Below are 56,066 nucleotides of genomic sequence, written 5' to 3'. Positions count from 1 at the left end.
TTCGACGGAAACGGAAACTACACCTTCGGCCTCACGGAGCAGGTAATGTTCCATGAGATCGATCCAGACAAGATCGACCGCACACGCGGTATGGACATCACCGTCGTCACGACGGCGAAGAACGACGAAGATGGGCGCGCTCTCCTGGGCAAGCTCGGCTTCCCGTTCCAGGCCGGTCTCCAGCAGAACTAGTCTGAACACCCGAGGGTCACGGCGTATGCCGTGACCCCATCGGGCTGTTGCAACCGCAATGGCCCGTCCACCACAGGTCGCGGGGCCGTGTACGGCCCCGCGAAACCAGGCGAAAGGCACTCATCATGACGATGACAGATCCCGTCGCAGATATGCTGACGCGACTGCGCAACGCGAACTCGGCGCACCACGACTCCGTGTCGATGCCGAGCTCGAAGCTCAAGTCCCACATTGCCGACATCCTCAAGCGCGAGGGCTACATCACCGACTGGACAGTCGAAGATGCACGAGTGGGCCAGACCCTCACTCTCTCGCTGAAGTTCGGTCCGAACCGCGAGAGGTCGATCGTCGGCATCAAGCGCGTCTCCAAGCCAGGTCTCCGCGTGTACGCGCGCTCGACCGAGCTGCCAAGCGTCCTCGGCGGCCTCGGCATTGCCATCCTGTCCACCTCCTCCGGTCTCCTCACGGACCGTCAGGCCGAGCAGAAGGGCGTAGGCGGAGAAGTCCTCGCCTACGTGTGGTAATCCGTCATGTCACGAATTGGTCGTCTCCCGATCAGCGTCCCAGCAGGCGTTGACATCAAGATCGACGCGCAGAACGTCACCGTCAAGGGACCGAAGGGCGAGCTCGCGCTCGTCGTCGCGAACCCCATCGAGGTCAAGCTCGAAGACGGTCAGCTTCTCGTCACGCGTCCGAACGACGAGCGTGAGTCGCGTGCACTGCACGGCCTGACCCGCACGCTCATCAACAACAACATCATCGGCGTCACCGAGGGCTACACGAAGAAGCTCGAGGTCGTTGGAACCGGTTACCGCATCGTTTCCAAGGGCACGGGCGTCGAGTTCGCACTCGGCTACTCGCACCCGATCAACGTCGAGCCCCCCCAGGGCATCACGTTCCAGGTCGAGGGCAACAACAAGCTCACGGTCGTCGGAATCGACAAGCAGGCTGTCGGCGAGGTCGCAGCGAACATCCGCAAGCTCCGCCTCCCCGAGCCCTACAAGGGCAAGGGCGTGCGTTACGAGGGCGAGCAGATCCGCCGCAAGGCCGGAAAGTCAGGTAAGTAACCATGGGACTCGGAACTCGAGGAAAGAGCAAGCAGGCAGCGACCCGTCGCCGCCACGTCCGCCTTCGCAAGAAGGTCTCCGGCGACGCACAGCGTCCCCGTCTCGTCGTCACGCGCTCGGCGCGTCACGTCTTCGTCCAGGTTGTCGACGACACCAAGGGCATCACGCTGGCTTCAGCATCCACCATGGAAGCCGAGCTGCGTGAGTTCGACGGTGACAAGTCGGCCAAGGCGAAGCGGGTCGGCGAGCTCGTCGGCGCACGCGCCAAGGACGCCGGCATCGAAAGCGTGGTCTTCGACCGCGGCGGCAACAAGTACGCCGGTCGCGTCGCGGCCATCGCTGATGGAGCACGAGAGGCAGGGCTGAACCTGTGACCGAGAAAATCGACACCAACACGCCCGACAACATGACCGACACGCCCGTTGAGACGGCCGCGTCGAGTGAGTCGGCACAGCGCGACGGAGGTCGCGACAACAACCGCCGCGGTGGTCGTGGCGAGCGTGGCCAGGGCGGCCGCGACCGCAACTCGCGCGATGACAAGAACCAGTTCCTGGAGCGCGTCGTCACCATCAACCGCGTCTCCAAGGTCGTCAAGGGCGGTCGTCGCTTCGCGTTCACCGCGCTGGTCGTCGTCGGCGACGGCAACGGACTCGTGGGCGTCGGCTACGGCAAGGCCCGTGAGGTCCCGCTGGCCATCGCCAAGGGCGTCGAAGAGGCGAAGAAGAACTTCTTCCGCGTTCCTCGCGTCCTGAAGACGATCCCGCACCCCGTGCAGGGCGAGGCAGCAGCAGGCGTCGTCCTGCTCCGTCCCGCCGCTGCAGGTACCGGTGTTATCGCCGGTGGCCCCGTCCGCGCCGTGCTTGAGTGCGCGGGCATCCACGACGTCCTGTCGAAGTCGCTTGGTTCGTCGAACACGATCAACATCGTGCACGCAACCGTCGCGGCGCTGAAGCAGCTCGAGGAGCCGCGCGCAGTCGCAGCTCGTCGTGGCCTGCCCGTCGACCAGGTCGTTCCGCAGCGCATTCTGCGTGCCGAGGCCAACGCGGCCAAGGCCGCAGCCGAAGCACAGAAGGTCGGTGCCTGATGGCCAAGAGTCTCAAGGTGACCCAGATCAAGTCCAAGATCAGCGAGAAGCAGAACCAGCGCGACACACTGCGCTCGCTCGGCCTCAAGCGCATTGGCCACACCGTCGTCAAGCCGGACAACTCGGTGAACCGCGGCTACGTCAAGACAGTCGCTCACCTGGTTTCAGTTGAGGAGATCTCCGAATGACCAAGAACGAGAACGAGAAGGATGTGACCTCCGAGCCTCAGCTCAAGGTCCACCACCTCCGCCCCGCTCCCGGTGCCAAGAAGTCCAAGACGCGCGTTGGTCGCGGTGAGGGCTCCAAGGGCAAGACCGCCGGTCGCGGCACCAAGGGCTCGAAGGCGCGCACGACAGTGCGTATCGGCTTCGAGGGTGGCCAGATGCCGCTGCACATGCGTACGCCGAAGCTGCGCGGGTTCAAGAACCCGTTCCGCGTCGAGTACCAGGTCGTCAACCTCTCCAAGCTGGCCGAGCTCTTCCCCGAGGGCGGCGATGTCACCATCGCGAACCTCGTGGCAAAGGGTGCGGTTCGCAAGAACGAGCCCGTCAAGGTGCTCGGCAATGGTGAGATTGCGGTTAAGCTGAACGTCGCGGTCGACAAGGTCTCCAGCTCAGCAGAGCAGAAGATCGTTGCCGCCGGCGGTTCCGTCAAGTAGCAACTCCAAGCGGGGGTCGGCGGTTGCCGACCCCCGTTTGTCTCTTTCACGAGAAATGAAAGCAGGAACGTAGTGTTCAGTGCCGTCGCACGAGTGTTCAAGACACCGGATCTTCGTCGCAAGATCCTCTTCACGCTCGCTATGGTCGCCATCTACCGGATCGGCACCACGGTTCCTGGCCCATTTGTGAACTACGTCAACGTGCAGCAGTGTCTCGACACTGGAACGCAGATGGCCGGTCTCTACGACATGGTCAACCTGTTCTCCGGTGGCGCGCTGCTGCAGTTGTCGATCTTCGCGCTGGGCATCATGCCGTACATCACGGCCTCGATCATCACGCAGCTGCTGCGTGTGGTCATCCCGCACTTCGAGGCGCTCCACAAGGAGGGTCAGGCGGGTCAGTCGAAGCTCACGCAGTACACGCGCTACCTGACCATCGCCCTCGCGATCCTCCAGGCGACGACACTCGTGACGGTGGCGAAGTCGGGAACGCTCTTCGGCACGGGCAACCCTGCCTGCGAGAACGTCCTCGACATGCTCAACGAGTCCGCCGCGACCCCGGAGAACGCCGTCATCAACATGGTGCGCGTCGTGCTCATGGTCGCAGCCATGACAGCTGGCACCGCGGTCATCATGTGGATGGCCGAGCTCATCACCGAGCGCGGCGTCGGCAACGGCATGTCGCTCCTGATCTTCACGTCGATCGCAGCCTCGTTCCCGTCCGCCTTCGGCGCCATCGCCGCCGGTACCGGTGGAATGACCACGCTCGTCATCGTCATCGCGATCGGGCTGCTCATCATGATGGCCGTCGTCTTCGTCGAGCAGTCGCAGCGTCGCATCCCCGTCCAGTACGCGAAGCGCATGGTCGGACGCCGCACGTATGGCGGCAACAGCACGTACATCCCGATCAAGGTGAACCAGGCAGGCGTTATCCCTGTCATCTTCGCCTCGTCGCTGCTGTACCTTCCCGCGCTCGTCGCCCAGTTCAACCAGCCTGCCGCGGGGGAGACCCCGCCAGAGTGGGTCACCTGGGTCATGAACAACTTCACGACGGGCGACCACCCGCTCTACATGGCGGTCTACTTCCTCCTCATCATCGGCTTCACGTACTTCTACGTCGCGATCGCCTTCAACCCTGAGGAGGTTGCCGAGAACATGCGAAAGCACGGTGGCTTCGTTCCCGGCATCCGTGCCGGACGCCCCACCGCCGAGTACCTGAACTTCGTGCTCACGCGAATCACCTTCCCCGGTTCGCTCTACCTCGGCGTGCTCGCGCTCATCCCGCTCATCGCGCTGTCCACGGTCAATGCAAATGCCAACTTCCCGTTCGGCGGCGCATCGATCCTCATCGTCGTGGGCGTCGGACTCGAGACGGTGAAGCAGATCGACGCTCAACTCCAACAACGCAACTACGAGGGGCTTCTCCGATGACACATCACGACCAGACCTTCCGCCTGCTCATCGTTGGTCCCCCCGGGGCCGGCAAGGGAACGCAGGCCGTCGGCATCGCCGAGGCCTTCGGTATCCCAGCCATCTCGACCGGTGACATCTTCCGTGCCAACATCAAGAACGGCACGAACCTCGGCATCCAGGTCCGCGAGATCATCGAGAGCGGCAACCTGGTTCCCGATTCGCTGACGAACGAGCTCGTCCGCGACCGCCTCACGGAGGCCGACGCCGCTGGCGGCTTCCTGCTCGACGGCTACCCGCGCACACTCGAGCAGGTCGCGTTCCTCACGCAGCTCCTCGCTGACCAGGGCACGGCGATCGATGCCGTCATCGAGCTCAAGGTCGAGATCGACAGCGTCGTGGAGCGCCTCCGCCGCCGCGCGCTCGAGCAGGGCCGCGCCGACGACACGGAAGAGGCCATCAGGCACCGTCAGAACGTGTACCTGCAGGAGACCGCGCCGCTTCTCGAGACGTACTCCGCTCGCGGATCGCTCGTGAGCGTCAACGGCTTCGGCACCGTCGAGGAAGTCCGGAACCGCATCTTCGCTGCTCTCGAGCAGCGGGGCCTGCGTCATCCACTGCACCGCCTGAGCGGCAAATAGGACTCACCCGGCAAGACAAGCAAGGACCCGAGCGGATTTCTCCCGCTCGGGTCCGCTTGCGTTTGCCGGAATGCACGCCGCGGAGACACCGCAGGGCCGTTCGCACCTGGTTCTGTGCTGTCTTCGTCGGCTAGCGTTGCCCTGTCGGCGCCTCCAGCTCGGAGAGCCGGAGAACCCTGTTGAGGCAGTCGTCCAGGAACGGAGACACAGATGTCCTCACTCTCAGCTGAGCCCCATGACCTCATCGACTTCGACGTGCTCTTGAGCAAGGAGGAGCTGGCGCTGCGCAGCCGCGTCCGACTCCTCGTCGACGAGCACGTCAGGCCGCACATCGCGTCCTGGTACGAGGACGCCGTCTTCCCGATCGACCTCGTGCCGATGCTCGCGAGCGAGGGGCTGCTTGGCATGCACTTGAGCGGCTACGGGTGCGCTGGTCGCAGCGCCGTCGAGTACGGCATCGCCGCGGCGGAGCTCGAGGCGGGAGACTCCGGTATTCGTACCTTCGTCTCCGTGCAGGGCTCTCTGGCCATGAGCGCCATCTGGAAGCACGGCAGCGAGGAGCAGAAGGTCGAGTGGCTGCCGCGCATGGCGGCTGGCGAGGTCATCGGCTGCTTCGGGCTGACCGAGCCCGCTGCCGGATCCGATCCGGGGACGATGGGCACCTTCGCGCGTCGAGATGGCTCGGACTGGGTGCTCAGCGGCGCCAAACGCTGGATCGGCCTGGCGTCCCTCGCCCACATCGCGATCATCTGGGCGCAGACGGACGATGGCATCAGGGGGTTCATCGTGCCGACGGCTTCCGCCGGCTTCTCGGCGACCCCCATCGGCCCGAAGCTCTCGATGCGCGCGTCCGTCCAATGCGACGTCGTCCTCGACGAGGTCCGGGTCCCCGCCGCTGCGATGCTGCCCGGTGCCCGCGGGCTGCGTGGGCCGTTCGAGTGCCTCAATGAGGCCCGCTACGGTATCGCCTGGGGGGTCATGGGCGCTGCCAGGGACAGCTTCGAGGACGCGCTCGCGTACGCGGGAGAGCGGCAGCCGTTCAACCGTCCGCTGGCAGGCTTCCAGCTCACGCAGCAGAAACTCGTGGACATGGCCCTCGAGATCAACAAGGGCTTCCTGCTCGCCCTCCAGCTCGGGCGGCTGAAGGACGCGGGCCGCATCCAGCCGCACCATATCTCCGCTGGCAAGCTCAACAACACCCGCGAGGCGATCGCGATCGCTCGCGAGGCGAGGACGATCCTCGGCGGCAACGGCATCACCCTCGACCACTCGCCGCTCCGCCACGCCAACAACCTGGAGTCGGTCCGCACCTACGAGGGGACCGACGAGATCCACACGCTGGTGCTTGGCAGCAAGCTCACCGGCATTCCGGCGTTCCGGTAGGGGCACCGGTGCTCTCGGATCGCGAACGCGACGGCGTGCTGAGCGGCGTGCGGGTCGCGGATTTCTCCCGCGTGCTCGCCGGACCGTACGCGACGATGATGCTCGCCGACTTCGGCGCCGACGTCATCAAGGTGGAACCCCCGGGCGGTGACGACACGAGAGCGTGGACTCCACCGGTGGATGCGCGCGGTCAGTCGACGTACTTCTCCGGCGTGAATCGCGGCAAGCGATCTCTGGTGCTCGACCTCACCCGCGACGAGGACGCTGCGGCCGCGCGCCGACTCGCGCGGGAGGCGGACATCGTCGTCGAGAACTTCCGGCCGGGGGTCATGGCGCGCTTCGGGCTCGACTTCGACTCGGTGCGGGCCGAGAACCCGTCGGCGATCTTCTGCTCCATCACCGGTTTCGGCGGAGGCGGGGGAGCGGCGCTGCCAGGTTACGACCTCCTCGTGCAGGCCGTCGGTGGACTCATGAGCATCACGGGCCCGGTGGATGGTGAGCCGAGCAAGGTCGGCGTCGCGCTCGTCGACGTGCTGACTGGGCTGAACGCGGTCACGGGCATTCTGCTCGCCCTGCGCGAGCGCGAGCGGTCTGGGACGGGTCAGCGCGTGGAGGTGGACCTGATGACGAGCCTGCTGTCGGCGCTCGCCAATCAGGCATCGAGCACGCTGGCGACGGGCCGGGCTCCCGCACGGCTCGGCAACGCGCATCCGAGCATCGCCCCGTACGAGCTGTTCGACGCGAGCGACCGTCCGCTCGTGATCGCCGTCGGCAACGATCGGCAGTTCGCAGCACTTGTCGGGGTCCTCGGCGCTCCTGGCCTCGCTGGAGACCCGCGCTTCAGCACCAACCAGCTCCGCGTGCACAACCGCGAGGCCCTCCGTGCGCTCATTGCGGCGAGGCTGGGGGAGCGCGCGGCCAGCGAATGGGTCGAGCTCCTGACGAGTGCACGCGTGCCGGCCGGCCTCGTGAACGACGTCGCCGAGGCGTTTGCGTTCGCAGAGGGCCTTGGCCTTGAGCCTGTCGTGGAACTGGGAGCAGGAGCTGGGGAATCGGTGCGGTTGACGGCCAACCCCATTCACTTGTCGCGGACGCCGGCGGTGTACGGACAGCAGGCACCAGATCTTGGCTCCGCGGGCACGTCCGTCGACTGGCGATAGCTTCCCGGTTACGCAACCGTGACCCTCGCAGATCCGCTGTTGCAGAAGCGTTGTCGCTGGTTGGGGGTCCGCATCCCGGTGTCGGGCTAGCGTCACAGGACCGCACATCATCGAGTGCGGGACGAACACGGAGGCCCTATGAGACCATCGACCGTCGAGCACAGTGTGCGGGCGAGCACGCCACCCGTAGACGTGCCGGGGACCACACCACGTCCCGCCTGGTGGCTCAAGTTTCTCGCCAACGCGACATTCGTCGCCGCCCTTCTCGTCGGCATCACACCGTGGCATGCGTTTGCACTCGTGCCGTGGGAGCCAGGGCCTTCCCTGCCCGAGCCAGGAGCGTTCATGGACCGGTACGTCCGTCCCGGATTGCTCCTGGCGCTGTGGCCGGCCGGAGTTGTCGTGGCGGCGGTGTGCATGGTGGTGGCGCTGCGTCGCACACGGTCCGTGTCGCTGGCGATGGTGAGTGTGGCCGCGGTGATCGCCGCCACCCATCTCGGCTTCACGTTGCTCTGGACGCTTGAGGCGGGGCGCACGATCGTTGCTCAGGTGGAGGTGCAGACGGAGGCCCCTCAGGCAGAACCCTCCGCACCTCCAGCTCAGACCTACTGGCCAGGTGAGGAGCCGTTGGATGAGCCCGGCGCCGTGACCTCGCTGTCTGCCGACCAGCTGCGGGCCGGCGTCCTCGACCTGCGTGACGCGACCGTGGCGACCATGGAGAGTCCCGTCCCCAACCTCATGGTCGGGCCCCTGGATGCCGAACCGGTCGAGATCGCCTGCGTGCCGGGCGGAGAGACGGGCGACTACCCGGACGAGACAACGTCGCGTGGAGTCGCGTACGAGGTGCAGTTGAGTGTGAGCGGCCCCGACACCGTCACGGACGAGCAGAACATCATCGAGCTCTGGAAGGCGCGGGGACTGACATACGACCGGGCCATGGGCACGAACTACGCGGGCGGCTCTACCGCACAGGCGATCGACCAGGTCAGGATGCGGGGCGACGCCCAAGGCTGGCTCAACATCACCGTCACCAGCCACTGCTCGCCAAGCGACTGAGGGGCAACGATGAATCCGAAACTCGACGATCGTACGGATGCACGCAGTCGGCATTCCTCCGGGGACGTGCAGATTGCGAAGACCGTCATCGTGCTCGCGCTGTTGACGCTCTGCATTCCGCTGTTCGCCGCCATCTGGCTCGTGCTCCTCTCACCGGGGGCCATGCCGCAGCCGCTCGGTGTCGCGCGGTTGCCATCGTGGGTCGGTTGGTTCCCCGTTCCCGAACCGCAGTCCTTCCTCACGATGCTCGGTGCGCTCGGCGTTCTCGTTGCCGCCGCTGCCGTCCCTGCTGTGCTGTCGAGCCTCGCGAAGCATCTTGCCGTCAAGCTGCGGAGCCAGGATGCGCAGCTCCTGTCCGGCACGCTGGTCACCGCACGCGCGGTTGCGCGCGTCTCTGCCATGGCGACGCTGCTCGTCGCGTGCCTGTTCATCACGGCCTCTGCTGCGGCCCTTCTCGGACCTCGAATGTCGGCGCTCGGGACGACCTGGCCGTCCGGAGCCGACGAGGAGTATGCGGGCAGCGCCGACGAGGATGGCGGTGACGGGGCATTGATCGCGGACACGGCGGAGGATGACGGGGCCTACGCGCTGACGCGGGTGACGCCGGAGCAACGGCAGGGAGTTCTCGCGCTCGCGGAAAGCACCATGGCGTTGATCCCGACGGCCGAGTACGTGCGGGACTCCGCGGGTACCGAGCCGCTGCTCGTCACGGCGACCACTTGCGGTGCTGGTGATGAAGCGGGCGTCGCCGTCAACGTGACCTCGTACTTCCAGACCGATGGGACTGCCTTCGATGGTGAGGCGGTTCGCGCGTTGTGGGCTGAGCATCCGCTGGTCGTGCGGGGCACGATGAGCGAGATCATCGGGGAGTCCGAGTCCGCCTCGAACGTGCGCTTCGCGATTCTCTCCTACGACACCGATGGGGTCTACGTACTCAGCCTCTCGGGAGCCTGTCGCGCCCTCGAGTGAGTGCCCTCGGCGGCGAGAAGGAGCCGGGCGCGTAGACTCTCCTGATGCGCAAGAGCATCTACAAGACACCCGCCGAGCTCGCGGCGATGGTGCCAGCCGGCCGGATCACGGCCCTCGCCCTCGATGCCGTCGCCGAGGCGATCCGTCCGGGGGTGACGACGCTGGAGCTCGACGGCATCGCCGAGCGCGTCGTCCGCGAGAGGGGCGCAGTGCCGAACTTCGCGTTGGTTCCGGGATACCGACACACGATCTGCGCCTCCGTCGACGACGCGGTTGTCCACGGTATCCCGGACGACAAGCCGCTCACGGCGGGCCAGCTCGTCTCCATCGACGCCGGGGCCATGTTCGAGGGCTGGAACGGCGACTCGGCCCGAACGTTCGTCGTCCCCGGCGAAGCAGAGGACACGAACGCGGTGGCTGACGGGTCGCGTCTCAGCGAGGCCTGCGAGCGCTCGCTCTGGGCGGGCATCGCGAAGCTGGCGACCGCTCGGCACCTCGCCGAGGTCGGAGCTGCCGTCGAGGAGTCCATCGAACAGTCCGGTGACTACGGCATCCTCGAGGACTTCGCGGGGCACGGCATCGGCCGCAGCATGCACGAGGAACCGACCGTGCACAACATCCGCGTCTTCGGGCGCGGGCCGGTGGTCAAGCCTGGCCTGGCCATCTGCATCGAGCCCATGATCACGCTCGGGGGCCCTGACGTCGTCATCGATGACGACGACTGGACCGTTCGCTCAGCGGACGGCTCGCTCGGGGCCCATTGGGAGCACACGATCCTGGTGCACGCCGACGGCATCTGGGTCTCCACCGCCCATGACGGGGGAGCGGCGGGTCTCGAGCCGTTCGGAGTCGTCCCCACCCTGCCGGCCGGCGCGGGAGCCTGACCTCCATCGGCGGTGCGGCCCCGCACTTGCACTCCACGGGGAGACGGCCTAGAGTTGACGCTTGGTGTCTTTTGCGTTGCGTTCCCGCGCGCGTAGGCACCGTCCATCCGCACGACCAGCGTGCATTCAATAGCAAACGACAGTGAGGCTATGGCCAAGAAAGACGGCGTCATCGAGATCGAGGGTTCGGTTGTCGAGGCATTGCCAAACGCAATGTTCCGCGTAGAACTCTCGAACGGACACAAGGTTCTTGCTCACATCTCGGGCAAGATGCGTCAGCACTACATCCGCATCCTTCCCGAGGACCGCGTGATCGTGGAGTTGAGCCCGTACGACTTGACCCGCGGCCGCATCGTCTACCGCTACAAGTAGGCACGCTGTAAGGAACGGCTGGGCAGACGTCTGCCCAGCACGAGGCCAGCGATCACAGAAGGAACTTCAATGAAGGTCAACCCCAGCGTCAAGAAGATCTGCGACAAGTGCAAGGTTATCCGCCGCCACGGTCGCGTCATGGTCATCTGCGAGAACCCGCGCCACAAGCAGCGCCAGGGCTAATCGCTCGGGACTCACCTCGCCGGCCGGTTCAGGCGCGCGAGACGTCCCATGGGTGCACACGCGCCCGACGTCACAACTGAATACGAAACAGCACCAGTAAGAACCGCCGGGCTCAGCCCAGGCGGGGACACCTTCGGACCGAGGCCGGGGCCCATCCGGTGCATCACACCTCAACCCACAGGAGAAATCCCATGGCACGTCTCGCAGGCGTCGATCTCCCACGCGAAAAGCGCGTTGAGATCGCACTCACCTACATCTACGGCGTCGGCCGCACGAGCGCCCTCAAGGCACTCGAGGACACCGGCATCGACGGCAACATCCGCGTCAAGAACCTCGACGACGAGCAGCTGGTTCAGCTCCGCGACTACATCGAAGGCAACTTCAAGGTAGAAGGTGACCTCCGCCGTGAGGTCGCAGCTGACATCCGCCGCAAGGTCGAGATCGGCAGCTACGAGGGTCTCCGCCACCGCCGCGGCCTTCCCGTGCGCGGTCAGCGCACGAAGACGAACGCTCGTACCCGCAAGGGCCCGAAGCGCACGGTCGCCGGCAAGAAGAAGGCACGCTAGTCGCCGCCGCGACAGCGCCCGCAGATTTCGTAGGAGAGAAAAATGGCTACCCCAAAGAGCGCCGCTCGTAAGCCGCGCAAGAAGGACAAGAAGAACGTCGCAGTGGGCCAGGCTCACATCAAGTCGACCTTCAACAACACGATCGTGTCGATCACCGACCCGTCCGGCGCTGTCATCAGCTGGGCTTCCTCCGGTGGAGTCGGCTTCAAGGGCTCGCGCAAGTCGACGCCCTTCGCCGCGCAGCTCGCAGCCGAGGCTGCAGCTCGCCAGGCGCAGGAGCACGGCATGAAGAAGGTCGACGTCTTCGTCAAGGGACCGGGCTCCGGTCGCGAGACCGCGATCCGCTCGCTTCAGGCCGCAGGCCTCGAGGTCGGCTCGATCAACGACGTCACCCCTCAGGCACACAACGGCTGCCGCCCTCCGAAGCGTCGCCGCGTCTAGCCTCCCGTCCGCCGCGAGGCTCTCCCGCGAGGGAGGGCCTCGTGGCGGATGTTCGGCGTCCCCGCTCGAACTCCACACCCGGTCGACGACGTGCGTCGGCTGAATCGCCAAGTGTCATATAGCGGACACTTTGCCGAAAGGAACCCATAGTGCTTATCGCACAGCGTCCAACGCTCACCGAGGAAAGCCTCTCCGAGAACCGCTCGAAGTTCACGATCGGACCACTCGAGCCCGGCTTCGGCTACACCCTCGGCAACTCACTGCGTCGCACCCTGCTGTCCTCCATCCCCGGAGCAGCAGTCACGAGCATCCGTCTCGACGGTGTCCTCCACAAGTTCACCACCATCCCTGGTGTGAAGGAAGACGTCACCGAGATCATCCTCAACATCAAGCAGCTGGTCGTCTCCAGCGAGCACGATGAGCCGATCACGGCCTACCTCCGCAAGACCGGAGCGGGCGAAGTGACGGCGGCTGACATCTCAGCACCTGCCGGTGTCGAGGTGCACAACCCGGAGCTCGTCATCGCGACGCTCAACGACGACGCCAAGTTCGAGCTCGAGCTGACGATCGAGCGCGGCCGCGGCTACGTCTCGGCGACCCAGAACCGCAACGAGTTCTCCGAGGCCGGTCAGGTACCGATCGACTCGATCTACTCGCCGGTCCTCAAGGTCACCTACCGCGTCGACGCGACCCGTGCCGGTGAGCGCACCGACTTCGACAACCTCGTCGTCGACGTGGAGACGAAGCCGGCCATCTCGCCGCGCGACGCGATCGCATCTGCCGGTCGCACGCTCGTCGAGCTCTTCAGCCTCGCTCGCGAGCTGAACGAGCAGGCAGAGGGCATCGAGATCGGCCCAGCGCCGGTCGACGCCGTCCTCACCAACGAGCTCTCGATGCCGATCGAAGATCTCGACCTCTCCGTGCGCTCGTACAACTGCCTCAAGCGCGAGGGCATCAACACGGTTTCCGAGCTCGTCGCTCTCAGCGAGACGCAGCTCATGAACATCCGCAACTTCGGTCAGAAGTCGGTCGACGAGGTGCGCGACAAGCTCACCGAGCTCGGCCTCTCGCTCAAGGACTCGGTTCCCGGGTTCGAGGGTGCTCACTTCTACGGTGCCGGCGACGACACCGGCGAGTACGTCTAAACAGACCTGCCCGCCAGACCGACTTCACACGAAAGAGAATGACGAATGCCTAAGCCCAACAAGGGTCCTCGCCTCGGAGGCGGCCCCGCACACGAGCGCCTCATGCTCGCTACGCTCGCGGCGCAGCTGTACACGCACAAGCGCATCCAGACGACCGAGACGAAGGCCAAGCGCCTCCGTCCGCTCGCTGAGCGCCTGATCACCTTCGCGAAGCGCGGAGACATCCACGCTCGCCGTCGCGTGCTGCAGATTGTCACCGACAAGACCGTCGTGCACGAGCTCTTCACGGAGATCGCGCCGCAGATGGAAGGTCGCGAAGGCGGGTACACCCGCATCATCAAGACCGGCTACCGCAAGGGCGACAACGCCCCCATGGCAGTCATCGAGCTCGTCCTCGAGCCCGTCACGCCGAAGGCCTCCGCAGTGAAGACGGCTCCGGCCGCCGCACCTGCCGAGCCTGAGGCCGACGAGCCCGCGACCGACGAGGTCGACGCAGCCGCAGGCGACACGGAGGCTTCCGAGCCCACGGCCGACGGCGGAACGCAGCCTTCCGAGGCTGCAGACGCCGCTGAGTCGGACGCTGACGCGAAGGCCGACGACGCTAAGTAGTCGAAGCTGATCGTCGAGGCCCCCGAGCAATCATCGCGATTGCTCGGGGGCTTCGTCGTGTCGTCGATAAACCGGTTCGGTTGAGGGAGGATGGGCGCATGGGGCACGGACGAGGAAGCACACGGTTCCGTCTGGACATCGCCTACGACGGGTCCGCGTTCAGCGGGTGGGCGGCGCAGCCGGAACTGCGAACGGTGCAGGGCGCCCTCGAGGACGCCATCAGGCTCGTCGCACGAGAGCTTCCCGATGGTCCGCTGCTCACGGTCGCGGGCCGAACCGACGCCGGAGTCCACGCGACGGCGCAGGTCGCGCACCTCGACCTCGACGCCCTCGGGGTCGAGAACGTCCGACGTCGGTCCAGCGACGAGGTGTCCGACATCCTGCTCCGTCGGGTGAACGGGGTCCTCGGTCGAGACAGCGACGTCGTCCTCGCGGCGGTGGCGCCTGCGCCGGAGGGGTTCGACGCTCGGTTCTCGGCGATCTCCCGGAGCTACGAGTTCCGCATCGCAGATCGCCGAACGCCTCCGAACCCCATCGAGCGGCACCGCACGGCCGTCGTCCCGCGAGAGCTCGACGCGGGCCTCATGCAGGTGGCCGCAGACAAGCTCATCGGCCTCCACGACTTCGCCGGCTTCTGCCGACCGCGCCCGAACTCCACGACGATCCGGACCCTGCAGCGCTTCGACTGGGTCCGCGACGAGCAGGGCGTCGTCGTCGCGAAGCTCGAAGCGGATGCCTTCTGCCACTCCATGGTCAGGTCCCTCGTCGGCATGTGCGCTGAGGTCGGTGCCGGGCGCATCCGGCTCTCGGACGTGCCTTCGCTGCTCCAGGCGACGGAGCGAAGCAGCGCCTTCCCCGTCCTGGCGGCGAAGGGGCTCACGCTCACGGGAGTGGGCTACCCGGCGGACGCTCATCTCCGTGAACGCCAGGCCGTGACGCGGGCGCAGCGGCCCGCCCTCCGTCTGGTGGAGCCACTCACCTCGCCTGCGGGCATCGCTGACCGATCTACATCTCTCGACTGATTCCCAGGAATCCTGGGAGGGTCCAGACTGGGGTCATGGTCGACCTCATCAGCTACGCGGCGCTGGCCCTGCCTGTCGCCGTCTTCGCCGTGCTGAGCGTGGTCGGCAGGCTGTGGCCCCGGGCCATCGTGCCTGCGGCTTGGTCGGCTCTCGGGGTTGCAGTCCTCGTTCTGGCGTACGCGCTGCTCAGCATCCTGATGCCGGCACTGGACCCGACCGACCCCGACGTCTTCCTCGGCTCCTTCTTCTTCTCCGCGTCGCTCATCGCTGGGGGAGTTGGGACAATGCTCATGGTCGGCGTCTTCGGCGCGGCCGCCCGGTTCAGGACGATTCGAGCCCGACGCCTCGCCGCTCCGTCGGTTTGAGATTGCGCCCAGGCGACCACTGACGTAAGCTACTCAAGTTGTCTGCACTCCGGTGTCGGCTTCGAAGTTGAGCCCTCGACGGTGACGTTCGTGGTGAGGCCTCCCCGGGAGAACCCTTCCCGGAGGCTCAACCGCAACCATCACGACCGAGTGGGATTCACGACCTCCTCATTTCGACGAAAGGTGCACATCCATGCGCACGTACACACCAAAGGGCGGTGACATCACCCATGACTGGGTGGTCATCGACGCGACTGATGTCGTTCTCGGCCGGCTCGCAACCCACGCGGCAGCTCTGCTCCGCGGCAAGCACAAGGCAACCTACGCTCAGCACGTTGACATGGGCGACTTCGTCGTCGTCATCAACGCAGAGAAGGTCGCGCTGACGGGCTCCAAGCTCCAGAAGAAGCTCGCCTACCGCCACTCGGGCTACCCGGGTGGACTGACGGCGACCTCCTACACGGAGATGCTCGAGAAGCACCCGACGCGCGCCGTCGAGAAGGCGATCCGCGGCATGCTCCCCAAGAACACGCTCGGACGCAACCAGCTCAAGAAGCTCAAGGTCTACGCAGGTGCAGAGCACCCGCACGCAGCCCAGCAGCCGAAGCCGTACGTCTTCGACCAGGTTGCCCAGTAGCGGCCCGAGCTAGGAAAGAGAACACAGTGGCAACCATCGCAGAGTCCATCGAGCAGCCGCAGAGCTACTCGACCGAAACCCCCGAGGCAGAGGCGGCCGTCCAGGCTCCTCGTCCGGCGCTCACCGTTCCCGGTGCAGCCGTCGGCCGTCGCAAGCAGGCAATCGCCCGCGTGCGCCTCATCCCGGGAACCGGCACCATCACGGTCAACGACCGTGACATCGCCGACTACTTCCCGAACAAGCTGCACCAGCAGCTGATCAACGACCCGTTCACGATCCTGAGCCTGGGTGGCGCATACGACGTCATCGCACGCATCTCGGGTGGCGGACCTTCCGGTCAGGCCGGCGCGCTCCGCCTCGGCATCGCACGCGCTCTCAACGAGATCGACCGCGAGAACAACCGCCCCGAGCTCAAGAAGGCTGGCTTCCTGTCACGCGACGCTCGCGTCAAGGAGCGCAAGAAGGCTGGACTCAAGAAGGCCCGTAAGGCGCCTCAGTACTCGAAGCGCTAAGTCCAGACATTTCGAATGCCTAGGCTTTTCGGAACGGACGGGGTTCGTGGGCTTGCGAACGACCACCTCACGGTCGAGCTCGCCCTCAGCCTCGCCCAGGCCGCTGCCATCGTGCTCGCGACATCAGCTCGCGAGCACGGGCGGCGGCCTCGTGCTGTTTTAGCCCGCGATCCGCGGGTTTCAGGTGAGTTCATCTCTGCTGCCGTGGCGGCGGGACTTGCCTCCTCTGGTGTCGACGTACTCGACGCGGGAGTCATCCCGACGCCGGCCGCGGCGTTTCTCACCGCCGAGATCGGGGCCGACTTCGGCGTCATGATCTCGGCGTCCCACAATCCTGCGCCCGACAACGGCATCAAGTTCTTCGCTCGGGGCGGTCGCAAGCTCGCCGACGACCTCGAGAACCAGATCGAGGCGCTCCTCGGCGGGGAGAAGCTGACCCCGACGGGAGCTGGGGTCGGGAGCATCGAGCGTTTCGCCGATGCCGAAGACCGCTATGCCCTGCACCTGCTCCGCAGCCTGCCGCTCCGCGAAGACGGCACCTCGCCGCTGCGTGGACTCCACGTGGTCCTCGACTGCGCGCATGGTGCTGCTGCCGGCGTCTCGCCCGAGGTCTTCACCGACGCGGGCGCTCAAGTCACGGTCATCGGCAACGCGCCGAACGGACTCAACATCAATGAGGGTGTCGGATCGACGCACCTCGGCGAACTCGCTCGCACGGTCACGGAGCTCGGGGCGGACCTGGGCATCGCCCACGACGGAGACGCAGACAGGTGTCTTGCCATCGACGCCGACGGCAAGGTCGTCGACGGCGATCAGATCATGGCCATCCTGGCCGTCTCCATGCGTCGGCGCGGCGCGCTGCGCGAGGACACCCTCGTCGCCACCGTCATGTCGAACCTCGGCCTCAAGATCGCGATGCGCGAAGCCGGCATCCGCATGATCGAGACCAAGGTCGGTGACCGCTACGTCCTCGAGGAGCTCAACGAGCGAGGGCTCGCCCTCGGCGGGGAGCAGTCCGGACACGTCATCCTCACCGACTACGCCACGACGGGAGACGGCATCCTCACCGGTCTGCACATCGCGGCCGAGATGCGGCGAACCGGCAAGACGCTCGCCGAGCTCGCGTCCGTCATGCGCGTCTACCCGCAGGTGCTCATCAATGTGCCCGGCGTGCGCAAGGAGGATTGCGCGAGTGACGAGCCGCTCCAGGCTGCCGTCGCCCAGGTCGCCCTCGAACTCGGTGAGACCGGACGCGTCCTGCTCCGGCCATCCGGAACGGAGCCGCTCGTGCGCGTCATGATCGAGGCGGGGGAGCAGGAGACCGCACAGCGTCACGCGGAGGCCCTCGCCGCAGTCGTCCGCGAGCGGTTGGCTCTCTAAGGTCAGCGCTCCGCGAGGTCTCTGATCTCGTGCCGCTCGGACCGAGTCTCAGAACGAGGTCCCGCCCCACCGTCATCTGGTGGAGCGGGACCTCTTTCTCGTTCTGCGGGACACCCCTTGCCCTGCCAGCTTCGAAGCGGCGAACCTCAGAGAGCCTCTCGGTCAGGGTCACCACCCGAGTGTGAGAAAGAAACAAGTGCCGAGGCAAAGTTTTGGTGACAATCTCGCATCTGGGGCTTCTCGCGTAGATAAGCTCAACACGCGGAAATCCCGCCACACCTAAGGAGCTCTCCATGATCGAACGCAAGATCACCGTCGCCTCGGAGCACGGACTTCACGCACGTCCCGCCGCGATCTTCGTGCAGGCTGCCACCGAAGCCGGCGTCCCGGTGACGATCGCCAAGGGCGACAAGAGCGTCAACGCGGCCAGCATCCTCGGCGTGCTCTCGCTTGGCGTGTCCAAGGGTGACGAGATCACCCTCTCCGTCGACGGCGACGAAGCTGTCGCCGACCAGCTCGTGACTCTCCTGGAGACCAACCACGACGCTTGAGCCGCCGCGCGCGCTCATGGCCGTTCGGCCAATTCTTGAAATCCGGGAACGGTCGCACTGACCCCACCCCTCCTATCCCCGCGCATGGGGATTGCTTGGAGCAATAATGACTGCAGAAGCCACAACGACTGAACGCAAGGGTGCCCGCGTCGGCGTCCAGAAGTTCGGTGCGTTCCTCTCCGGCATGGTCATGCCGAATATCCCGGCGTTCATCGCCTGGGGCCTCATCACCAGCCTCTTCATCGAGACCGGCTGGCTGAACGAGCTGTTCCCCGCCAACGGCCAGCTCTGGGGCACCCTCGGTGGCTGGGCGATCGACCCCGCGACCATCACCGACGAGACCCCGGATGGAACGCCGTTCATGGGGCTCGTGAGCCCGATGATCACGTACCTCCTGCCTCTCCTCATCGCCTACCAGGGCGGCAAGATGGTCTACGACACGCGTGGTGGCGTCGTCGGTGCCATCGCGACCATGGGCGTCATCGTGGGCGCGGGCATCCCGATGTTCATCGGCGCCATGATCATGGGTCCGCTTGCAGCGTGGGTCATGAAGAAGGTCGACAGCATCTGGGACGGCAAGATCCGTGCCGGCTTCGAGATGCTCGTCAACAACTTCTCGGCAGGCATCCTCGCGATGCTGCTCGCCCTCGGCGGGTTCTTCGCGATCGCCCCGGTCATCACGTGGCTCACGGAACGTCTCGGTGAGGGCGTCGACGCGCTGGTCAACGCGGGGCTCCTGCCCCTCGCGAGCATCCTCATCGAGCCCGCGAAGATCCTCTTCCTCAACAACGCGATCAACCAGGGAGTGCTCACGCCTCTCGGTGTCGCGCAGTCGGAGGAAGCCGGGAAGAGCATCCTGTTCCTCCTCGAGGCGAACCCGGGCCCCGGCCTCGGTCTGCTCCTCGCGTTCTGCTTCTTCGGCGTCGGCGTCGCTCGCGCGAGCGCGCCCGGCGCAGTCGTCATCCAGTTCCTCGGCGGCATCCACGAGATCTACTTCCCGTACGTGCTCGCCAAGCCCGCTCTGATCCTCGCCGTCATCGGTGGTGGCGCGACGGGTGTGCTCACCAACGTCATCTTCGACTCGGGCCTCGTCGCTCCGGCATCTCCCGGCTCGATCTTCGCGATCATGATCATGACCGCCCAGGGCAGCCACCTCGGTGTCATCCTGTCGGTCCTGTTCTCGGCGGCAGTCACGTTCGCGATCGCCGCGGCGATCCTGCTCAGCTCACGCAAGAAGGATCTCGCCGCAGAGGCCTCGGGTGGCAACGGCTTCGCCGATGCTGTCGCCAAGACCGAGGCCAACAAGGGGAAGAAGTCCGACGCACTTTCGGGTCTCTCCTCGCAGGCCGCTGGCAGCTCCGTCGACACGAGGGTCATCACCAACGTCGTCTTCGCCTGCGATGCCGGTATGGGGTCGAGCGCGATGGGCGCGTCCGTCCTGCGCAACAAGATCAAGAAGGCAGGAATCGAGGGGGTCAACGTGAAGAACGTCTCGATTGCGAACCTCGACGCGACCCCCGACCTGATCGTCACGCACCAGGACCTCACCGACCGCGCGAAGCAGAAGTCTCCAGACGCCATCCACGTGTCCGTGGAAAACTTCATGAACAGCCCCAGGTATGACGAGGTCGTGGAACGGCTCTCCAACCAGTGAGTCGCACCTTCGACTGACCCAGGCCCCGAGCTGGATCATCCAGCTCGGGGCCTCCTATCGGAAGGAACGCAGAAAATGGCAGAAGTACTGAGCCTCGACAGCATCCGCCTCGGCGGAACCGCGCGCACGCGAGAAGAAGCCATCACGGAAGCGGGCGAGCTGCTCGTCGCGGCTGGCGCCGTGACGCAGGACTACATCCAGGCGATGCACGACCGCGAGCAGAGCGTCTCGACGTTCATGGGCAACTACCTCGCCATTCCGCACGGCACGAACGAGGCCAAGGACACGATCCTCGGCTCCGCGCTCTCCGTCGTCCGGTATGACGAGCCCATCGACTGGGGCGGAAACGAGACCCGCTTCGTCATCGGCATCGCAGGCAAGGACGGGGGCCACCTCGAGATCCTCTCGAGCGTCGCGATCGTGTTCAGCGACGAGGACAACGTCGAGGCTCTCCTCAAGGCGGAGACGCCGGAAGAGCTGGCACAGCTCCTTGGGGACGTGAACGAGGAATGAAGGCAGTCCACATCGGCGCGGGCAACATCGGTCGCGGCTTCATCGGGCTCGTCCTGCATGAAGCCGGGTACGACCTCGTCTACGCCGACGTCAACGCCGACCTCATCGGCGCGCTCCAGGCCGTCGACACCTACACGGTGCACGAGGTCGGGCCGGCAGCCAAGAGCCACGTCGTCGATCGCTTCAGGGCGATCAACTCGGCGACGCACGAGGACGAGGTCGTGCAGGAGATCGCCACTGCCGACGTCGTCACCTGCGCTGTCGGTCCGAACGTGCTCCGCTTCATCGCGCCCGTCATCCGCAAGGGCCTCGCGGCCCGCGCAGCTGACGCGCCGAAGCTGGCGGTCATGGCCTGCGAGAACGCGATCGGTGCCTCCGACACGCTCAAGGGGCTTGTCCTCGAGGGTGCCGAGGAGCTCGACGCCCGCGCGGTCTTCGCCAACTCGGCAGTCGACCGTATCGTCCCAGAGCAGGCGGTCGAGGGCGTCGACGTCACCGTCGAGGACTTCTTCGAGTGGACGATCGACCGGACACCGTTCAACGGTGCCGAGCCGAGCATCCCGGATGCCCACTTCGTGGACGACCTGAAGCCGTTCATCGAGCGCAAGCTCTTCACGGTGAACACGGGCCACGCGACGATCGCGTACCACGGCTTCGTGGCGGGCGCGACGAACATGCAGGACGCGCTCGCCATCTCGGCGGTCGCGTCCGAGGTCGAGGCCGTGCTCGGTGAGACGAGCCGCGTGCTCGTGACGCAGTTCGGGTTCTCGGAAGAGGACCACGCCGAGTACGTCGCCACGACGCTCTCGCGCTTCGCCAACCGCGACCTGCCGGACCAGCCCGCGCGCGTGGGCCGTCAGCCGTTGCGCAAGCTCTCCGAGAAGGAGCGCTTCGTGCGGCCCGCTTCGGAGGCCGAGGCCGCGGGACTCCCGTACGACGCGCTCGTGCGAGCGATCGGTGCGGCCCTCCGCTTCGACTTCCCGGCCGATCAGGAGAGCGTCGAGCTGCAGCAGAAGCTCGCGACGCTCGACGCGGAGACGTTCACGCGGGAGGTCACCGGCCTCGAGGGCGGCGCGCTCTTCGCGGCGGTCGTCGCCGAGGTCGCGCAGGCGCAGGCCGAACGCGTGGCAGCGTGATGCTCTGACAGCTCGCCTGTCGTGACGAAGCCTCTCCCGGGTTCACTCGGGAGAGGCTTCTTCAGGTTTTCTCGGCAATACCGGGACTGACGGGTGGCAGCTGAGAGCACGGCGCGGCGCCAGCTGTGGCGGGGGAGGGGTGCACGGGCCCCCGGCCGCTCAGACCTTGCGGAGCAGGACGCTGCGGACCGTGTGGTCGCTCGACTTCCGCAGCACGAGCTGAGCCCGTGACCGAGTCGGCATGACGTTCTCGCGCAGGTTCGGGCCGTTGATGCGCGACCAGATGCTGCGGGCGTGCTCGATGGCCTCGTCCGTGCTCAGATCGGCGAAGCGACGGAAGTACGAGCGCGGGTTGGTGAACGCCCCTCGCTGCAGCGAAAGGAAGCGCTGCTCGTACCAGCGCGCAATGTCCTCTGATCGGGCGTCGACGTAGATGGAGAAGTCGAACATGTCGCTCACCGCCAGCGAGTGAGCGCGGGGCGGCTGGAGCACGTTGAGGCCCTCGACGATGAGGACGTCCGGGCGGTTGACGACGATCTCAGCATCCGGCACGATGTCGTAGCTCAGGTGCGAGTAGAACGGCGCTCGAGCCTCCGCCGCGCCGCTCTTGACCTTCGTGATGAATCGCAGGAGTGCACGCTGGTCGTACGACTCGGGGAAGCCCTTGCGCTCCATGAGCCCGCGTCGCTCGAGCTCGGCGTTCGGGTAGAGGAAGCCGTCCGTGGTGACGAGCTCGACCCGGGGTGTGTCCTCCCAACGTCGGAGGAGCTCGCGAAGCAGCCTCGACACGGTCGACTTGCCGACGGCGACCGAGCCGGCGACGCCGATGACGAAGGGGGTGGAGGCGCTGCGCTCGCCGAGGAAGCCGCTGGTCGCACGGTGCAACGAGCGAGCGTTCGAGACGTACAGGTTGATGAGGCGGGAGAGCGGCACGTACACGTCGCGCACCTCGTCGAGGTCGAGGTGGTCGCCGAGGCCGCGCAGCCTGATGAGGTCCGATTCGTCGAGCGCCATCGGCGTCGACGGTGCGAGGTCGGCCCAGTCCTGGCGGAGGATCTCGACGAAGGGCGAGTCTCCTCCGCTGCGCGGAATCTGACCAGTTGCGGACATAGAAGGCGAGTCTAGTGCGGTGTCCGACCCCGCAAGAGCGGTGCCCCTAAGATGGCCCGTATGTGCGGAATTGTTGGTTACGTTGGTCCACGAGAGAGCCTTGACATCCTGATGGGCGGCCTCGCAAGACTCGAGTACCGGGGGTACGACTCCGCAGGTGTCGCGGTCATCGACGACGAGGGACGGATCGAGACCCGCAAGCGTGCGGGCAAGCTGAAGGTGCTGCGCGAAGACCTGGAGCGCAACGCGCTGCCGAACGGTCACACGGGCATCGGCCACACCAGGTGGGCGACGCATGGCGGTCCGACGGACGCGAATGCGCATCCGCACCTCGCAGATGACGGCAAGCTCGCCGTCATCCACAACGGCATCATCGAGAACTTCGCCGAGCTGAAGACCGAGCTCGTGGAGCTCGGCTACACCTTCGAGTCGGAGACCGACACCGAGGTCGCGGCCGTCATGATCGGCCACGTCTACCGCGAGGTGGGGAGCCTCGAGCAGGCGTTCCGCGCAGTGGTCCGCCGTCTTGACGGAGCGTTCACGCTCCTCGCGGTGCACGCCGATGAACCGGGCCTGATCGTCGGTGCGCGTCTGAACTCGCCGCTTGTCATCGGTCTCGGCGACGGAGAGAACTTCCTCGGCTCGGACGTGGCCGCGTTCGTCGAGTACACGCCCCGCGCGCTGGCCGTCGGCCAGGAGCAGATCGTGCTCGTGCGCCCTGACTCCGTGACGATCACGACGTTCGACGGAGAGCCCGCTACTGCAGAGGCCTTCGAGGTCTCGTGGGACGCGTCAGCTGCCGAGAAGGGCGGCTGGCCGAGCTTCATGGCCAAGGAGATCGACGAGGATCCCGAGGCCGTGGCGAACACGCTTCGCGGCCGGATCGTCGAGGGTCGCGTGCACCTTCCCGACCTCGACGCGCTCGGGGAGGACTTCTTCAACGACATCCACCGCATCATTATCGTCGCGTGCGGCACTGCCGCCTACTCGGCCCAGGTCGGTGCGTACGCCATGGAGAAGTGGGCACGCGTGCCCGTCCAGGTCGAGCTCGCGCACGAGTTCCGCTACCGCGACCCGGTGCTCGACTCCCGCACGCTGATCGTGTCGATGAGCCAGTCCGGCGAGACGATGGACACGCTCATGGCGGTCCGCTACGCGATGTCTCGCGGCGCGAAGACCCTCTCCATCTGCAACACGCAGGGAGCGACCATCCCGCGCGAGTCCGATGCGGTCGTCTACACGCACGCCGGGCCGGAGGTCGCTGTCGCGTCGACGAAGGCGTTCCTCGCCCAGATCACGGCCCTCTACCTGCTCGGCATCTACACGGCGACGATGCGCGGCACCATGGCGGCTGAGCGGCGCGAGGAGCTCCTGACCGAGTTCCAGACGATCCCGGAGAAGGTCCGCACGGTCCTCGGCGTCCGGGAGCGCATCCACGAGCTCGCGAACTGGATGGCGGACACCCGCTCCGTGCTGTACCTGGGTCGCAACGTGGGCTACCCGATCGCGCTCGAGGGTGCGCTCAAGCTCAAGGAGATCGCGTACATCCATGCGGAGGGCTTCGCCGCCGGCGAGCTCAAGCACGGCCCGATCGCGCTCATCGAGCCCGGCCAGCCGGTGTTCGTGATCGTGCCGAGCCCTCGCCACGACGACACGCTGCACCCGAAGATCGTGTCGAACATCCAGGAGATCCGCGCGCGCGGCGCCCGTGTGCTCGCGATCTGCGAGGTCGGCGACGCGGCCGTGCTGCCGTATGCGGACGAGGTCATCGCGGTTCCGCCGACGGAGCCCTTCTTCGAGCCGCTGCTCGCGGTCGTGCCGCTCCAGATCTTCGCGATCGAGCTCGCCACGGCGAAGGGGCTCGACGTGGATCAGCCTCGCAACCTGGCGAAGTCCGTCACCGTCGAGTAGCTGAGCGTGATCGTCGGTATCGGTGTCGACACGGTGGAGCTCGCGCGGTTCGCGCGGGCTCTGCAGCGTGCCCCGCGCCTCCGCGAGCGTCTCTTCGCGCCGGCGGAGCGCGACAGGTCGCTGGCGTCGCTCGGCGCTCGGTTCGCCGCTCGGGAGGCCGCGGTGAAGGCGCTCGGCGGCATCGGCTCGCTCAGCTTCCTCGACTTCGAGGTCGAGAGCGGGCCAGCTGGGCGCCCGGAGTTCGCCGTGACGCCCGCGCTCCGGGCGCACCTCGAGCTGGTGGGGGTCGATCACCTGCACCTCTCGCTGACACACGAGCGCACGACCGCGACGGCGTTTGTGATCGCCGAGCGTGCGGCAACGGCTGGGGCAGGCTCGTGAGCGGCGCTCGGGTCGATGTCGATCTCGACGCGGTCCGGGCGAACGTCCGGGCGATCGCGGATCTCACGCGCACGCCGCTCCTCGCGGTCGTGAAGGCGAATGCGTACGGACACGGGGCGCCCGAGGTGGCTCGTGCCGCGCTCGAGGGAGGTGCCGTGCGCCTCGGCGTCGTCGACCTCCGGGAGGCCCTCGCGCTCCGGGAGGCGGGCATCACCGCGCCGCTCCTCGCGTGGATGCACGGGGCTCGCACCGACTGGCTCGCCGCGCTGGATGCGGAGATCGAGCTCGGCGTCTCCTCACTCGCGCAGCTCGAGCTCGTCGATATCGGTCTGGGTCGTCTCGAGCACTCCGAGCGCTGCGTGGTCGTGCACCTCAAGCTCGACACGGGTCTCGGGCGCAATGGGATCAGCCCGGCGGAGTGGGAGTCGGCGTTCACGAAGGCCGCGGAGCTCGAGGGGCGGGGGCTCATCCGCCTCGAGGGATTGTTCAGCCATCTGGCTGGTGCGGGTCCTGACGCCGATCGTGAGCAGCTGGCTTCGTTCGAGCGCGCGCTCGAGCTCGCGGCTCGGCGTGGACTGACCCCGTCGGTGCGTCACCTCGCCGCGACGGCCGGTTCGATGTCGCTGCCGGAGGCGCGCTTCGATCTCGTGCGCCTCGGAGTCTCCCTGTACGGACTCTCGCCGTTCTCCGCTGACACGGACTGCCCGGTCGCGCTGAGGCCCGCCCTGTCGCTGAGCGCCCCGATCTTCGAGGATCAGCGCGGCTTCAGGGTCGACCTCGGGCACGCTGCGGGTCTGCCGCCGATCGAGCCTGGCTCGCTGGAGCTCGCGGACGACACCGGTGCTCGCTGGAATGTCGTCGCCCTCGACACCCTCGAGCTGCGAGTCGAACCGCTCGAGGGAACCGTGTCGGCGTCCGCACGCCTGGACCGCAGCGACGAGCCGCCTCGGCTGCTGGTCATCGACGCCGCACGCTCGGCGAGTGCGGACGCCTGGGCCTCGGCCGCCGGGACCATCAACTACGAGGTCGTCACTCGGCTGAGCTCCCGCATCCCGCGCCGCTCCTCGGGCGCGAGCTCTCCCGTCGAGCCTCACCGGGTGGCTGCGGTCGCCCCGGACGAGTCGGCGGCGCTCGCGCTCGCGCCCCGCCGCGAGCTCTGGGTCGACGTGGACCTGCTGCAGGCCCGCATGGGCGAACGGGCACGCGACCTCGCGGCGGCGCTGGGGAACGGCATGGGTGCGCGGCACGCGGCCAGGCTCTTCAGCGTCGACGTCTCCGTCGACGCGTACGGACTCGGTGGGGCTCTCGTGGCCGGTCTGGCGCTCGAGCACGGCCTGCTGCCGCTCGTCGCGGCGAACGCGGACCTCGCGCACGTCGGGCAGGCGGCACGGTCGAGCACGCTCGTCGACCACGAGCGGACCAGGGATCCCGGCAGCCGCGGAATCTACGGCTTCGACGAGCCGAGCGCGCCGCTTCCCGTCGCGCTCACGACGGAGCTCGTGCACGTGAAACGGGTGACGGCCGGCCACGGCGTCTCCTACGGCTACGACTGGGTGGCCGAGGAATCCACGACGCTCGGGCTCGTGCCCCTCGGCTACGCCGACGCCATCCCGCGCAGGGTCGCGGGGCACGGTGAGGTTGTCGTCGGCGGCCAGCGTCGGCCGATCGTCGGCCGGGTCGCCATGGATCAGGTGGTCATCGACCTGCAGGACCAGGAGGCGTGGATCGGCATGCCGGTCTCGGTGTTCGGGCCCGAAACGGGCGATATCCACCTGCAGGAGTGGGCATCCTGGTCAGCAGTGTCACCGCAGGCGTTCGTGGCTGCGCTCGGGCCGCGGGTCGTGCGGCGGGAACGACGCGATCAAGGAGGGGCGGATGGGTGTGGGCACTGACCTGACTCCGAGCATCACGGTGGAGCTCGCGACCGCGGAGGACATGGTCCGCGCGGGAGAGCTCATCGGCGGGCTCCTGCTCGCGGGCGATGTGCTCGTGCTGACGGGGCCGTTGGGTGCGGGCAAGACGACGTTCGCGCGGGGTCTCGGGAGTGCGCTCGACGTGCGGGGTCCGGTCACGAGTCCGACGTTCGTGCTGGCGCGCACGCATCCTTCCCTCGGAGCGGGGCCCGAGCTCATCCACGTGGATGCGTACCGTCTCGGCGATCCGGCCGAGCTCGATGATCTCGGCCTCGATCTGGCAGCCAGCGTCACCGTCGTCGAGTGGGGGCGCGAAGCGGTTCCGCTGATCACCGATCGCTGGCTGGAGATCACGATCGACCGTTCCGCGGCATCCCCGCCGCTCGAGCCCGGGGTCGTCGAGGGGCCAGGTGGTGTCGACTGGAGCGATGATGAGCCGTTGGACCCGCGCCGCGTCACGCTCACGGTCGCGGGCACGTGGGATCGCCCGGTAGCCGCCGCTCTCGTGGACGCGCTGCGGACCGAGTTCGGCGCAGCTCCCGCGTAGAATCACTCGCATGCTCTTAGCGATCGATACGTCAGCGGGCACGGATGTCGCGATCGTCACCCCGCACGGCCGGGTGCTCGCAGAACGCCGCACCGCCGACACCCGACACCATGCTGAGGTGGTCGGCGTGGCGATCGCCGAGGTGCTCGCAGACGCCGGGCTCTCTCCGCAGCACGTCACGCAGGTCGTCGGAGGAATGGGTCCGGGCCCCTTCACGGGGCTGCGTGTCGGCGTGGCCGCCGCGCGCACGTTCGCGTTCGCACGCGCCGCGCGTTTCATCCCGATGCCCAGCCATGATGCCGCGGCCCACGAGTGGCGCGCGGAGCATCCGGAGGCTGGCGGCGATCTGCTGGTCACGACGGATGCCCGCCGGGGGGAGCTCGCCTGCTCGCGGTACGAGCAGGGGCTGCTCGTCGCGAGCAGCTCAGAGCTGCACCGGCCTGATGCCGTCCCCGCTGCCGACCACCGCTTCGATACGAGGACCATCTCGGCCGCTCACCTCGCGCTCGCCTGGCTCGACCGCGAGGTCCAGGGGCTCGAAGCCGAGGCCAACACGATTCTGTACCTTCGGGGTGCCGATGCGGTTCCGTCGAACGGCCCGAAGCGGGTGACCGGCTGATGCGCGCCGTGCTGCGCGATGCCTCGCACGAGGACATCCCCTCGATGGTGCGTCTCGACGAGGCCGCCTTCCCGCTCGACCCGTGGTCGCCCTCGATGCTCGCTGGCGAGGTCAAGAGCGAGCACACGCGATATGTGGTCGTCGAGGACGCCGCGAGCGGCGAGATCCTGGCGGCTGCTGGCGTCATGGCTCTCCAGGGTGGTGGTGAGGCTGATCTGCAGACCATCGCCGTCGATGAGCGGCTGCGGCGCGGCGGATGGGCCACCCGGATGCTGGCCGAGCTCTTCGCGTGGGCCGAAGGGCGAGGCGCGAAGCAGGTGTTCCTCGAGGTGCGCGAGAACGGCGAGGCGGCTCGTGCCCTCTATTCGCGGCTCGGCTTCGAGGAGATCGGGCGCCGACCCAAGTACTACCCGAGAGAGGGCGTGGATGCGATCGTGATGCGCGGACAGCTGCCGAGCGTGCGGGCGTCCGCCGAGGCTCGTGTCGCGGCCGGTGCTCGCAGAGAGCCGCTTGTGCTCGGCATCGAATCGTCGTGTGACGAGACGGGTGTCGGCATCGTCCGCGGTCGGGTGCTGCTCGCCAACGAGGTCGCCTCCTCGATGGACGAGCACGCCATCTTCGGTGGCGTCGTTCCCGAGATCGCCGCACGTGCCCACGCCGACGCGATCGTGCCGACCATCTCGGCGGCGCTCGAGACGGCCGGAGTCTCGCTCGAGGACCTCGACGCGATCGCCGTCACCCAGGGCCCTGGCCTCGCTGGTGCGCTCATGGTCGGAACGGCTGCGGCGAAGGCCCTGCACGTCGCCACCGGCATCCCGCTCTACACCGTGAACCATCTCGTGGGCCACGTCGCCGCTGACGTCCTGCGCGACGACGTGGGTCAGCTCGAGCTGCCAGCGGTGGCGCTGCTCGTCTCGGGTGGGCACACGTCCCTCCTGCACGTTCGCGACCTCGTCGACGACGTGGAGCAGCTCGGCGAGACGATCGACGATGCGGCTGGAGAGGCGTTCGACAAGGTGGCGCGACTGCTGCGCCTGCCCTACCCGGGGGGACCCGAGATCGACAAGGCCGCTGCCGGAGGGGATCCGAAGGCGATCCGGTTCCCGCGCGGGCTCACCAAGCCGAAGGACCTCGAGCGGCACCGCTACGACTTCTCCTTCTCGGGGCTCAAGACCGCCGTGGCCCGCTGGGTCGAGGCGAAGGAGGACGCGGGGGAGTCGGTGCCGGTCGCCGATGTCGCGGCGAGCTTCCGCGAGGCCGTCGCCGACGTGCTGACGGCGAAGGCGGTGGCGGCCTGCACTGCCCTCGGCGTCCCCCGCCTCGTGCTCGGCGGGGGAGTGGCCGCGAACGCGCGCGTGCGTGAGCTCGCGGAGGAGCGGTGCGCTGCCGCCGGCATCGAGTTGCGCATCCCCCCGCTTCGGCTCTGCACCGACAACGGGGCGATGATCGCAGCCGTCGGCGCGATGCTCGTCGCTGCCGGCAAGCCTCCGTCCCCGCTCGACTTCGCGGCGGACTCGACGCTTCCGGTGGCCACGCAGCCTGCGCCGCAGGAGAGACCAGCTCTGGGGGAGCACCGATGACAGCACCCGATCAGCCGAAGCTGCCGCCGCGCAAGCCCGTGGAGCTTCCCCCGATCGACCGCACCCCGGTCGATGACACCAGCAACGCCGCCTACTCGGCTCTCACCCCGCGCTCGCGGGGTGAGGAGAAGTCGGCTCCGGCCGTGGAGAGCTCTGCGCCCCGGTCCGAGGAGCGCCGGAGTCCGGAGAACGACCGGGACATCGACCCGGCCGTCGCGCACGTGCAGGAGACCGCGATGGCTCCTGCGTCCGCTCGCGCCGCGACGGCACCGGCGCCTCCTGCGCTCGGGCTCAGTCGCCTCGCGGTCATCGTCTCCGTGCTGCTCTCGCTTGCCGCGGCAGCCCTGGCGCTCGCCCTCTCCGCATCCGTGACCCCCTCGCCGCTCTGGCCCCTGTACCTCGGGGCGAGTCTCGGCGCGGTCGCACTCCTGCTCGCGGTGCTGGGGCGGCGCCACCGCGGTTGGGTGCTCGCGCTCGTGCTCGCTGTGGCGGCGGTCGCGGGCTGTATTGGCTTCGCCTTCGTCGTCGCCTGAGTCCGCGCTCCAGCAACCGCCGTGCCCCGCGAGGTTGGAAGTCATCCTGCGGGATGACGAGGCCGAGGCCATGGGGATGACGTGCCGTTGAGCAGGTCGCCGTAACGTTGGAGCATCTCATCACCTCTCGAAAGGAGCGGACATGACCTGGTCGACACCAGATGGCCCCGTCGAGCGGATACCGGCCCCGAACGTCGCCGCGCAGCCCGTCGGCGAGCCGTGGGAAGCGCGAGGCGACACCCCCGGGGCCGGCAACGGGAACGGCTCCGGGCACGACTCGGGCTACCGGCAGGATCCGGGCTACGGGCAGGGTTTCGGCTACGGCCAGGATTCGGGCTACGGCCAGGACGCCGGCTACGGCCACACCGCGCCGAGCGACAGCTGGGGCCCTGGCGGCAACGCGGCGCAGGCGGCCCCCTCGCAGCACCTCGCCTATCCGGTGACGCCCTACGTCCAGGCGCCGTACACGGCACCTCGACCGGCCGGTGCCGGGACGCTGACCTTGAGCGTCGTGGCCCTGTGTCTGAGCGGAGGGTCGTTCTTCGTCTCGCTGATCCCCATCCTCCAGTTCGTCTGGTGGATGGTCGGGATCGCTGGCATCGTGTGCGGCTTCATCGCGCTGCGTCGCGAGCCGCGCGGACGGGCGCTCGCCATCACCGCCATCGTGCTCGGCTTCATCTCGGTCTTCGGGCTCCTGCTCCTGCTTGTCCTCGCCCTCCTCTTCTTCGGGGGAATCGGACTGCTCGGAGGCCTCAGCTCTTACTGAGCGTGGTCTTTCCTGAACCTTGTGTGACGGTTCCCAGTCAAACCCTGGGAACCTAGGACATGGGCGTGCGCCACTGAAGGCGTCGCCGCTTGCTCCACGCACGTGAACACCAGCCTCAACCGCCGCGAAATCGGCTGAACCGGAAGGAGCTCCGCAATGAGCGACAGCAACGCAACCCCAGGTGACAAGCCACGGCTCCCGGAGGACGACAGCACACCTCCCCAGTACGAGGCACCGGCCGCCTACACGCCGCCTGCTGAGTCGGTCGACTACTCCGCCCCGGCAGCCACCGGCACCGACTCCACGCCGCCCTCCGTCTCGGGCACCGACGCTTCGACCCCGGCCGCCCCGTACTCCGACTCCTCCGCACCCACATCATCGGGCAGCGGGTACACGCCACCGGCCGCGCCTGGCTCTGGCTCCGACTACTCGGCGCCTTCGGCATCCGGCACCGACTACTCGGCTCCCTCGTCATCCGGCAGCGGCTCCACGCCGCCCGCAGCATCCGGTTCGGTGAGCTACACGCCGCCGAGCGAGCCAGCCGCGGCACCGGGCGCAGCTCCCTACGGTCAGGCTCCATCCGCGAGCCAGGCTCCCGCCGGCGCAGCTCCGGCATACGGCGCTCCGCAGTCGCAGGGGCAGCCGCAGGGCTATGGGGCGCCGCAGGGATACGCGACGCCCGGTTACCCGGCGCAGTCCGCTGCTCCCAAGCGCACGCTCAGCATCGTCGCGCTTTCCCTCGGCGGTGCGGGTATCCTGCTCACCTTCGTCACGGCGTTCCTCGGGCTTCCCCTCGGTATCGCAGGTCTGGTCTGCGCCATCATGGCCAAGTCGCGGGAGCCGCAGGCCGGCCCGCTGCGCGTCTGGGGCCTCTGGGTCTCGATCGCAGCCATCGTGCTGTCGGTGATCGTGGCGATCATCGGCATCGTCGTCGCCGCCATGTTCATCGGCGACATGTCGTCTTACGGATACTGATCACCCGCTGCAAGAACTGGCAGGAGTGCGGGTGGATGCATCCGCCCGCACTCTAAGCTTGTTCAGCACCTGCAGCCTTGTCGACGACTGAGAAGGACACCATGTCTGACCCGAACGGCCCCCAGTACCCGCAGCAGCCCCACCAGAACGGCCAGTCGCAGACCGGCCAGCCCCCTTTCGGCGCGCAGCAGCCCGGCCAGGGCCAGTACGGCCAGGGGTCGTACGGGCAGTCTCAGCCGCAGTACGGGCAGCAGAACGATCAGCAGTACGGCCAGCAGCAGCCCGGGTATGGCCCGGCTGACGGCGGTTACGGCCAGCAGCAGCCTGGGTACTCTGGCTATGGCGCTCAGCAGCCGTCCGGTCAGCAGCAGGCTCCTGCGCAGCAGGGCTATGGCCAGCCGCAGCAGAACCAGTTCGGGCAGCCGCAGTACGGTGCCCCGCACCAGGATCAGTTCGGGCAGCCCCAGTACGGCGCCCCGCAGCAGGGGCAGTACGGGCAGCCGCAGCACGGTGCTCCGCAGCAGGGACAGTTCGGGCAGCAGCCCGGCCAGCAGTTCGGCGTGCAGGGATACGGCCAGCAGCCGAAGGCTCCTGCGCCGGTGCTCGGGATCATCGGCGTGGCGCTCGGCGCGCTCTCGCTGCTTCTCCTCCTGCTTCCCGGGTGGGCGTACATCGTGGCCCTGGTGCTCGGTCTCGGCGCCGTCGGGCTCGGAATCGCCGGGCTTCGCGCCCCGAAGGGCCTCGGACGCACCCTTGCCGTCGTGGGCCTCGTGGCGGGTGGCCTCGCGGTCCTGCTCGCCATCGTGACGCTGGTCGTGGTGCTGGTCGTCTAGGCACGAGACCCGCCGACGGCTCGGCTGGCCTCAGCTGAGCCGATCGGCGAGGATGGCGACGCGCTTGTCGCCGATCCTCGTGAGGATGAGCACCGCGGACGCGTCTCCCTTGAGCGAGAGCTTCCGCCTGAACTCCGCAGGGTCGATGTCGACCCCCCGTTTCTTGATCTCGAGCACGCCGATGCCTCGCTTCCGCAGCTCGCCCTTGAGCGACGATGCATGCAGGGGCAGCACCTCTCGGACCGAGAACGCGCTCGCGAACGGCGTCGGCGTGAAGTGCTCGGCGGTCATCCACGCGATGCTCTCTGAGATCATCGACGCTTCGAGCGACCGTGCGAGGTCGCCGATGAGGCGAGCGCGGATGATCGCCGCGTCCGGCTCGTAGAGCACGGCGCCCAGCGCCGCGACGTCCGCGTCCCGGACGTCCTCGCCTGTCGTCAGCTCGGCGGTGCCATGCCTGCTGATCACGAGAGCCGAGCGGCGGATGCCCGCCCTCGCCGTGCCGTGCATCCATACCGTCGCCTCGACGAGGTCGCCGTTGGAGGACACCCACTGCGTCTCCGCGTCCTCCGGGAGGTACGCGTGGTCGATCCCCGGTCCCAGCTTGATGCCCGTCGGGCGCTCGCGGCCTGCGGCGAAGACGAAGTCGAGGGATGGGCTCCAATCCGCCGGATCGAAGTGGCGTGCCGTGCTCCCGCCGTTTGTTGTCCTGCGGGCCGGGTCGAACCAGAGCGCATCGAAGGCATCCAGGTCCACCTCCTCGGCGCGGTCGTGCCTGACCTGCGCGTTCGGAAACGGGGCCAGGTTGTGGGCCGCGATAGCAGCCGTGACCTCGTCGACGTCGAACGCGGTGACCTCGAGCCCGAGCGATGCGAAAGCCATGGAGTCCGCGCCGATCCCGCAGCCGAGGTCGGCCACGCTCACGGCGCCGGCCTGCCTGAACCGGTTCGCGTGGTGCGCCGCGACTTGCAGACGCGTCGCCTGCTGCAGGCCAGCGTCGGTGAAGAGCATCCGCTCGGCGAACGGGCCGAACTTGGCGGATGCCCGCCGCCGGAGCTTCGCCTGCGTGACGACGGCGGCGACGACGTCCGCGGACCCTCCTGCCGCGCGCAGCCTCGTCACCAGGGCGAGCGCGTCTCCCGCCGACTCGACGGGCGGCGCGTCGTCGAGCAGGGTCATCGCCTCCGGTGTGAGGAGGGCCAGGAGTTCGTCGCGTTGCACCAGCACTACGCTACCGGCGTACGCCACGAGACGTCGCCGCGTTGCAGTCGTCGCCGCCTGGCCCCTACACTCTGAGTTAGCACTCTCATGGGGAGGGTGCTAATTCTGAACTTCCTATCGCTGAGAAAGAGGTCAACCGTGTCGGTGAACATCCAGCCGCTCGAGGATCGCATCGTCATCAAGCAGGTCGAAGCCGAGCAGACCACGGCTTCGGGTCTTGTGATTCCGGACACCGCCAAGGAGAAGCCCCAGGAGGGCGAAGTCGTCGCAGTCGGCCCCGGCCGCATCGATGACAACGGAAACCGCGTGCCGCTCGACCTCGTGGTCGGCGACAAGGTCATCTACTCCAAGTACGGCGGAACCGAGGTCAAGTACGGCGGCGAGGAGCTCCTTGTGCTCTCCGCTCGCGACATCCTCGCGAAGATCGTCTAGTCTCCTGACCTCCTGAGGCCGAGCCGGTTCGGGCGGTCTCATCTGCAGGAGCAGCATCGCGCATGGCGCCCACCCCTCGGGGTCGGGCGCCATTCGTGTTCCAGGGGCCCGACGTCGGGCGTACGATCTCGAGGTGACGGAATCTCCTCGGTCCGGCCTCTGGCTGGCGTTCAGCGCGTACGCGCTCTGGGGCTTCATGCCCCTCTACGTCGTGGCGACCGCTCCCACGACGCCCGTGGAGCTCATCGCGTGGCGCATCATCCTGAGCGTCGTGTTCTGCCTGCTCGGCGTGCTCGTCATGCGGGCCTGGCGTCCGTTCCGGGAGCTCATCTCGAAGAAGCGGGTCGTGCTCGGCCTCGGCATCGCCGGGGTCCTGGTGTCGGCGAACTGGCTGTTCTACGTGCAGGCGGTCGCGACAGGCCACACCCTCGACGCCGCGCTCGGCTACTTCCTCAACCCGATCGTGTCCGTCGCGCTCGGGCTGGTCTTCCTCCGCGAGAAGCTCAGGCCCCTGCAGTGGGTCGCCGTCGGGCTCTCTCTCCTCGCCGTGCTCGTGATCTCGCTCGGCTACGGCCGCATCCCGTGGCTCGGCCTGGGCGTCGCCATGACCTTCGGGCTGTATGGGCTCGTGAAGAAGCGGGTGGGGGTCCAGGCGGATGCGCTCTCCGGACTGGCGGTCGAGACGACGCTCATCATGCCCATCGGCGCGATCTGCCTGCTCTGGACGGTGCTCTTCGGCGGCGGCATCACCTTCGGCTCCGTGTCGGCGGTCAACACGGGCGTCCTGCTCTTCGCGGGCGTCGTCACGAGCGTGCCGCTTCTGCTGTTCGCGGCGGCCGCCAGGAGGCTGCGCCTCATCGAGCTCGGACTCATGCAGTACATCGCGCCGATCCTGCAGTTCGTGCTCGCCGTGGCGGTCTTCTCAGAGCCCATGCCGCTCGAGCGCTGGATCGGGTTCGCGATCGTCTGGGTCGCCCTCATCCTCTTCACGATCGACCTCGTGCGCACGGCTAGACTTGGCGCCAAGATTCCCTCGGTCGCGGACGAACTCGGTCCACCGACACGAGGCTGATGAGCTGAGGGTCCCGGGAATGCGTCCGGGGTCCTCGCTGTTCCATCACCACTGAGCTGTTTCCCGATGCACGAGGATGCCGCCGAACGGCGCATCCCAGATACCTCCTGGAGCGTAATGACCGAGTCGGACCCCTTTGGCTTCACCGGATTGACCTACGACGATGTGCTGCTGCTTCCCGGGCACACCGACGTCATCCCGTCTGAGGTCGACACGACGACACGGCTGACGCGCGGCATCACCCTGCGCGTCCCGCTCGTCTCGGCGGCGATGGACACGGTCACGGAGGCCCGCATGGCGATCGCCATGGCGCGCCAGGGTGGCATGGGCATCCTGCACCGCAACCTGTCGATCGACGACCAGGTCGAGATGGTCGATCGCGTGAAGCGCTCCGAGTCCGGCATGGTGACGAATCCGGTGACGACGACTCCCAACGCGACGGTCGCGGAGGTCGATGAGATCTGCGGGCAGTACCGCGTCTCCGGCCTGCCGGTCGTCGACGAGGAGACGGGCAAGCTCGTCGGCATCATCTCCAACCGGGACATGCGCTTCGTTCCCGAGTCGGAGAAGCGCACGACCCGCGTGCACGAGGTCATGACGGGCGAGGGCCTCGTGACCGGTCCCGTCGGGATCTCCGGTGACGACGCCTACAAGCTCCTCGGCAAGCACCGCATCGAGAAGCTGCCGCTCATCGACGACGAGGGCAAGCTCGCCGGCCTCATCACGGTGAAGGACTTCGACAAGAGCGACAAGTACCCGAACGCGACGAAGGACGACGCCGGGCGCCTGCGCGTCGGCGCGGCGATCGGCTTCTTCGGCGACGGCTGGGAGCGCGCGGAGCGCCTCGTGGCTGCCGGTGTCGACGTCCTCGTCGTCGACACGGCGAACGGCCAGTCGGCCGGCGTGCTCGACATGATCCGCCGCCTCAAGAGCGACCCGGTCATGGGCCACGTGCAGGTCGTCGGCGGCAACGTCGCGACCCGCGAGGGCGCCCAGGCGCTCGTGGATGCGGGTGCTGACGCCGTCAAGGTCGGCGTCGGTCCTGGCTCCATCTGCACGACGCGCATCGTCGCGGGAGTCGGCGTCCCCCAGATCACGGCCGTCTACGAGGCGTCGCTCGCCGCGACCCCGGCTGGCGTGCCGGTCATCGCGGACGGCGGCCTGCAGTACTCGGGCGAGATCGCGAAGGCGCTTGTCGCCGGCGCATCCGCAGTCATGGTCGGATCGCTGCTCGCGGGCACCGACGAGTCGCCGGGCGACCTCATCTTCGTCAACGGCAAGCAGTTCAAGAGCTACCGCGGCATGGGATCGCTCGGCGCCCTGCAGTCGCGCGGCGAGCGCACCTCGTACTCGAAGGACCGCTACTTCCAGGCGGACGTGCCGAGCGATGACGAGCTCATCGCCGAGGGGATCGAGGGCAAGGTCGCGTACCGCGGCTCGATCCGCCAGTCGGTGTTCCAGCTCACGGGCGGCCTGCGCCAGTCGATGTTCTACGTCGGCGCTCGCACCGTCGCGGAGCTCAAGGAGAAGGGCCGCTTCGTGCGGATCACCCCGGCAGGGCTGAAGGAGTCGCACCCGCACGATGTGCAGATGGTCTCGGAAGCCCCCAACTACCGTCGCTAGCAGTCTGATCGGCGCGGCGGGTCGGGGTCTCCCCGCCGCCGCGCCGCAGCAGCGAGCACCGTGGAGGGCTAGGCTAGGCAGGTGACTGAGATCGAGATCGGCCGCGCAAAGCGAGCCCGCCGCGTGTACTCCTTCGACGATGTGGCCATCGTGCCATCGCGGCGAACCCGTGACCCGGAGGACGTGTCCATCACGTGGAAGATCGACGCATTCACGTTCGATATCCCGCTCATCGCAGCCCCTATGGACTCGGTGATGTCGCCCGAGACCGCGATCGGCTTCGGCAAGCTCGGCGGCCTCGGCGTGCTCGACCTCGAGGGCCTGTGGACTCGCTACGACGACCCGGCCCCGCTACTCGCGCAGATTGCTGATCTGCCGGCGAAGCAGGCGACGGCCAAGCTGCAGGAGATCTACCGGGAGCCGGTCAAGGGCACGCTCATCAAGGAGCGCCTGCAGCAGATCCGCGAGGCCGGAGTGCCGGCCGCCGGCGCACTCTCCCCGCAGCGCACGCAGCAGTTCATGGACGATGTGCTCGAGGCCGGCACCGACCTGTTCGTCATCCGCGGCACGACCGTCTCCGCAGAGCACGTGTCTCGCAACCAGGAGCCGCTCAACCTCAAGCAGTTCATCTACGAGCTCGACGTTCCCGTCATCGTCGGCGGTGCGGCGACCTACACGGCAGCGCTGCACCTCATGCGCACCGGTGCCGCTGGAGTGCTCGTCGGCTTCGGCGGGGGAGCAGCCTCGACCACCCGTCGGGTGCTCGGCATCCACGCACCCATGGCGACGGCCATCGCCGACGTCGCTGGCGCGCGGCGCGACTACCTCGACGAGTCCGGCGGACGCTACGTGCACGTCATCGCCGACGGCGGCATCGGCACCTCCGGCGACCTCGTGAAGGCCATCGCGTCCGGCGCGGACGCCGTCATGATCGGTGCCGCGCTCGCGCGTGCCACCGACGCCCCGGGTCGCGGCTGGCACTGGGGTGCCGAGGCACGCCATGAGAAGCTCCCGCGCGGCAACCGCGTGCAGGTCGGCCAGGTCGCGCCCATGGCGGAGATCGTCGCCGGCCCCGCCGAGAGCGCCGACGGCATCTCGAACCTCACCGGCGCGCTCCGCCACTCGATGGCGACGACCGGCTACTCGGGGCTCAAAGAGTTCCAGCGAGCCGAGATGGTCGTCGCGCCCTACACGCCGACCGCCTGATCAGGACGACTGAGCCGCCTGACGGCTTGGCCGAAGGTTGAGCGTCCAGACTTCCCCCACAAGCAGCAACTGAGAACGAGGAGCAGGTTATGGCGAACAGCGTCTCTCGAAGCGACAAGCTCGGCCCCCAGGAACGCGCGGCGGCTATCGAGTCCCTCAAGACCAAGAACCTCGACGTGCTCGTCGTCGGTGGCGGCGTGGTCGGCGCAGGTGCGGCGCTCGACGCCGTCACGCGCGGCCTGAGCGTCGGCATGGTCGAGGCGCGGGACTTCGCGTCCGGCACGTCCAGCCGCTCGTCGAAGCTCATCCACGGTGGCATCCGCTACCTCGAGCAGATGGACTTCGGGCTCGTGCGCGAGGCGCTCCTCGAGCGCGGGCTGCTGCTGCAGCGCCTCGCGCCGCACCTGGTCAAGCCCATCCGCTTCCTCTACCCGCTGAAGAACCCGCTCGAGCGGTTCTACATCGGGGCCGGGATGCTCATGTACGACCTCTTCGCGAAGACCGGCGAGGTGCGTCCCGGTGTGCCGATGCACCGCCACTACACCCGCGGCCAGGTCGCGAAGATGTCGCCTGGGCTCTCCAAGAACGCCTTCTCCGGCGGTCTCACGTACTACGACGCCGGCGTCGACGACGCTCGCTTCGTCGCCGTTCTCGCCCGCACCGCATCGTTCTACGGGGCGCACGTCGCTCCGCGAGTGCGCGTCGAGGGCTTCCTGAAGGTCGGACAGCGCGTCGTCGGCGCGCAGGTCGTCGACCTCGAGACCGGCGAGCGGTTCGAGATCCGCGCCAAGCAGGTCGTCAACGCGACCGGCGTGTGGACCGATGACACGAACAAGATGGTCGGCGAGCGCGCGTCGTTCCGCGTCCGCGCGTCCAAGGGCGTGCACCTCGTCGTCCCACGCGACCGGTTCCAGTCCGCGTCAGGGCTCCTGCTGCGCACGGAGAAGAGCGTGCTCTTCGTCATCCCGAACGGCCGTCACTGGATCATCGGCACGACCGACACCGACTGGAAGCTCGACAAGGCGCACCCGGCGGCGACGGCCGCCGATATCGACTACATCCTCGAGCACGTCAACGAGGTCCTCGCGGTGAAGCTCACGCGTGCCGATGTCGAGGGCGTGTACGCCGGGCTCCGCCCGCTGCTCTCCGGCGAGTCGGAGGAGACGTCGAAGCTCTCGCGCGAGCACATGGTGGCGCACTCGGTGCCGGGCCTCGTGCTCATCGCCGGCGGCAAGTACACGACCTACCGCATCATGGCGCAGGACGCCATCGACGCCGCGGCCGACGCCCTCGACGGCAAGATCCCCGCCTCCACGACGAAGGACATCCCGCTGCTCGGCGCCGTCGGCTACAAGGCCGCCTGGAACCGCCGCGGCAAGATCGCCCGCGCCTTCGGCCTCCACCGCGTGCGCATCGAGCATCTCCTCAACCGCTACGGAACCCTGACGGACGAGATCCTCGACCTCATCCGCCAGAACCCGCAGCTGGCCGAGCCGATGCCGGGTGCCGACGACTACCTGCAGGCGGAGATCACGTACGCCGCGACGCACGAGGGTGCCCTGCACCTCGACGACGTGCTCGCGCGACGCACGCGCATCTCGATCGAGGCGTGGGACCGCGGCATCTCGGCCGCGCCCGTCGCCGCGCGGCTCATGGCGGAAGCTCTCGGCTGGGACGAGGAGCGCACGCAGCGCGAGATCGACACCTACGTCGAGCGCGTCGCAGCGGAGCTCGCGAGCCAGGAGCAGCCCGACGACGAGTCGGCGGACCGCATCCGCCTCGAGGCGCCTGACATCGACTCCGTGCTGGGTCACGCCGGCGACAACACGCCGTTCGGCACGGCCCCGTCGCTGCCGATGATCGAGGTCGACGAGACCGTCGACGTCGAGGCGGCAACCGTCAAGGCGGAGTCGAAGGACGCTCAGAAGTCGTAATGTCCGCAGCTGTCCGCGCCCAGGCCGCGCCGCCGTCGATGGGTCGAGTGCTTGTACGCCCCAAGTGGCTGGGTGTCCTTGCGCTCGCCCTCGTCGTCGCGTCGATCTTCGCGTGGCTCGGGCGCTGGCAGCTGGAGTCCGCGTTCCTGTCGCTGGAGCATGGGCGCACCGTCGCCGAGGAGGCCACGCAGCCTCCCGTCGGCCTCGGTGAGCTAGCTCAGCCCCAGAAGCGCGTGGCCGATGCCGCCGTCGGGCGTCAGGTGACGTTCGAGGGCGCTGTGGACGCGCGCGACTTCGATGTCGTCGCCGATCGTCTCCAGGGCGAACTGCTCGGCTACTGGGTGATCGGGCACGTCGCCGTCACCGACGACGGGGCCGGCGCATCCTCGGATGCCGCTGTCGCACCGGGTCTCGCCGTCGCGCTCGGGTGGACCGAGGACGAGGCCTCCGCTCGAGAGCTCGTCACGGCGCTGCAGGGCTCGGGGCGAGGCGCAGAGCTTCCGCTCTCCGGCAGACTCGAGTACGGCCAGGCGCCGCAGGTGAATCGCGGCGAAGACGCGCAGGCGCTCATCTCCATGGCCCCGACGCACCTCATCAACCGCTGGGTGGAACCGGCGGCCCAGAACTACGGCATCTACGTGAGCCTCGACGAGGCGTCGATGCAGGCTGTCCTCGGGGAGTCCGCGAGTGCCGCCCCGCTCGACGCGATCACGCCGCAGGCGCTCGAGGCCCCGCAGCTGAACTGGCTGAACATCTTCTACGCCATCGAGTGGGTGCTCTTCGCGGGGTTCGCGATCTTCATGTGGTGGCGCCTCGCTCGCGACGAATACGAGAAGGAGCGACGTGAGGCCGCCGAGGCTCCCAGTGTGCTGGCCGAGCAGCTCAAGCGCGACCGGCTGAAGGCCATGCTGGACGAGCGAACGAAGCGCGAGGCCGTTCGCCTAGACTAGAGGTCATGCCTCACGACGCCCTTCTGACTGCCAACCCCGGTTTCCGACGGGCGCTCCGCTTCTATCAGGTGACGGCCTACGTGACCGGCATCCTCCTCCTGCTGCTGTGCGTCGAGATGTTCCTCAAGTACGTCTTCCACCTCGAGGTCGAGGCGTTCGGCCCGTTCGGGGTCATCGCGCTGGTCCAGGAGGACACGACGACGGCGCTCAACCTGAGCCTCTGGGTGCTCATCGTCCACGGCTGGTTCTACGTCGTGTACCTCATCGCCTCGTATGTGCTGTGGCAGCAGATGCGCTGGCCCATCGTGTGGCTGATCGCCATGGCTGCCGGCGGCATCGTCCCGTTCCTGTCGTTCATCACGGAGTGGTTCATGTCGCGCCGGGCGAAGCGCGACCTCGTGCTCCGCGAAGAGCAGCGACTCGCCGAAGCCGGCGAGGAGCAGCAGCTGCGTGCGTTCGAGGCGAGCCTGAGCGAGGCAGAACGCGAACAGCTCGACGCCGATGTGCAGCAGTCGCTCGCCGAGCACCAGCGCCGCACGAAGTAGCCCCCACACCACCGCAGTCGCACCGAGTTCTCTCCGCACCACCCGAAAGGTGTCCATGGCAACCACCGACCAGCAGGCCACAGACCAGCGCCCAGTGCTCGTCGTCGATTTCGGCGCGCAGTACGCGCAGCTCATCGCGCGGCGTGTCCGCGAGGCGAGCGTCTACTCGGAGATCGTGCCGCACACGATCTCGGCAGAAGAGGTCGCCGAGAAGAACCCCGTCGGCATCATCCTCTCCGGCGGCCCCTCCAGCGTGTACGCGGAGGAGGCGCCCTCCCTCGACTCCGGCATCCTCGAGCTCGGCGTTCCGACGCTGGGCATCTGCTACGGATTCCAGGTCATGGCGACGCAGCTCGGCGGCGAGGTCGCGAAGACTGGCCGTCGCGAGTACGGCTCGACGGCGGTCAAGCTCGAGGCCGGAGCTTCGACGCTCCTCGACGGCCAGCCGGGCGACCAGACCGTCTGGATGAGCCACGGTGACTCGGTGGCGCGCGCCCCCGAGGGCTTCACGGTGCTCGCGACGACCGAGGACACGCCTGTCGCGGCCTTCCAGAACACCGAGCGAGGGCTCTACGGCGTGCAATGGCACCCCGAGGTGCTGCACTCTGAGCACGGCCAGGCACTCATCGAGGGATTCCTGCACCGTGCGGCTGGCATCCCGAGCGACTGGACGCCCGCCTCGGTCATCGACGAGCAGGTCGCGCGCATCCGCGAGCAGGTCGGCGACGCCAAGGTCATCTGCGGACTGTCCGGCGGTGTCGACTCGGCAGTCGCAGCCGCCCTCGTGTACAAGGCCGTCGGCAGCCAGCTCACGTGCGTCTTCGTCGACCACGGCCTTCTCCGTCAGGACGAGCGCCGCCAGGTCGAGGAGGACTTCGTCGATGCGATCGGCGTGCGCCTCGTGACCGTGGATGCGCGAGAGCAGTTCCTCACGGCGCTCGCGGGCATCACGGATCCCGAGGTGAAGCGCAAGGCCATCGGGCGTGAGTTCATCCGCAGCTTCGAGCAGGCAGAGGTCGACCTCATCAAGGAGGCCCAGGAATCGGGGGAGCGCATCCGCTTCCTCGTCCAGGGAACCCTGTACCCCGACGTGGTCGAGTCGGGCGGCGGCACCGGAACCGCGAACATCAAGAGCCACCACAACGTCGGCGGTCTCCCCGAGGACATGCAGTTCGAGCTCGTCGAGCCGCTGCGCACGCTGTTCAAGGACGAGGTGCGTGCGGTCGGCCGCGAGCTCGGTGTTCCCGAGCCGATCGTCGCACGTCAGCCATTCCCCGGCCCTGGCCTCGGCATCAGGATCATCGGCGAGGTCACCCAGGAGCGGCTCGACCTGCTCCGCGAAGCCGACGCGATCGTGCGTCAGGAGCTGACGGCCGCGGGGCTCGACACGGAGATCTGGCAGTGCCCGGTCGTCCTGCTCGCCGATGTCCGCTCGGTGGGCGTGCAGGGTGATGGGCGCACCTACGGCCACCCGATCGTGCTGCGTCCCGTGTCGAGCGAGGACGCCATGACGGCCGACTGGACCCGCCTGCCGTACGACCTGCTGGCCCGCATCTCGAACCGCATCACGAACGAGGTCGACGACGTGAACCGGGTTGTGCTCGACGTGACGTCGAAGCCGCCGGGGACCATCGAGTGGGAGTAGCTCTCGACGAGGGCTGAGGCGGACGGGGATGCACCATGTGCATCCCCGTTCGTTCATTTTGTGCCATCTGGTGAGAGATCTGCGCACTTTTGTGGCGGCGTTCGTCGAGCCCACGATGGTGACCCTCCGAGGGCGATACGCGGGGTGAAAACCTCCGGGCAATTGTGCCCGGACATAAATGCCTGGTAGTAGAGGTCAAAAACGGAGTAGACGAAAGGTTTTCGGTTTTTCGGTGGTCGATTCCGGATTTTCGAATCGGGATTTTTCGGCTCCACGCTCGTGAAAAGGCACACTCCACGGCGAAAGATGTTGCTGGCCAAGGTCGTTGGGTAGTGGCATGGTTGGGGTAATTCACGACTGGCAAGTTCCCCTTCAGTTCAGAGAGTTCGCGACATGGCGCCACGATTCCCCACCGATCCGCACCCCCAGGTACCGGCAGAGACGGGCGTGCTCCCGTCCCTGCCACGAGAGGAGCTGCCGTCCGGCCACCTCGTGGACCACGCGCTCCTCCAGGACGCCGCGAATCAGCTCGCAGAGGTGAATCCCGATCACGGTGTCTCCGTCGAGTACCAGGGTCAGTGGGTCTCCGTCATGCCCGGGGAGCACATCGAGATCGGTCGCGACGCCGACATCCGGCTCGACGCCAACCCGTTCCTGCACCGCAAGCTCCTCCGCATCTCCGCGAAGGACGGGCTCTGGTTCGTGGCCAACATCGGCACGAGGATGACGCTCAGCGTCGTCGACGGCTCTGGGCGAGTGCAGGCCAGGCTCCTCCCTGGCGGGCGGATCCCGGTCGTCTTCGAGCGCACGAGCATCCACTTCTCGGCGGGCGAGCGCCACTACGAGGTGAAGATCCACGCGGTCTCACCTGTCTACATGGACCTTCCCGCAGGCTCCGGCTCCACGGTGGAGGCTCCAGGACGCGAGGCCAGCCACATCGCGCTGACGCCCGCGCAGCGGCTCCTGCTCCTCGCCCTCTGCGAATCGGTGCTGCTTCGAGGTGAGAAGGGGCTCGGCGACATCCCCACGAGCGCCCGAGCAGCTGAGCGGCTCGGCTGGACCGTCACCGCCTTCAACCGCAAGCTCGACAATGTCTGCGAGAAGCTCGACCGCGTCGGCGTCGAGGGGCTCCGGGGAGGGGCACGCTCTTACGCGACCAACCGGCGCGCTCGCCTCGTCGACTACGCCGTGCGCAATCGTCTCGTCTCCGAGGACGAGCTCTACCTCCTCGACATCGACCCGGAAGCGGGGATCGACGACCGGACGCTGCCTGCGCGGCGGTAGCCGCAAGCCCGCCCGAACGACAGAATGGCCGCTCCGGAAGGAGCGGCCATTCTGTGTTTCGACGACGTGCTGCGCTAGTTGTTGCCGCGCAGGATCGCGAGGACGCGGATGATCTCGACGTAGATGAAGACGACGGTCGAGACGAGGCTGTAGGCACCGATCCAGCCGTACTTGCGGGGAGCTCTGCCTTCGACGCCGTTCTTGATGAGCTCGAAGTCCATGACCAGCATGTACGCGCCCATGAGGACAGCGAAGATGCCGAGGATGACGCCGAGCGGGATGCCGAAGACCTCCATGGAGCGCATGCCCCAGGGGCCGGCAGCGCTCTGGAAGCCGAACATCATCATGCCGAAGTTGATGAGCGAGAAGAGCGCGTAGCCGAGCATGGCGACGAGCACGATCTTCGTCATACGGGGCGAGGTGCGGACCTTGCCGAAGCGGAACAGCACGAGCGTCACGGCGACCACGGAGAACGTCGCGAGGACGGCCTGCATGGCGATGCCCGGGTACAGCTGCTCGAGGATCGAGGAGAGCCCGCCGACCAGGAGGCCCTCAGCCGCCGCGAAGGCGAAGATGAGGCCGGTCTTCGGCTCGCGCTGGAACGCCAGCACCAGCGAGAGCACCAGGGCGCCGATGGCGCCGATGATCATCAGCATGGGGACGAACCACGCGACCGCTGCCGCGACGAGCACGATGCCGAAGAGGCCCGCGGTCTTGGCGATGGTGTCCTCGTAGGACATCCGGTCCATCTGGTCGGGGCTCGCAGGGGGTGCCTGGAACTGCGCGTTCAGCTGCTCTGCCGTGAGGGGCGCGGGAGGCTGCTGACCGTGTGTCGGCGCGGACTGCGCCCTCCCGAATTGGGGAGCGGTGGGCGCCTGGCCGAACTGTTGGCCGTGCTGCCTGCGTGCCTCCCCGTTGAAGTAAGGGTTGCGTTCTAGCGCGGAATTCGCCATGGCTGTCCGTGAGTCCGTTCTGTCTCGAAGGTCAAGATGCCCGCCGTAGACGGGGTTGCCGGGATTCTAGCGAAAGAGTTCGTGAATCCAGCCTGGAGCTGTGCGCCGTCAGCGGACACTCGGCGAGCGAGGTGCGCTCGCGCGTGCATCCCGGCCGGTGCCGAGGAGGATGCGCGGAAGCAGCAGGAACGCGCCGAGCACGATCGATGCGACCACGACGAACGCCGTCTCCGCCGTGTCTCCGACGAGGAGGCGAAGCAGCATGCCGCCACCGACGGTGACGACCCAGATGAACGCTCCGGACGGGAGCGGACGCCACGGCCTCCACCTGAACAGCGTCACGAGCACCCAGCCGACCAGGAGCGCGAGCACAAACGGCCAGCCCGTGGTCACGATGCCGGCCAGGGACAGCCCCTCGGAGTGACTCATGCGCCCGATGACCGCGAAGACCACGACGAGCAGGAGATCCACGATGAGTGGGATCGCGTAGCCGCCGCCAGCGCGATAGATCGAACGAGTACGCCGCATGACACCAACGGTACGCCGGGGTACGACATACTGCGCGCGTGAACGCGCCCATTCACCAGACCTCGCCCCTCCTCATCGGCCACAGAGGGGCTCCAGCCCATCTCCCTGAGCACACCATCGACGGCTACCTCCTGGCCCTGCGGCAGGGGGCCGACGCGCTGGAGCCGGATGTGGTCCCGACCCGCGACGGGGTGCTCCTCGTGCGGCATGAGCCCCTGCTCGGCGAGAGCACCGACATCGGGGCAAGAGCCGCCGAGTTCGGCCCCGCTCGGCGAGCGTGGACGCCGGACGGCACGGTCACCGACTGGTTCGCCCACGACTACACGTGGGAGCAGCTGCGCACGCTGAACGCTGTGGAGCGAATCCCGGGCCTCCGCCCTGCGAACACCGCGTTCGACGGGCAGCTGCCGATGCTCCGGCTCCGCGAGCTCGTCGAGCTCCTCGCCGAGCGGCGGACGAACGCGGGCCAGCGGCCTCGCCTCGTGATCGAGCTCAAGCACGCGAGCTGGTTCCGTGCGCTCGGCTTCGACCTCGTCGAGCTCCTCGACAGGGAGCTCGCCGGTCTCTGGGGCTCGCCCGTGCTCGACGCCCTCGTGCTCGAGAGCTTCGAAGGGGAGGTGCTGCGCGAGGTGCGGCGACGCGGCGTGGCCGAGGGGGCATCCCTCGTCTATCTCATCGACAGCGAGGGCGTTCCCGACGACCGGCGGGTCCGAGACGGCGCTGTGGCTCTCGACTACGCGAGCGATCTCACCGACCGGGGGCTGGATGCGGTCGCGGAGTGGGCGGACGGCATCAGCCCGAGCCACCTGCTGCTCGGGATCGCGGATGAGGCAGGCGCGGTGCATCCGGAGGCGGGGCTGAGCCTGGTCGGCCGCGCCCACGCGAGGGACCTGCGGGTGTTCACGTGGACGCTGCGGCCAGAGGACCACTTCCTGCCTCCCGCGCTCGCGGGCAGACCGGAGGCCTACTGGCGCGGCATCCTGCGGACCGGCGTCGATGGGGTCTTCGCGGATGCGCCCGGTCGTGTCCGGGCGCTGATCGACGAACTCCACCCGACTCGGTGAGGCAGCCCAGACGAGAGAAGCGCCAGGCGACAGAGGTGCCAGACGACAGAGGTGCGAGAGATGCAGGCTCCCGGTGCGGGGAGCCTGCATCTCTCACACCTCTCTGGCGCTCGGGTCGGGAGTCAGGCCTTCGCGGAGACCCTGTCGAGCGTCTTCAGCTCGTCGTCGCTGAGCTTGAGCGTGAATGCGTCGGTGATGAGCGGCAGCTGCGCGGCCGTGCGCGCGCTTGCGATCGGCGCCACGACGCCGGGCTGAGCGGCGAGCCACGCGAGCGCCACGGTGCCCGGCTGGGTGTCGTGGCTCTTCGCGATGGTGGCGACCGCATCCGCGATCGCGTAGCCGTGGTCGTTCCGGTACTGCTCGACCGAGCTTGCGCGGGCCGACTCGACCTCGACGTCCCTGCGGTACTTGCCGGTCAGGAAGCCGTGCGCCAGCGCGAAGTACGGAACGACGCCGATGCCGGCCTCGCGGGCCAGCGGCAGCAGCTCGCCTTCGATGTCGCGCTCGAGGAGGTTGTACTCGGGCTGCAGGGCCGTCGGCTGGTGCAGGCGACCGTTCTCGACCGCCGCGAGCCACTCGCGCAGCCGAGGCGGCGAGTAATTCGAGACGCCGATGGCCGTGATCTTGCCGGCGTCGACAAGCTCGGAGAACACGGCGGCGGTCTCGGCGATGGGCGTCTCCGGGTCGTCGCGGTGCGCGTAGTAGAGGTCGATCCGCTCGACACCGAGGCGCTCGAGGCTGTCGTCCACGGCAGCGCGAACGTTGTCGGCGCTGAGACCCGGCCGCTTCGCGAACTGCGCGACCTTGGTCGCGATGACAAGATCCTCCGGGCGACCGCGCGAGCGGAGCCACTCGCCGATGATGGTCTCGGATTCCGCGCCCGAGTTGCCAGGAACCCAGGCAGAGTAGACGTCGGCGGTATCGATGAAGTTGCCGCCGGCCTCGACGTAGGCGTCCAGGATCGCGAACGACTCGTCGCGGTCGGCCGTCCAGCCGAAGACGTTGCCGCCGAGGGCGACGGGAGAGACGGAGAGCGTCCCGCCGAGCGCGCGACGGGCGGGGGAGAGCTGCGTGGTCAAGGTGATTCCCTTCCGCGGCCTCCGCGATGTCGGTGGCCGCACCTACAATCAACGAGTCATGACGCTACTGCCACCTGTCTTCGATCCCTCTGAAAACGACCTCCTCGACGGACTCAATCCGCAACAGAAGGAAGCCGTCACCTATCGCGGCCCCGCGCTGCTCATCGTGGCGGGCGCGGGCTCCGGCAAGACGCGGGTGCTCACCCACCGCATCGCCGGTCTCATCGCCTCCCGTGAGGCCTGGCCGAGCCAGATCCTCGCGATCACCTTCACCAACAAGGCCGCCGCCGAGATGCGCGAGCGCATCCAGCACATCGTGGGAGGTGCAGCGGATGGCATGTGGATCTCCACGTTCCACTCGGCCTGCGTGCGCATCCTGCGCCGGGAGGCCGACAAGTTCGGCTTCACGACGAGCTTCACGATCTACGACTCGGCCGACTCGAAGGCCCTCATCAAGCGCATCGTGAAGGCCCTCGAGGCCGACGTGCTCGGCTTCACCGTGTCGAGCGTGCAGTCGCGCATCTCGAAGCTGAAGAACGAGCTCACCGATGTCGACGGCTTCGCCCGCCAGGCCAACATGAGCGACCCGCGCGACGCGATGTTCCTCGACATCTACCGGCAGTACACCCAGTCGCTGCGTCGCGCCAACGCCTTCGACTTCGACGACCTCATCTCGCAGACGGTGTGGATGCTCCGCGCCTTCCCCGACGTCGCGGCCCAGTACCAGCGCCGGTTCCGCCACGTGCTGGTCGACGAGTACCAGGACACGAACCACGCCCAGTACTCGCTCATCCGTGAGCTCACGCGCTCGGTGGAGCCGCAGCACGTGCCGCACGACACCCGGATGGAACTCGACGCGAACGGCGGCATCCCTGGGGCCTCGCTCACGGTCGTCGGCGACTCCGACCAGTCGATCTACGCCTTCCGCGGCGCGGACATCCGCAACATCAGCGAGTTCGAGCGCGACTTCTCCGACGCGAAGGTGGTGCTCCTCGAGCAGAACTACCGCTCCACGCAGAACATCCTCTCGGCCGCCAACGCGGTCATCCGCAACAACTTCGACCGCGTCGACAAGAAGCTGTGGTCCGACGGAGGCGAGGGGGCGAAGATCGTCGGCTTCACTGGCTTCTCCGCCCACGACGAGGCCCAGTTCGTCGCGGATGAGATCCACAAGCTCCGCGACGCCGGCCAGAGCTACAACGACATGGCCGTCTTCTACCGCACCAACGCGCAGACGCGCGCGCTCGAGGAGATCTTCATCCGCTCCGCCGTGCCCTACCGCCTCGTCGGCGGCACGAAGTTCTACGAGCGCGCCGAGATCAAGGACCTCATCGCGTACCTCACGGCCCTCGTCAACCCGGCCGACGAGATGTCGACGAGGCGCATCCTGAACTCCCCGAAGCGGTCGATCGGACCGGCGACGGAGACCGCGATCTGGGACTTCGCGAACCGGTACGACATCACGTTCCGCGACGCCATGCGCCGCGCGGGCGAGCTCGGGCTCGGACCGAAGGTCACGGGTGCCATCGCGCAGCTCGCCAAGCTGCTCGACGACGCGACCGCCGGCCTCGACATCGACGCGCCGACCGGACGCAAGACGGTGAGCCAGACGCTGAAGACCATCGTCAAGGGCACCGGCTACCTCGAGAAGCTCCTGCAGACCGGCAACCCCCAAGACGAGGCCCGCGCCGAGAACGTCGAGGAGCTCATCTCGGTGGCCGCCGAGTTCGACAAGAACAACGCGGGCGGCTCCGTCATCGACTTCCTCACCGACGTCGCCCTCGTCGCAGCCGCCGACGACCTCATCGACGAGTCCGGGGCCGTCGTGCTCATGACGCTCCACACCGCGAAGGGGCTCGAGTACGACTCGGTCTTCATCACGGGAGTCGAGGAGGAGCTGCTGCCCCACCGCATCGCCGCAGACGAGCCAGGCGGTCCGGCTGAGGAGCGACGCCTCTTCTACGTCGGCATCACGCGTGCGCGCAAGCGCCTGCACCTCTCCCTCGCCATGATGCGCTCGCAGTTCGGTGAGACGGCAGCCGCGCTGCCGAGCCGCTACCTCCAGGAGATCCCGTCCGAGCTCATCGAATGGAGGGTCTCGCCGGGATCCGCCGCAGGCAGGGGCGGCTTCGAGCAGCGATCGGTGGCCTCCGCTCGCAAGCCGCTCGGCAGCGAGGGGTACGGGACCGCGGGCGGCTACGGGCGCAGCGCCGCCGATGCCGGCAGTGCGGGCTTCTCCAGCGCCGTGCGCTTCCGCGACTCCGACGCGGGTCGCGAGACCGCCCCGAAGGCCAAGCCGAAGCAGAAGTGGATCAACGAGGTCACCGGACAGATGCGCGACAACAGCGGCATGGAGCTCGTCGCCGGCGACCGCATCACGCACGTCGACTTCGGTGAGGGCACCGTGCGCGCGATCCTCGGCAGCGAGGCGAAGCGAATCGCTGAAGTCGACTTCGACAGCGCCGGCCGCAAGAAGCTGCTCGTGAAACTCGCTCCGATCGAGAAGCTGGGCAACTGAGGCCCCCGCTGGCACTAGGCTGGACGACGGACGTGTTTTGCCGGGCGGCGGGCACACACTGCCTGCCGGCGATGCGGTCCGCTCTGCAAATTCTGAAGGCTCGAGCGCGAGAATCCGAAGGCTCGGGCGAACGAACGCGACGACGCGTCGCGGATGGGATGAAACGTGGATCTCTTTGAGTACCAGGCGCGAGATGTATTCGACGCCCACGGTGTTCCAGTTCTCCAGGGACTCGTGGCCTACACGCCCGAGGAGGCGAAGGCCGCAGCCGAGAAGATCGGCGGCGTCACCGTCGTCAAGGCACAGGTCAAGGTCGGAGGCCGCGGCAAGGCTGGCGGCGTCAAGCTCGCCAAGACCCCCGACGAGGCGTTCACCGCAGCCGAGGCCATCCTGGGCCTCGACATCAAGGGCCACATCGTCGAGAAGGTCATGATCGCGCAGGGCGCGGACATCGACCAGGAGTTCTACTTCTCCGTGCTCCTCGACCGCGCCAACCGCTCGTACCTCGCCATGGCGAGCGTCGAGGGTGGCATGGAGATCGAGCAGCTCGCCGTCGAGAAGCCAGAGGCGCTCGCTCGCGTGGCCGTCGACCCGATCCGCGGCATCGACGCAGCCAAGGCCGAAGAGATCGCGCGCGCCGCGAACTTCCCGGAAGAGCTCGTCGCCAAGGTCGCTGACGTCTTCGTCAGACTCTACGAGGTGTACAACCAGGAAGACGCGACGCTCGTCGAGGTCAACCCGCTTGTCCTCACCAAGGGCGGCGACATCGTCGCTCTCGACGGCAAGGTCACGATCGACGAGAACGCCGAGTTCCGTCACGCCGACCACGTCGCGCTCGCCGAGGCAGCAGGCGGACTCGACCCGCTCGAGGTCAAGGCGAAGGCCCACGACCTCAACTACGTGAAGCTCGACGGCTCCGTCGGCATCATCGGAAACGGCGCTGGCCTCGTCATGTCGACGCTCGACGTCGTCGCCGGCGCAGGCGAGAAGCACGGCGGACAGAAGCCCGCCAACTTCCTCGACATCGGAGGCGGAGCATCCGCCGAGGTCATGGCCGCTGGTCTCGACGTCATCCTCGGCGACGAGCAGGTCAAGTCGGTCTTCGTGAACGTCTTCGGCGGCATCACCTCCTGCGACGCCGTCGCCAACGGCATCGTGGGCGCGCTCAACACGCTCGGCGACTCGGCCACGAAGCAGATCGTCGTCCGCATCGACGGCAACAACGTCGAAGAGGGTCGTCGCATCCTCGCCGAGGTGAACCACCCCCTCGTGACCGTCGTCGCCACCATGGACGAGGCAGCCGACAAGGCCGCCGAACTCGCCGCCCGCGCCTGAGTCGCCCGAAGAAAAGCAGAGAAGGAACAACAATGTCGATCTTCCTCGACGAGAACTCCAAGATCATCGTTCAGGGCATCACCGGCTCTGAGGGCTCGAAGCACGCCACGCGCATGCTCGAGGCCGGCTCCAACATCGTCGGAGGCACCAACCCCCGCAAGGCCGGGCAGACGCTCGAGCTCGCGGGCAAGGAACTCCCGATCTTCGGCACCGTGAAGGAGGCCATCGAGGCCACCGGCGCGAACGTCACCGTCATCTTCGTGCCGCCGGCCTTCGCCAAGGACGCCATCATCGAAGCCATCGACGCCGAGATCCCGCTTGCCGTCGCGATCACCGAGGGCATCCCGGTCAAGGACTCCTCCGAAGCCTGGTCGCACGCGCAGAGCGTCGGCAAGACGCGCCTCATCGGCCCGAACTGCCCAGGCATCATCTCCCCGGAGAAGTCGCTCGCCGGCATCACGCCCGCGAACATCACGGGCGCCGGCCCCATCGGCCTCGTCTCCAAGTCGGGCACGCTCACGTACCAGATGATGTACGAGCTCCGCGACCTCGGCATCTCGACCGCGATCGGCATCGGCGGCGACCCCGTCATCGGCACGACGCACATCGACGCCCTCGAGGCGTTCGAGGCCGACCCCGACACGAAGGCGATCGTCATGATCGGCGAGATCGGCGGAGACGCCGAAGAGCGTGCCGCCGAGTACATCAAGGCGCACGTGACCAAGCCCGTCGTGGGCTACGTCGCCGGCTTCACCGCCCCTGAGGGCAAGACCATGGGACACGCGGGCGCGATCGTCACCGGGTCCGCTGGTACCGCGCAGGCCAAGAAGGAGGCCCTCGAGGCTGCAGGCGTCCGCGTCGGCACGACGCCCACCGAGACCGCCAACCTCCTCCGCGAGGTCTACGCAGCGCTCTAGCGAGCAGCCGCAGAGCACGGCTCTGCACACGACGAAGTGGGCTGCAGCCCCGTGGAGACACGGGCTGCAGCCCATTCGTCTCACCGACGCGATGATCCCCCTCTCGCGGCGGGCACGTGAACCTGGCACCGCCGAGCGGTCGCCGTACCGAGATCTGAGACAGGATGCCCGTGACTCGACCCGAGTCGGCCCCAGCACGACAGAACTCTCACCCCGGCGCGCAGCCGGGCTCGAAGCCCGGAGGGCGTCCCGCGGCCCACTCCGGTGGACACCAGGGCGGCCGCCCTGGCGGCCGCCCTGGCGGCCATCCGGCTGCCGCGGTTCCGCTCGACGCGCGCGTCGTCGGTGCGACCCCGAGGGCGAGGATCGCAGTGCCCCTGGCACTCGGCTGGCTGCAGGCCCTGGCCCTGGCCGGAGTCCTGCTGCTCGTCGGAGGAGCACTCGACGGCATCCTCGCGGGGGAGGTGCCGAACGCGAGCAGCGTCATCCTCATGGGCGCTCTGGTCGTGGCGACCGCCGCTGCCGCCGCGGTCTCGACGGTCACGGTCCAGCGCAGCAAGAACTCGACCGAACGTGCTCTGCGCCGGCTTCTTGTCGGCCAGCTCTTCGCCGTCGGGCCGCTGGCCCTCGGCCGGGAACGCACTGGCTCCCTCGTCAGCACGGCCACCGCCTCGATCGACCGGGCATCCGCCTACCGGGCTGGATTCCTCGGGCCGATCATCGCGTCGCTCACGACGCCGCTCCTCGTGCTGGCGGTCATCGCCGTCGCCATCGACCCGCTCACCGCTGGCCTCCTGCTGCTGCTCGTGCCGCTCATCCCGCTCATCATCATCGGGGTCCAGCGCGCGTTCCGTTCATCGACTGGCGCGTACCGGCGCAGCGCGGGTCAGCTCTCGGCGGCTTTCCTCAGCGCCATCCAAGGCCTCACGACCCTGACCCTCAACCGAGCCGCCGCGCGGACGGGTGAGGACCTGCGCGAGCGAGGTGAGCAGAACAGGCGCCGGGTCATGCGGCTGCTCGCCGGCAACCAGGTGCTCATCCTGGCGGTCGACGCCGTCTTCTCGCTCGCCATGATCACGGGCGCGGCGGGTCTTGCCGTCTGGCGACTCGGGGACGGCGCCATCACGCCGGGTCAGGCCGCGGCCCTGGTGCTGCTCTCGACCCTGCTGACGGGGCCCGTCGACATCGTCGGCCAGTTCTTCTACATCGGCATGACGGGTCGCAACGCCGAGCGGGAGCTGAGCGCCGCGGTCGCCGCTCGGCCCGTGTCCGACAGCGCGGCACCGGCTCCCGCCGGATCAGGCGGGGTGGCCGCGCTCGAGCTGCGCGGCGTCACCGCAGGCTACGAGCGAGGGCAGGCGGTGCTCTCGGAGTACTCGCTGCGCATCGAGCCCGGGGAGCGCGTCGTCATCACCGGCCCGAGCGGTTCGGGCAAGTCGACGCTCCTGACCCTGGCCCAAGGGCTCCTCGCACCTCGTGAGGGCATCGTGCTCGTCGGGGGAGAGCCAGCAGGCAGCTCACCGGCGCGGGCCGCGCTCGCCGTCGTCGAGCAGACCACGTTCCTCTTCACCGGCACCGTCGCCGACAACCTCCGAGTCGCGAAGCCCGATGCCAGCGACGACGAGCTGTGGGCTGCCCTCGCCGCGGCGGAACTCAGCGAAGACCTCGAGCGGTCCCCGGACGGCCTCGCGACGCAGGTCGGCGAGAGCGGTCTCTCGATCTCGGGCGGGCAGGCGCAGCGCGTCGCCATCGCCCGGGCGTTCCTGCGCGATGCGAGCGTGCTGCTCCTCGATGAGCCGACCGCGCAGGTCGACCTGCGCTCGGAGCGCCTCATCACGCGTGCGCTCGCGAAGCTGGCCGAGGGGCGAACGGTGGTCATGGTCTCGCACCGGCCGACCAGCATCCTGGCAGCCGACAGGGTCGTCACGCTCGAGGCGACAGCGACAGCGACCGCATCGAGTCATTCTGCGGCCGCCGACGGTTCCCCCTCGGGGCCACCGCAGCACCCTGGCCACCCACACGGAAGGGGAGCGCGACGATGACCGCCGCATCCACTGCGCTCGACACTCGCCAGCCCACCAGGCCCCAGCTCGTCACCTGGCTGCTGCGCCAGACGGCGCCGCTGCTCTGGCCGCTGGCCCTCGCGACCGTGCTGCGGATCGTCGGCCAGCTCGCTGGCATCGCCATCCTGGTCGTCGCGATGCTCGGCGTCTCGGGGGTGCTGTCGCTTGCCGGCACGATCTGGACGATGGTCGCGCTCGCGCTCGGCAAGGCCGTCCTGCGCTACCTCGAGCAGTTCAGCGGCCACTTCGTGGCCTTCGCCGCCCTCGCGCGTCTCCGGAACCTGTTCTACGCCAGGCTCGCGCCGCAGGCTCCCGCCGCGACCGAGGGCGCGGGTAGCGGCGAGCTGAGCGAACGCGGCACGCGCGACATCGACCGAGTCGAGGTGTTCTTCGCGCACACGGCACCGCCGGCGATCTCGGCCGTGGCTGTCCCCGTCACCGCGCTCATCTGGCTCGGCACCACTCAGGGCGCGGCGCTGGCCCTCGCCGTCGCGCCGTTCGTCGCCCTGGTCGTGCTGGTCATCCCACTGATCGGGGGGCGAGCAGGCTGGCGCGCCTCGCAGGAGACCGTCGCCGCGAAGGGCGTCGTCGCCCAGCACGTCAGCGACTCCGTCCAGGGCGTGCGCGAGGTGCTCGCCTTCGAGCACGCCGAGGCTCGCCTCGCGGACATGGATGCGCGCGGCGAGTCGGGGGCTCGCGCCTCCGCGTTCGCCTCCCGCGTCGCCGCGCTCCGCGGTGGACTCGTCGTGCTGCTCCAGTGGGCCTCAGTGCTCGCGGTGCTGCTCGTCGGGGGCACTGGCGTCGTGACCGGGAGCCTCGGCTACGAGCAGCTGCTCGTCGCGCTCGCGGTCGCCGTCGGGCTCTTCGTGCCGACCCGCGCCGTCGAGAGCTTCGTGACCGACCTCAACGCGTCGTTCGCGAGCGCCGCTCGCCTCTACG

At 68.0% G+C, this 56,066-nt stretch carries 59 protein-coding genes (2 of these 59 cut by a window edge); 54 read left to right on the top strand and 5 right to left on the bottom strand.

From position 1 onward, the window contains the following. The 29 genes from rplE to C5E07_RS10805 form a co-directional block, all read left to right on the top strand. Nucleotides 1–192, top strand: the 3' portion of a protein-coding gene (gene rplE, locus C5E07_RS10940; RefSeq protein WP_104242668.1) for a 50S ribosomal protein L5. 396 nt of this gene lie to the left of the window's left edge; the window shows 192 of its 588 coding nt (coding positions 397–588); its start codon lies off the left edge, out of view; the stop codon is at nucleotides 190–192. A gap of 125 nt (nucleotides 193–317) precedes the next feature. After that, a complete protein-coding gene (gene rpsH / locus C5E07_RS10935) occupies nucleotides 318–716 on the top strand; it encodes a 30S ribosomal protein S8 (protein ID WP_068479267.1) in 399 nt (132 codons plus the stop codon). A 6-nt stretch (nucleotides 717–722) separates the two neighbouring features. Then, complete coding sequence (gene rplF, locus C5E07_RS10930; RefSeq protein ID WP_104242666.1) at nucleotides 723–1,259, top strand: 50S ribosomal protein L6; 537 nt, start codon at nucleotides 723–725, stop codon at nucleotides 1,257–1,259. Between the two features lie 2 nt (nucleotides 1,260–1,261). Further along, nucleotides 1,262–1,633, top strand: a complete 372-nt coding sequence (gene rplR / locus C5E07_RS10925) for a 50S ribosomal protein L18 (protein ID WP_104242664.1) — start codon at nucleotides 1,262–1,264, stop codon at nucleotides 1,631–1,633. 32 nt (nucleotides 1,634–1,665) lie between these two features. Next, nucleotides 1,666–2,343: a 30S ribosomal protein S5 gene (rpsE, locus tag C5E07_RS10920; protein ID WP_104242810.1), complete on the top strand. Its 678-nt coding sequence runs from the start codon at nucleotides 1,666–1,668 to the stop codon at nucleotides 2,341–2,343. Beyond that, nucleotides 2,343–2,531, top strand: a complete 189-nt coding sequence (gene rpmD, locus C5E07_RS10915; RefSeq protein WP_104242663.1) for a 50S ribosomal protein L30 — start codon at nucleotides 2,343–2,345, stop codon at nucleotides 2,529–2,531. The genes rpsE and rpmD overlap by 1 nt, the downstream gene beginning before the upstream one ends. Further along, nucleotides 2,528–3,001 carry a 50S ribosomal protein L15 gene (gene rplO, locus C5E07_RS10910; RefSeq protein ID WP_104242661.1) on the top strand — a complete coding sequence of 158 codons (474 nt, stop codon included), beginning with the start codon at nucleotides 2,528–2,530 and terminating at the stop codon, nucleotides 2,999–3,001. Before rpmD ends, rplO begins: the two co-directional genes overlap by 4 nt. 72 nt (nucleotides 3,002–3,073) lie before the next feature. Then, the gene (gene secY, locus C5E07_RS10905; RefSeq protein ID WP_104242659.1) at nucleotides 3,074–4,432 is read left to right on the top strand and encodes a preprotein translocase subunit SecY; all 1,359 of its coding nucleotides are present in this window, start codon (nucleotides 3,074–3,076) and stop codon (nucleotides 4,430–4,432) included. Continuing rightward, entirely contained in the window at nucleotides 4,429–5,052 is a 624-nt protein-coding gene (locus C5E07_RS10900; RefSeq protein WP_104242657.1) for an adenylate kinase, read from the top strand. Before secY ends, C5E07_RS10900 begins: the two co-directional genes overlap by 4 nt. 210 nt (nucleotides 5,053–5,262) lie before the next feature. Further along, complete coding sequence (locus tag C5E07_RS10895; protein ID WP_104299432.1) at nucleotides 5,263–6,435, top strand: acyl-CoA dehydrogenase family protein; 1,173 nt, start codon at nucleotides 5,263–5,265, stop codon at nucleotides 6,433–6,435. An 8-nt stretch (nucleotides 6,436–6,443) separates the two neighbouring features. Further along, complete coding sequence (locus C5E07_RS10890; RefSeq protein ID WP_258063888.1) at nucleotides 6,444–7,595, top strand: CaiB/BaiF CoA-transferase family protein; 1,152 nt, start codon at nucleotides 6,444–6,446, stop codon at nucleotides 7,593–7,595. Between the two features lie 138 nt (nucleotides 7,596–7,733). Then, the gene (locus C5E07_RS10885; protein WP_146080574.1) at nucleotides 7,734–8,651 is read left to right on the top strand and encodes a hypothetical protein; all 918 of its coding nucleotides are present in this window, start codon (nucleotides 7,734–7,736) and stop codon (nucleotides 8,649–8,651) included. A gap of 9 nt (nucleotides 8,652–8,660) precedes the next feature. Continuing rightward, nucleotides 8,661–9,620, top strand: a complete 960-nt coding sequence (locus C5E07_RS10880) for a hypothetical protein (RefSeq protein WP_104308688.1) — start codon at nucleotides 8,661–8,663, stop codon at nucleotides 9,618–9,620. A gap of 44 nt (nucleotides 9,621–9,664) precedes the next feature. After that, a complete protein-coding gene (gene map, locus C5E07_RS10875; RefSeq protein ID WP_104299429.1) occupies nucleotides 9,665–10,504 on the top strand; it encodes a type I methionyl aminopeptidase in 840 nt (279 codons plus the stop codon). A 150-nt stretch (nucleotides 10,505–10,654) separates the two neighbouring features. Beyond that, complete coding sequence (infA, locus tag C5E07_RS10870; RefSeq protein ID WP_066056559.1) at nucleotides 10,655–10,876, top strand: translation initiation factor IF-1; 222 nt, start codon at nucleotides 10,655–10,657, stop codon at nucleotides 10,874–10,876. Nucleotides 10,877–10,945: 69 nt separating this feature from the next. Then, on the top strand, nucleotides 10,946–11,059 hold the full coding sequence (gene rpmJ, locus C5E07_RS10865) for a 50S ribosomal protein L36 (protein ID WP_008361054.1): 114 nt from the start codon (nucleotides 10,946–10,948) through the stop codon (nucleotides 11,057–11,059). A 191-nt stretch (nucleotides 11,060–11,250) separates the two neighbouring features. Beyond that, the gene (gene rpsM, locus C5E07_RS10860; protein ID WP_068479246.1) at nucleotides 11,251–11,625 is read left to right on the top strand and encodes a 30S ribosomal protein S13; all 375 of its coding nucleotides are present in this window, start codon (nucleotides 11,251–11,253) and stop codon (nucleotides 11,623–11,625) included. A 42-nt stretch (nucleotides 11,626–11,667) separates the two neighbouring features. After that, on the top strand, nucleotides 11,668–12,066 hold the full coding sequence (rpsK, locus tag C5E07_RS10855; RefSeq protein WP_068479244.1) for a 30S ribosomal protein S11: 399 nt from the start codon (nucleotides 11,668–11,670) through the stop codon (nucleotides 12,064–12,066). Between the two features lie 149 nt (nucleotides 12,067–12,215). After that, nucleotides 12,216–13,211 (top strand): DNA-directed RNA polymerase subunit alpha, encoded by a 996-nt coding sequence (locus C5E07_RS10850; RefSeq protein WP_104242647.1) that lies wholly within the window; start codon nucleotides 12,216–12,218, stop codon nucleotides 13,209–13,211. Nucleotides 13,212–13,256: 45 nt separating this feature from the next. Next, the gene (rplQ, locus tag C5E07_RS10845) at nucleotides 13,257–13,820 is read left to right on the top strand and encodes a 50S ribosomal protein L17 (RefSeq protein WP_104299428.1); all 564 of its coding nucleotides are present in this window, start codon (nucleotides 13,257–13,259) and stop codon (nucleotides 13,818–13,820) included. Between the two features lie 98 nt (nucleotides 13,821–13,918). After that, nucleotides 13,919–14,842, top strand: coding sequence for a tRNA pseudouridine(38-40) synthase TruA (locus C5E07_RS10840; RefSeq protein WP_104299427.1), 924 nt, complete (start codon nucleotides 13,919–13,921; stop codon nucleotides 14,840–14,842). Between the two features lie 35 nt (nucleotides 14,843–14,877). Beyond that, nucleotides 14,878–15,207: a hypothetical protein gene (locus tag C5E07_RS10835; RefSeq protein ID WP_104299426.1), complete on the top strand. Its 330-nt coding sequence runs from the start codon at nucleotides 14,878–14,880 to the stop codon at nucleotides 15,205–15,207. Nucleotides 15,208–15,400: 193 nt separating this feature from the next. After that, a complete protein-coding gene (rplM, locus tag C5E07_RS10830; RefSeq protein WP_104242639.1) occupies nucleotides 15,401–15,844 on the top strand; it encodes a 50S ribosomal protein L13 in 444 nt (147 codons plus the stop codon). A 26-nt stretch (nucleotides 15,845–15,870) separates the two neighbouring features. Further along, nucleotides 15,871–16,356: a 30S ribosomal protein S9 gene (gene rpsI, locus C5E07_RS10825; protein WP_104242637.1), complete on the top strand. Its 486-nt coding sequence runs from the start codon at nucleotides 15,871–15,873 to the stop codon at nucleotides 16,354–16,356. 15 nt (nucleotides 16,357–16,371) lie between these two features. Next, nucleotides 16,372–17,736, top strand: coding sequence for a phosphoglucosamine mutase (gene glmM / locus C5E07_RS10820; protein WP_104242635.1), 1,365 nt, complete (start codon nucleotides 16,372–16,374; stop codon nucleotides 17,734–17,736). Nucleotides 17,737–18,029: 293 nt separating this feature from the next. Then, a complete protein-coding gene (locus tag C5E07_RS10815; RefSeq protein ID WP_104242633.1) occupies nucleotides 18,030–18,287 on the top strand; it encodes an HPr family phosphocarrier protein in 258 nt (85 codons plus the stop codon). Nucleotides 18,288–18,393: 106 nt separating this feature from the next. Next, nucleotides 18,394–19,941, top strand: a complete 1,548-nt coding sequence (locus C5E07_RS10810; protein WP_181057939.1) for a PTS mannitol transporter subunit IICB — start codon at nucleotides 18,394–18,396, stop codon at nucleotides 19,939–19,941. Nucleotides 19,942–20,016: 75 nt separating this feature from the next. Next, nucleotides 20,017–20,454, top strand: coding sequence for a PTS sugar transporter subunit IIA (locus C5E07_RS19505; RefSeq protein WP_181057937.1), 438 nt, complete (start codon nucleotides 20,017–20,019; stop codon nucleotides 20,452–20,454). Further along, nucleotides 20,451–21,590 (top strand): mannitol-1-phosphate 5-dehydrogenase, encoded by a 1,140-nt coding sequence (locus C5E07_RS10805; RefSeq protein WP_104299425.1) that lies wholly within the window; start codon nucleotides 20,451–20,453, stop codon nucleotides 21,588–21,590. The genes C5E07_RS19505 and C5E07_RS10805 overlap by 4 nt, the downstream gene beginning before the upstream one ends. A 159-nt stretch (nucleotides 21,591–21,749) precedes the next feature. Here C5E07_RS10805 and coaA read toward each other — a convergent pair whose 3' ends face one another. Next, nucleotides 21,750–22,700: a type I pantothenate kinase gene (gene coaA / locus C5E07_RS10800; RefSeq protein ID WP_104242628.1), complete on the bottom strand. Its 951-nt coding sequence runs from the start codon at nucleotides 22,698–22,700 to the stop codon at nucleotides 21,750–21,752. A 60-nt stretch (nucleotides 22,701–22,760) separates the two neighbouring features. Here coaA and glmS point away from each other — a divergent pair, with 60 nt between their 5' ends. From glmS to C5E07_RS10745, 10 genes are all read left to right on the top strand, one after another. Continuing rightward, nucleotides 22,761–24,611 carry a glutamine--fructose-6-phosphate transaminase (isomerizing) gene (gene glmS, locus C5E07_RS10795; RefSeq protein WP_104299424.1) on the top strand — a complete coding sequence of 617 codons (1,851 nt, stop codon included), beginning with the start codon at nucleotides 22,761–22,763 and terminating at the stop codon, nucleotides 24,609–24,611. 6 nt (nucleotides 24,612–24,617) lie between these two features. Next, nucleotides 24,618–24,992 (top strand): holo-ACP synthase, encoded by a 375-nt coding sequence (locus tag C5E07_RS10790; protein WP_104242624.1) that lies wholly within the window; start codon nucleotides 24,618–24,620, stop codon nucleotides 24,990–24,992. Beyond that, complete coding sequence (locus C5E07_RS19785) at nucleotides 24,989–26,884, top strand: alanine racemase (protein ID WP_258063885.1); 1,896 nt, start codon at nucleotides 24,989–24,991, stop codon at nucleotides 26,882–26,884. The genes C5E07_RS10790 and C5E07_RS19785 overlap by 4 nt, the downstream gene beginning before the upstream one ends. Then, on the top strand, nucleotides 26,868–27,452 hold the full coding sequence (gene tsaE / locus C5E07_RS10775; RefSeq protein ID WP_104299423.1) for a tRNA (adenosine(37)-N6)-threonylcarbamoyltransferase complex ATPase subunit type 1 TsaE: 585 nt from the start codon (nucleotides 26,868–26,870) through the stop codon (nucleotides 27,450–27,452). The genes C5E07_RS19785 and tsaE overlap by 17 nt, the downstream gene beginning before the upstream one ends. 10 nt (nucleotides 27,453–27,462) lie before the next feature. Next, nucleotides 27,463–28,071, top strand: a complete 609-nt coding sequence (gene tsaB / locus C5E07_RS10770) for a tRNA (adenosine(37)-N6)-threonylcarbamoyltransferase complex dimerization subunit type 1 TsaB (RefSeq protein ID WP_104242618.1) — start codon at nucleotides 27,463–27,465, stop codon at nucleotides 28,069–28,071. Further along, entirely contained in the window at nucleotides 28,071–29,651 is a 1,581-nt protein-coding gene (tsaD, locus tag C5E07_RS10765; protein WP_181057935.1) for a tRNA (adenosine(37)-N6)-threonylcarbamoyltransferase complex transferase subunit TsaD, read from the top strand. Before tsaB ends, tsaD begins: the two co-directional genes overlap by 1 nt. After that, nucleotides 29,648–30,184 (top strand): hypothetical protein, encoded by a 537-nt coding sequence (locus tag C5E07_RS10760; protein ID WP_104299422.1) that lies wholly within the window; start codon nucleotides 29,648–29,650, stop codon nucleotides 30,182–30,184. Before tsaD ends, C5E07_RS10760 begins: the two co-directional genes overlap by 4 nt. Nucleotides 30,185–30,326: 142 nt before the next feature. Continuing rightward, entirely contained in the window at nucleotides 30,327–30,950 is a 624-nt protein-coding gene (locus tag C5E07_RS19500) for a DUF4190 domain-containing protein (RefSeq protein WP_104242614.1), read from the top strand. A 156-nt stretch (nucleotides 30,951–31,106) separates the two neighbouring features. Next, entirely contained in the window at nucleotides 31,107–31,925 is an 819-nt protein-coding gene (locus tag C5E07_RS10750) for a DUF4190 domain-containing protein (RefSeq protein ID WP_104299421.1), read from the top strand. Between the two features lie 101 nt (nucleotides 31,926–32,026). After that, entirely contained in the window at nucleotides 32,027–32,758 is a 732-nt protein-coding gene (locus C5E07_RS10745) for a hypothetical protein (RefSeq protein ID WP_104299420.1), read from the top strand. A 30-nt stretch (nucleotides 32,759–32,788) separates the two neighbouring features. Here the strand turns inward: C5E07_RS10745 and C5E07_RS10740 are convergent, their stop codons facing one another. Further along, nucleotides 32,789–33,979, bottom strand: coding sequence for a class I SAM-dependent methyltransferase (locus C5E07_RS10740; RefSeq protein ID WP_104299489.1), 1,191 nt, complete (start codon nucleotides 33,977–33,979; stop codon nucleotides 32,789–32,791). 138 nt (nucleotides 33,980–34,117) lie between these two features. Here C5E07_RS10740 and groES point away from each other — a divergent pair, with 138 nt between their 5' ends. The 9 genes from groES to C5E07_RS10695 all read left to right on the top strand — a co-directional run bounded on the left by groES (nucleotide 34,118) and on the right by C5E07_RS10695 (nucleotide 44,670). After that, entirely contained in the window at nucleotides 34,118–34,411 is a 294-nt protein-coding gene (gene groES, locus C5E07_RS10735; RefSeq protein ID WP_068479200.1) for a co-chaperone GroES, read from the top strand. 133 nt (nucleotides 34,412–34,544) lie between these two features. Further along, complete coding sequence (gene rarD, locus C5E07_RS10730) at nucleotides 34,545–35,483, top strand: EamA family transporter RarD (RefSeq protein WP_258063883.1); 939 nt, start codon at nucleotides 34,545–34,547, stop codon at nucleotides 35,481–35,483. Nucleotides 35,484–35,600: 117 nt separating this feature from the next. Beyond that, nucleotides 35,601–37,106 (top strand): IMP dehydrogenase, encoded by a 1,506-nt coding sequence (guaB, locus tag C5E07_RS10725; RefSeq protein ID WP_104242608.1) that lies wholly within the window; start codon nucleotides 35,601–35,603, stop codon nucleotides 37,104–37,106. An 81-nt stretch (nucleotides 37,107–37,187) separates the two neighbouring features. Further along, nucleotides 37,188–38,312: a GuaB3 family IMP dehydrogenase-related protein gene (locus C5E07_RS10720; protein WP_104299419.1), complete on the top strand. Its 1,125-nt coding sequence runs from the start codon at nucleotides 37,188–37,190 to the stop codon at nucleotides 38,310–38,312. Nucleotides 38,313–38,401: 89 nt separating this feature from the next. Continuing rightward, nucleotides 38,402–40,246: a glycerol-3-phosphate dehydrogenase/oxidase gene (locus C5E07_RS10715; RefSeq protein ID WP_104242604.1), complete on the top strand. Its 1,845-nt coding sequence runs from the start codon at nucleotides 38,402–38,404 to the stop codon at nucleotides 40,244–40,246. Next, complete coding sequence (locus C5E07_RS10710; RefSeq protein WP_104299418.1) at nucleotides 40,246–41,196, top strand: SURF1 family protein; 951 nt, start codon at nucleotides 40,246–40,248, stop codon at nucleotides 41,194–41,196. Before C5E07_RS10715 ends, C5E07_RS10710 begins: the two co-directional genes overlap by 1 nt. A gap of 5 nt (nucleotides 41,197–41,201) precedes the next feature. Continuing rightward, nucleotides 41,202–41,741: a DUF3817 domain-containing protein gene (locus C5E07_RS10705; protein WP_104299417.1), complete on the top strand. Its 540-nt coding sequence runs from the start codon at nucleotides 41,202–41,204 to the stop codon at nucleotides 41,739–41,741. Between the two features lie 55 nt (nucleotides 41,742–41,796). Continuing rightward, nucleotides 41,797–43,386, top strand: a complete 1,590-nt coding sequence (guaA, locus tag C5E07_RS10700) for a glutamine-hydrolyzing GMP synthase (RefSeq protein ID WP_104299416.1) — start codon at nucleotides 41,797–41,799, stop codon at nucleotides 43,384–43,386. 393 nt (nucleotides 43,387–43,779) lie between these two features. After that, entirely contained in the window at nucleotides 43,780–44,670 is an 891-nt protein-coding gene (locus C5E07_RS10695) for a hypothetical protein (RefSeq protein ID WP_258063882.1), read from the top strand. A 74-nt stretch (nucleotides 44,671–44,744) separates the two neighbouring features. Here C5E07_RS10695 and C5E07_RS10690 read toward each other — a convergent pair whose 3' ends face one another. Then, the gene (locus tag C5E07_RS10690) at nucleotides 44,745–45,623 is read right to left on the bottom strand and encodes a Bax inhibitor-1/YccA family protein (RefSeq protein WP_104299415.1); all 879 of its coding nucleotides are present in this window, start codon (nucleotides 45,621–45,623) and stop codon (nucleotides 44,745–44,747) included. A 108-nt stretch (nucleotides 45,624–45,731) separates the two neighbouring features. Then, a complete protein-coding gene (locus C5E07_RS10685; RefSeq protein WP_104299414.1) occupies nucleotides 45,732–46,151 on the bottom strand; it encodes a DUF3054 domain-containing protein in 420 nt (139 codons plus the stop codon). Nucleotides 46,152–46,189: 38 nt separating this feature from the next. On the opposite strand from C5E07_RS10685, the gene C5E07_RS10680 reads away from it, so the two are divergent. Continuing rightward, nucleotides 46,190–47,215, top strand: coding sequence for a glycerophosphodiester phosphodiesterase family protein (locus tag C5E07_RS10680; protein ID WP_104242592.1), 1,026 nt, complete (start codon nucleotides 46,190–46,192; stop codon nucleotides 47,213–47,215). Between the two features lie 122 nt (nucleotides 47,216–47,337). Here the strand turns inward: C5E07_RS10680 and C5E07_RS10675 are convergent, their stop codons facing one another. Continuing rightward, on the bottom strand, nucleotides 47,338–48,294 hold the full coding sequence (locus C5E07_RS10675) for an aldo/keto reductase (protein ID WP_104299413.1): 957 nt from the start codon (nucleotides 48,292–48,294) through the stop codon (nucleotides 47,338–47,340). Between the two features lie 58 nt (nucleotides 48,295–48,352). Between C5E07_RS10675 and C5E07_RS10670 the strand changes: the two genes are divergently transcribed. The 5 genes from C5E07_RS10670 to C5E07_RS10650 all read left to right on the top strand — a co-directional run. Then, on the top strand, nucleotides 48,353–50,812 hold the full coding sequence (locus C5E07_RS10670) for an ATP-dependent helicase (protein ID WP_104242799.1): 2,460 nt from the start codon (nucleotides 48,353–48,355) through the stop codon (nucleotides 50,810–50,812). Between the two features lie 165 nt (nucleotides 50,813–50,977). Next, the gene (gene sucC, locus C5E07_RS10665; protein WP_104299412.1) at nucleotides 50,978–52,147 is read left to right on the top strand and encodes an ADP-forming succinate--CoA ligase subunit beta; all 1,170 of its coding nucleotides are present in this window, start codon (nucleotides 50,978–50,980) and stop codon (nucleotides 52,145–52,147) included. Nucleotides 52,148–52,179: 32 nt separating this feature from the next. Continuing rightward, entirely contained in the window at nucleotides 52,180–53,064 is an 885-nt protein-coding gene (gene sucD / locus C5E07_RS10660) for a succinate--CoA ligase subunit alpha (RefSeq protein WP_068479974.1), read from the top strand. A gap of 371 nt (nucleotides 53,065–53,435) precedes the next feature. After that, entirely contained in the window at nucleotides 53,436–55,106 is a 1,671-nt protein-coding gene (locus C5E07_RS10655; RefSeq protein WP_104299411.1) for an ABC transporter ATP-binding protein, read from the top strand. Further along, nucleotides 55,103–56,066, top strand: partial view of an ABC transporter ATP-binding protein gene (locus tag C5E07_RS10650; RefSeq protein WP_104299410.1) — the 5' portion only. Its footprint extends 857 nt past the window's final position; the window shows 964 of its 1,821 coding nt (coding positions 1–964); the start codon lies at nucleotides 55,103–55,105; its stop codon lies beyond the right edge, outside the window. Before C5E07_RS10655 ends, C5E07_RS10650 begins: the two co-directional genes overlap by 4 nt.

The organism is Pseudoclavibacter sp. RFBJ3 (assembly GCF_002931375.1).
GTDB lineage: Bacteria > Actinomycetota > Actinomycetes > Actinomycetales > Microbacteriaceae > Pseudoclavibacter.
The sequence above is the reverse complement of the archived record's forward strand: the minus strand, read 5'-3'. Positions and strand labels throughout refer to the sequence as shown.

Coding starts and splice junctions, on each gene's coding strand:
- map (WP_104299429.1), top strand. CDS start 9,665: ATGCGCAAGAGCATCTACAAGACACCCGCCGAGCTCGCGGCGATGGTG.
- glmS (WP_104299424.1), top strand. CDS start 22,761: ATGTGCGGAATTGTTGGTTACGTTGGTCCACGAGAGAGCCTTGACATC.
- rplR (WP_104242664.1), top strand. CDS start 1,262: ATGGGACTCGGAACTCGAGGAAAGAGCAAGCAGGCAGCGACCCGTCGC.
- C5E07_RS10760 (WP_104299422.1), top strand. CDS start 29,648: ATGACAGCACCCGATCAGCCGAAGCTGCCGCCGCGCAAGCCCGTGGAG.
- C5E07_RS10710 (WP_104299418.1), top strand. CDS start 40,246: ATGTCCGCAGCTGTCCGCGCCCAGGCCGCGCCGCCGTCGATGGGTCGA.
- guaA (WP_104299416.1), top strand. CDS start 41,797: ATGGCAACCACCGACCAGCAGGCCACAGACCAGCGCCCAGTGCTCGTC.
- C5E07_RS10840 (WP_104299427.1), top strand. CDS start 13,919: ATGGGGCACGGACGAGGAAGCACACGGTTCCGTCTGGACATCGCCTAC.
- C5E07_RS10690 (WP_104299415.1), bottom strand. CDS start 45,623: ATGGCGAATTCCGCGCTAGAACGCAACCCTTACTTCAACGGGGAGGCA.
- rplM (WP_104242639.1), top strand. CDS start 15,401: ATGCGCACGTACACACCAAAGGGCGGTGACATCACCCATGACTGGGTG.
- C5E07_RS10695 (WP_258063882.1), top strand. CDS start 43,780: ATGGCGCCACGATTCCCCACCGATCCGCACCCCCAGGTACCGGCAGAG.
- C5E07_RS10895 (WP_104299432.1), top strand. CDS start 5,263: ATGTCCTCACTCTCAGCTGAGCCCCATGACCTCATCGACTTCGACGTG.
- rpsK (WP_068479244.1), top strand. CDS start 11,668: ATGGCTACCCCAAAGAGCGCCGCTCGTAAGCCGCGCAAGAAGGACAAG.
- rplQ (WP_104299428.1), top strand. CDS start 13,257: ATGCCTAAGCCCAACAAGGGTCCTCGCCTCGGAGGCGGCCCCGCACAC.
- C5E07_RS10885 (WP_146080574.1), top strand. CDS start 7,734: ATGAGACCATCGACCGTCGAGCACAGTGTGCGGGCGAGCACGCCACCC.
- rplF (WP_104242666.1), top strand. CDS start 723: ATGTCACGAATTGGTCGTCTCCCGATCAGCGTCCCAGCAGGCGTTGAC.
- rpmD (WP_104242663.1), top strand. CDS start 2,343: ATGGCCAAGAGTCTCAAGGTGACCCAGATCAAGTCCAAGATCAGCGAG.
- guaB (WP_104242608.1), top strand. CDS start 35,601: ATGACCGAGTCGGACCCCTTTGGCTTCACCGGATTGACCTACGACGAT.
- infA (WP_066056559.1), top strand. CDS start 10,655: ATGGCCAAGAAAGACGGCGTCATCGAGATCGAGGGTTCGGTTGTCGAG.
- C5E07_RS10750 (WP_104299421.1), top strand. CDS start 31,107: ATGAGCGACAGCAACGCAACCCCAGGTGACAAGCCACGGCTCCCGGAG.
- tsaD (WP_181057935.1), top strand. CDS start 28,071: ATGCGCGCCGTGCTGCGCGATGCCTCGCACGAGGACATCCCCTCGATG.
- C5E07_RS10835 (WP_104299426.1), top strand. CDS start 14,878: ATGGTCGACCTCATCAGCTACGCGGCGCTGGCCCTGCCTGTCGCCGTC.
- C5E07_RS10745 (WP_104299420.1), top strand. CDS start 32,027: ATGTCTGACCCGAACGGCCCCCAGTACCCGCAGCAGCCCCACCAGAAC.
- C5E07_RS10805 (WP_104299425.1), top strand. CDS start 20,451: ATGAAGGCAGTCCACATCGGCGCGGGCAACATCGGTCGCGGCTTCATC.
- C5E07_RS10685 (WP_104299414.1), bottom strand. CDS start 46,151: ATGCGGCGTACTCGTTCGATCTATCGCGCTGGCGGCGGCTACGCGATC.
- C5E07_RS10705 (WP_104299417.1), top strand. CDS start 41,202: ATGCCTCACGACGCCCTTCTGACTGCCAACCCCGGTTTCCGACGGGCG.
- glmM (WP_104242635.1), top strand. CDS start 16,372: ATGCCTAGGCTTTTCGGAACGGACGGGGTTCGTGGGCTTGCGAACGAC.
- rpmJ (WP_008361054.1), top strand. CDS start 10,946: ATGAAGGTCAACCCCAGCGTCAAGAAGATCTGCGACAAGTGCAAGGTT.
- C5E07_RS10715 (WP_104242604.1), top strand. CDS start 38,402: ATGGCGAACAGCGTCTCTCGAAGCGACAAGCTCGGCCCCCAGGAACGC.
- C5E07_RS10810 (WP_181057939.1), top strand. CDS start 18,394: ATGACTGCAGAAGCCACAACGACTGAACGCAAGGGTGCCCGCGTCGGC.
- C5E07_RS10670 (WP_104242799.1), top strand. CDS start 48,353: ATGACGCTACTGCCACCTGTCTTCGATCCCTCTGAAAACGACCTCCTC.
- C5E07_RS10900 (WP_104242657.1), top strand. CDS start 4,429: ATGACACATCACGACCAGACCTTCCGCCTGCTCATCGTTGGTCCCCCC.
- rplO (WP_104242661.1), top strand. CDS start 2,528: ATGACCAAGAACGAGAACGAGAAGGATGTGACCTCCGAGCCTCAGCTC.
- sucD (WP_068479974.1), top strand. CDS start 52,180: ATGTCGATCTTCCTCGACGAGAACTCCAAGATCATCGTTCAGGGCATC.
- tsaB (WP_104242618.1), top strand. CDS start 27,463: ATGCTCTTAGCGATCGATACGTCAGCGGGCACGGATGTCGCGATCGTC.
- C5E07_RS19505 (WP_181057937.1), top strand. CDS start 20,017: ATGGCAGAAGTACTGAGCCTCGACAGCATCCGCCTCGGCGGAACCGCG.
- C5E07_RS10880 (WP_104308688.1), top strand. CDS start 8,661: ATGAATCCGAAACTCGACGATCGTACGGATGCACGCAGTCGGCATTCC.
- rpsH (WP_068479267.1), top strand. CDS start 318: ATGACGATGACAGATCCCGTCGCAGATATGCTGACGCGACTGCGCAAC.
- tsaE (WP_104299423.1), top strand. CDS start 26,868: ATGGGTGTGGGCACTGACCTGACTCCGAGCATCACGGTGGAGCTCGCG.
- C5E07_RS19500 (WP_104242614.1), top strand. CDS start 30,327: ATGACCTGGTCGACACCAGATGGCCCCGTCGAGCGGATACCGGCCCCG.
- rpsM (WP_068479246.1), top strand. CDS start 11,251: ATGGCACGTCTCGCAGGCGTCGATCTCCCACGCGAAAAGCGCGTTGAG.
- C5E07_RS10815 (WP_104242633.1), top strand. CDS start 18,030: ATGATCGAACGCAAGATCACCGTCGCCTCGGAGCACGGACTTCACGCA.
- coaA (WP_104242628.1), bottom strand. CDS start 22,700: ATGTCCGCAACTGGTCAGATTCCGCGCAGCGGAGGAGACTCGCCCTTC.
- rpsE (WP_104242810.1), top strand. CDS start 1,666: ATGACCGACACGCCCGTTGAGACGGCCGCGTCGAGTGAGTCGGCACAG.